Annotated in this window: 61 protein-coding genes and 4 tRNA genes (1 of these 65 only partly in view); 8 read left to right on the plus strand and 57 right to left on the minus strand. The window is 48.7% G+C overall.

Annotation, left to right across the window (positions count from 1 at the left end; all coding sequences use genetic code 11):
- The 6 genes from ccmI to JYB87_RS17285 form a co-directional block, all read left to right on the plus strand.
- Positions 1-697: the 3' portion of a c-type cytochrome biogenesis protein CcmI gene (ccmI, locus tag JYB87_RS17260; protein ID WP_207354672.1), read on the plus strand. It extends 584 nt beyond the left edge of the window; 697 of the gene's 1,281 nt are visible here — the last part of the coding sequence; its start codon lies off the left edge, out of view; it ends in the stop codon at positions 695-697.
- Positions 698-1,177: 480 nt separating this feature from the next.
- A complete protein-coding gene (locus JYB87_RS17265) occupies positions 1,178-1,600 on the plus strand; it encodes a curlin (RefSeq protein WP_207354673.1) in 423 nt (140 codons plus the stop codon).
- Between the two features lie 13 nt (positions 1,601-1,613).
- Positions 1,614-3,374 carry a hypothetical protein gene (locus JYB87_RS17270; protein WP_207354674.1) on the plus strand — a complete coding sequence of 587 codons (1,761 nt, stop codon included), beginning with the start codon at positions 1,614-1,616 and terminating at the stop codon, positions 3,372-3,374.
- A gap of 46 nt (positions 3,375-3,420) precedes the next feature.
- Positions 3,421-3,804: a curli production assembly/transport protein CsgE gene (locus JYB87_RS17275; RefSeq protein WP_207354675.1), complete on the plus strand. Its 384-nt coding sequence runs from the start codon at positions 3,421-3,423 to the stop codon at positions 3,802-3,804.
- A gap of 1 nt (position 3,805) precedes the next feature.
- Positions 3,806-4,192, plus strand: a complete 387-nt coding sequence (locus tag JYB87_RS17280; RefSeq protein ID WP_228729903.1) for a curli assembly protein CsgF — start codon at positions 3,806-3,808, stop codon at positions 4,190-4,192.
- Position 4,193: 1 nt separating this feature from the next.
- A complete protein-coding gene (locus JYB87_RS17285) occupies positions 4,194-4,946 on the plus strand; it encodes a CsgG/HfaB family protein (protein WP_207354676.1) in 753 nt (250 codons plus the stop codon).
- Here JYB87_RS17285 and JYB87_RS17290 read toward each other — a convergent pair.
- From JYB87_RS17290 to JYB87_RS17515, 46 genes are all read right to left on the minus strand, one after another.
- A complete protein-coding gene (locus JYB87_RS17290; RefSeq protein ID WP_207354677.1) occupies positions 4,939-5,598 on the minus strand; it encodes a helix-turn-helix transcriptional regulator in 660 nt (219 codons plus the stop codon). The two genes, JYB87_RS17285 and JYB87_RS17290, sit on opposite strands and share 8 nt — an antisense overlap.
- A 446-nt stretch (positions 5,599-6,044) precedes the next feature.
- Positions 6,045-6,443 (minus strand): 50S ribosomal protein L17, encoded by a 399-nt coding sequence (rplQ, locus tag JYB87_RS17295; RefSeq protein WP_207354678.1) that lies wholly within the window; start codon positions 6,441-6,443, stop codon positions 6,045-6,047.
- Between the two features lie 40 nt (positions 6,444-6,483).
- Positions 6,484-7,473: a DNA-directed RNA polymerase subunit alpha gene (locus tag JYB87_RS17300; RefSeq protein WP_037445252.1), complete on the minus strand. Its 990-nt coding sequence runs from the start codon at positions 7,471-7,473 to the stop codon at positions 6,484-6,486.
- A 24-nt stretch (positions 7,474-7,497) separates the two neighbouring features.
- Positions 7,498-8,118, minus strand: coding sequence for a 30S ribosomal protein S4 (gene rpsD, locus JYB87_RS17305; protein ID WP_207354679.1), 621 nt, complete (start codon positions 8,116-8,118; stop codon positions 7,498-7,500).
- Between the two features lie 34 nt (positions 8,119-8,152).
- A complete protein-coding gene (gene rpsK, locus JYB87_RS17310; RefSeq protein ID WP_037445257.1) occupies positions 8,153-8,545 on the minus strand; it encodes a 30S ribosomal protein S11 in 393 nt (130 codons plus the stop codon).
- Between the two features lie 14 nt (positions 8,546-8,559).
- Positions 8,560-8,916, minus strand: a complete 357-nt coding sequence (gene rpsM / locus JYB87_RS17315) for a 30S ribosomal protein S13 (protein WP_037445259.1) — start codon at positions 8,914-8,916, stop codon at positions 8,560-8,562.
- Positions 8,917-9,032: 116 nt separating this feature from the next.
- Positions 9,033-9,146, minus strand: coding sequence for a 50S ribosomal protein L36 (gene rpmJ / locus JYB87_RS17320; RefSeq protein WP_081933521.1), 114 nt, complete (start codon positions 9,144-9,146; stop codon positions 9,033-9,035).
- A 24-nt stretch (positions 9,147-9,170) separates the two neighbouring features.
- The gene (secY, locus tag JYB87_RS17325) at positions 9,171-10,511 is read right to left on the minus strand and encodes a preprotein translocase subunit SecY (RefSeq protein ID WP_207354680.1); all 1,341 of its coding nucleotides are present in this window, start codon (positions 10,509-10,511) and stop codon (positions 9,171-9,173) included.
- A 7-nt stretch (positions 10,512-10,518) separates the two neighbouring features.
- Positions 10,519-10,953 (minus strand): 50S ribosomal protein L15, encoded by a 435-nt coding sequence (rplO, locus tag JYB87_RS17330; protein WP_207354681.1) that lies wholly within the window; start codon positions 10,951-10,953, stop codon positions 10,519-10,521.
- Positions 10,954-10,956: 3 nt separating this feature from the next.
- A complete protein-coding gene (rpmD, locus tag JYB87_RS17335; protein WP_007644440.1) occupies positions 10,957-11,139 on the minus strand; it encodes a 50S ribosomal protein L30 in 183 nt (60 codons plus the stop codon).
- 6 nt (positions 11,140-11,145) lie between these two features.
- The gene (gene rpsE / locus JYB87_RS17340) at positions 11,146-11,649 is read right to left on the minus strand and encodes a 30S ribosomal protein S5 (RefSeq protein WP_207354682.1); all 504 of its coding nucleotides are present in this window, start codon (positions 11,647-11,649) and stop codon (positions 11,146-11,148) included.
- 12 nt (positions 11,650-11,661) lie between these two features.
- A complete protein-coding gene (rplR, locus tag JYB87_RS17345) occupies positions 11,662-12,012 on the minus strand; it encodes a 50S ribosomal protein L18 (protein WP_207354683.1) in 351 nt (116 codons plus the stop codon).
- An 11-nt stretch (positions 12,013-12,023) separates the two neighbouring features.
- The gene (rplF, locus tag JYB87_RS17350) at positions 12,024-12,557 is read right to left on the minus strand and encodes a 50S ribosomal protein L6 (RefSeq protein ID WP_207354684.1); all 534 of its coding nucleotides are present in this window, start codon (positions 12,555-12,557) and stop codon (positions 12,024-12,026) included.
- A gap of 10 nt (positions 12,558-12,567) precedes the next feature.
- Positions 12,568-12,963: a 30S ribosomal protein S8 gene (rpsH, locus tag JYB87_RS17355; RefSeq protein WP_207354685.1), complete on the minus strand. Its 396-nt coding sequence runs from the start codon at positions 12,961-12,963 to the stop codon at positions 12,568-12,570.
- Between the two features lie 24 nt (positions 12,964-12,987).
- Entirely contained in the window at positions 12,988-13,293 is a 306-nt protein-coding gene (rpsN, locus tag JYB87_RS17360) for a 30S ribosomal protein S14 (protein ID WP_207354686.1), read from the minus strand.
- 10 nt (positions 13,294-13,303) lie between these two features.
- Positions 13,304-13,843, minus strand: a complete 540-nt coding sequence (gene rplE / locus JYB87_RS17365) for a 50S ribosomal protein L5 (protein ID WP_207354687.1) — start codon at positions 13,841-13,843, stop codon at positions 13,304-13,306.
- 12 nt (positions 13,844-13,855) lie between these two features.
- A complete protein-coding gene (rplX, locus tag JYB87_RS17370) occupies positions 13,856-14,170 on the minus strand; it encodes a 50S ribosomal protein L24 (RefSeq protein WP_207354688.1) in 315 nt (104 codons plus the stop codon).
- Between the two features lie 11 nt (positions 14,171-14,181).
- Complete coding sequence (gene rplN / locus JYB87_RS17375; RefSeq protein WP_011715463.1) at positions 14,182-14,550, minus strand: 50S ribosomal protein L14; 369 nt, start codon at positions 14,548-14,550, stop codon at positions 14,182-14,184.
- 178 nt (positions 14,551-14,728) lie between these two features.
- Positions 14,729-14,977, minus strand: coding sequence for a 30S ribosomal protein S17 (gene rpsQ / locus JYB87_RS17380; protein ID WP_207354689.1), 249 nt, complete (start codon positions 14,975-14,977; stop codon positions 14,729-14,731).
- Positions 14,977-15,168: a 50S ribosomal protein L29 gene (rpmC, locus tag JYB87_RS17385; RefSeq protein ID WP_011758342.1), complete on the minus strand. Its 192-nt coding sequence runs from the start codon at positions 15,166-15,168 to the stop codon at positions 14,977-14,979. Before rpmC ends, rpsQ begins: the two co-directional genes overlap by 1 nt.
- On the minus strand, positions 15,168-15,578 hold the full coding sequence (gene rplP, locus JYB87_RS17390) for a 50S ribosomal protein L16 (protein ID WP_207354690.1): 411 nt from the start codon (positions 15,576-15,578) through the stop codon (positions 15,168-15,170). The genes rpmC and rplP overlap by 1 nt, the downstream gene beginning before the upstream one ends.
- An 11-nt stretch (positions 15,579-15,589) precedes the next feature.
- Entirely contained in the window at positions 15,590-16,282 is a 693-nt protein-coding gene (rpsC, locus tag JYB87_RS17395; protein WP_207354691.1) for a 30S ribosomal protein S3, read from the minus strand.
- Positions 16,283-16,291: 9 nt separating this feature from the next.
- Entirely contained in the window at positions 16,292-16,624 is a 333-nt protein-coding gene (gene rplV, locus JYB87_RS17400) for a 50S ribosomal protein L22 (protein WP_037445303.1), read from the minus strand.
- Between the two features lie 15 nt (positions 16,625-16,639).
- On the minus strand, positions 16,640-16,918 hold the full coding sequence (gene rpsS, locus JYB87_RS17405; protein WP_011758338.1) for a 30S ribosomal protein S19: 279 nt from the start codon (positions 16,916-16,918) through the stop codon (positions 16,640-16,642).
- Positions 16,919-16,932: 14 nt separating this feature from the next.
- A complete protein-coding gene (gene rplB / locus JYB87_RS17410; RefSeq protein ID WP_207354692.1) occupies positions 16,933-17,757 on the minus strand; it encodes a 50S ribosomal protein L2 in 825 nt (274 codons plus the stop codon).
- Positions 17,758-17,773: 16 nt separating this feature from the next.
- Positions 17,774-18,076: a 50S ribosomal protein L23 gene (gene rplW / locus JYB87_RS17415; RefSeq protein ID WP_207354693.1), complete on the minus strand. Its 303-nt coding sequence runs from the start codon at positions 18,074-18,076 to the stop codon at positions 17,774-17,776.
- A complete protein-coding gene (gene rplD, locus JYB87_RS17420; RefSeq protein ID WP_037445310.1) occupies positions 18,073-18,678 on the minus strand; it encodes a 50S ribosomal protein L4 in 606 nt (201 codons plus the stop codon). The genes rplW and rplD overlap by 4 nt, the downstream gene beginning before the upstream one ends.
- A gap of 17 nt (positions 18,679-18,695) precedes the next feature.
- Complete coding sequence (gene rplC, locus JYB87_RS17425) at positions 18,696-19,334, minus strand: 50S ribosomal protein L3 (RefSeq protein WP_207354694.1); 639 nt, start codon at positions 19,332-19,334, stop codon at positions 18,696-18,698.
- A gap of 26 nt (positions 19,335-19,360) precedes the next feature.
- A complete protein-coding gene (rpsJ, locus tag JYB87_RS17430) occupies positions 19,361-19,672 on the minus strand; it encodes a 30S ribosomal protein S10 (RefSeq protein WP_011494635.1) in 312 nt (103 codons plus the stop codon).
- Positions 19,673-20,007: 335 nt separating this feature from the next.
- Positions 20,008-21,192, minus strand: coding sequence for an elongation factor Tu (gene tuf, locus JYB87_RS17435; protein WP_207354695.1), 1,185 nt, complete (start codon positions 21,190-21,192; stop codon positions 20,008-20,010).
- A gap of 81 nt (positions 21,193-21,273) precedes the next feature.
- Entirely contained in the window at positions 21,274-23,370 is a 2,097-nt protein-coding gene (fusA, locus tag JYB87_RS17440; protein ID WP_207354696.1) for an elongation factor G, read from the minus strand.
- Positions 23,371-23,445: 75 nt separating this feature from the next.
- Positions 23,446-23,916 carry a 30S ribosomal protein S7 gene (rpsG, locus tag JYB87_RS17445; protein ID WP_037445891.1) on the minus strand — a complete coding sequence of 157 codons (471 nt, stop codon included), beginning with the start codon at positions 23,914-23,916 and terminating at the stop codon, positions 23,446-23,448.
- Between the two features lie 80 nt (positions 23,917-23,996).
- Positions 23,997-24,371 carry a 30S ribosomal protein S12 gene (rpsL, locus tag JYB87_RS17450; protein ID WP_207354697.1) on the minus strand — a complete coding sequence of 125 codons (375 nt, stop codon included), beginning with the start codon at positions 24,369-24,371 and terminating at the stop codon, positions 23,997-23,999.
- Between the two features lie 182 nt (positions 24,372-24,553).
- Positions 24,554-28,765: a DNA-directed RNA polymerase subunit beta' gene (gene rpoC, locus JYB87_RS17455; RefSeq protein ID WP_207354698.1), complete on the minus strand. Its 4,212-nt coding sequence runs from the start codon at positions 28,763-28,765 to the stop codon at positions 24,554-24,556.
- A gap of 81 nt (positions 28,766-28,846) precedes the next feature.
- Positions 28,847-32,878: a DNA-directed RNA polymerase subunit beta gene (gene rpoB, locus JYB87_RS17460; RefSeq protein WP_207354699.1), complete on the minus strand. Its 4,032-nt coding sequence runs from the start codon at positions 32,876-32,878 to the stop codon at positions 28,847-28,849.
- Between the two features lie 245 nt (positions 32,879-33,123).
- Entirely contained in the window at positions 33,124-33,495 is a 372-nt protein-coding gene (gene rplL / locus JYB87_RS17465; protein WP_207354700.1) for a 50S ribosomal protein L7/L12, read from the minus strand.
- Positions 33,496-33,549: 54 nt separating this feature from the next.
- Positions 33,550-34,050 carry a 50S ribosomal protein L10 gene (gene rplJ, locus JYB87_RS17470; RefSeq protein ID WP_207354701.1) on the minus strand — a complete coding sequence of 167 codons (501 nt, stop codon included), beginning with the start codon at positions 34,048-34,050 and terminating at the stop codon, positions 33,550-33,552.
- A 252-nt stretch (positions 34,051-34,302) separates the two neighbouring features.
- Positions 34,303-35,007, minus strand: a complete 705-nt coding sequence (rplA, locus tag JYB87_RS17475) for a 50S ribosomal protein L1 (protein WP_207354702.1) — start codon at positions 35,005-35,007, stop codon at positions 34,303-34,305.
- A gap of 4 nt (positions 35,008-35,011) precedes the next feature.
- Positions 35,012-35,440, minus strand: coding sequence for a 50S ribosomal protein L11 (gene rplK / locus JYB87_RS17480; RefSeq protein ID WP_011758324.1), 429 nt, complete (start codon positions 35,438-35,440; stop codon positions 35,012-35,014).
- Between the two features lie 123 nt (positions 35,441-35,563).
- On the minus strand, positions 35,564-36,115 hold the full coding sequence (gene nusG / locus JYB87_RS17485) for a transcription termination/antitermination protein NusG (RefSeq protein ID WP_207354703.1): 552 nt from the start codon (positions 36,113-36,115) through the stop codon (positions 35,564-35,566).
- A gap of 8 nt (positions 36,116-36,123) precedes the next feature.
- Complete coding sequence (gene secE, locus JYB87_RS17490) at positions 36,124-36,495, minus strand: preprotein translocase subunit SecE (RefSeq protein ID WP_207354704.1); 372 nt, start codon at positions 36,493-36,495, stop codon at positions 36,124-36,126.
- A gap of 242 nt (positions 36,496-36,737) precedes the next feature.
- On the minus strand, positions 36,738-37,922 hold the full coding sequence (gene tuf / locus JYB87_RS17495; RefSeq protein ID WP_207354695.1) for an elongation factor Tu: 1,185 nt from the start codon (positions 37,920-37,922) through the stop codon (positions 36,738-36,740).
- 126 nt (positions 37,923-38,048) lie between these two features.
- Positions 38,049-38,124 (minus strand) — tRNA-Thr (locus JYB87_RS17500).
- 5 nt (positions 38,125-38,129) lie between these two features.
- Positions 38,130-38,203 (minus strand) — tRNA-Gly (locus tag JYB87_RS17505).
- 37 nt (positions 38,204-38,240) lie between these two features.
- A tRNA-Tyr gene (locus JYB87_RS17510) sits at positions 38,241-38,325 on the minus strand.
- A 17-nt stretch (positions 38,326-38,342) separates the two neighbouring features.
- Positions 38,343-38,418 (minus strand) — tRNA-Thr (locus tag JYB87_RS17515).
- 247 nt (positions 38,419-38,665) lie between these two features.
- Here JYB87_RS17515 and coaA point away from each other — a divergent pair.
- Complete coding sequence (coaA, locus tag JYB87_RS17520) at positions 38,666-39,604, plus strand: type I pantothenate kinase (protein WP_207354705.1); 939 nt, start codon at positions 38,666-38,668, stop codon at positions 39,602-39,604.
- 4 nt (positions 39,605-39,608) lie between these two features.
- Here the strand turns inward: coaA and birA are convergent, their stop codons facing one another.
- The 7 genes from birA to hutI all read right to left on the minus strand — a co-directional run bounded on the left by birA (position 39,609) and on the right by hutI (position 48,562).
- Entirely contained in the window at positions 39,609-40,568 is a 960-nt protein-coding gene (gene birA / locus JYB87_RS17525; RefSeq protein WP_207354706.1) for a bifunctional biotin--[acetyl-CoA-carboxylase] ligase/biotin operon repressor BirA, read from the minus strand.
- A complete protein-coding gene (murB, locus tag JYB87_RS17530) occupies positions 40,565-41,590 on the minus strand; it encodes a UDP-N-acetylmuramate dehydrogenase (protein WP_207354707.1) in 1,026 nt (341 codons plus the stop codon). The genes birA and murB overlap by 4 nt, the downstream gene beginning before the upstream one ends.
- A 128-nt stretch (positions 41,591-41,718) precedes the next feature.
- Positions 41,719-42,975, minus strand: coding sequence for a dipeptidase (locus JYB87_RS17535; protein ID WP_207354708.1), 1,257 nt, complete (start codon positions 42,973-42,975; stop codon positions 41,719-41,721).
- A gap of 381 nt (positions 42,976-43,356) precedes the next feature.
- Positions 43,357-45,012 carry a urocanate hydratase gene (gene hutU / locus JYB87_RS17540; protein WP_207354709.1) on the minus strand — a complete coding sequence of 552 codons (1,656 nt, stop codon included), beginning with the start codon at positions 45,010-45,012 and terminating at the stop codon, positions 43,357-43,359.
- Entirely contained in the window at positions 45,009-45,821 is an 813-nt protein-coding gene (gene hutG / locus JYB87_RS17545) for an N-formylglutamate deformylase (RefSeq protein WP_207354710.1), read from the minus strand. Before hutG ends, hutU begins: the two co-directional genes overlap by 4 nt.
- A 4-nt stretch (positions 45,822-45,825) precedes the next feature.
- Positions 45,826-47,358 (minus strand): histidine ammonia-lyase, encoded by a 1,533-nt coding sequence (gene hutH / locus JYB87_RS17550; RefSeq protein ID WP_207354711.1) that lies wholly within the window; start codon positions 47,356-47,358, stop codon positions 45,826-45,828.
- A complete protein-coding gene (gene hutI / locus JYB87_RS17555; RefSeq protein ID WP_207356758.1) occupies positions 47,345-48,562 on the minus strand; it encodes an imidazolonepropionase in 1,218 nt (405 codons plus the stop codon). Before hutI ends, hutH begins: the two co-directional genes overlap by 14 nt.
- A 234-nt stretch (positions 48,563-48,796) precedes the next feature.
- Between hutI and JYB87_RS17560 the strand changes: the two genes are divergently transcribed.
- Positions 48,797-50,116, plus strand: a complete 1,320-nt coding sequence (locus JYB87_RS17560; RefSeq protein ID WP_207354712.1) for a Na+/H+ antiporter family protein — start codon at positions 48,797-48,799, stop codon at positions 50,114-50,116.
- A gap of 28 nt (positions 50,117-50,144) precedes the next feature.
- Here the strand turns inward: JYB87_RS17560 and hutC are convergent, their stop codons facing one another.
- From hutC to JYB87_RS17580, 4 genes are all read right to left on the minus strand, one after another.
- A complete protein-coding gene (gene hutC / locus JYB87_RS17565) occupies positions 50,145-50,888 on the minus strand; it encodes a histidine utilization repressor (RefSeq protein WP_207354713.1) in 744 nt (247 codons plus the stop codon).
- Positions 50,888-52,246 carry a formimidoylglutamate deiminase gene (locus JYB87_RS17570; RefSeq protein WP_207354714.1) on the minus strand — a complete coding sequence of 453 codons (1,359 nt, stop codon included), beginning with the start codon at positions 52,244-52,246 and terminating at the stop codon, positions 50,888-50,890. The genes hutC and JYB87_RS17570 overlap by 1 nt, the downstream gene beginning before the upstream one ends.
- 156 nt (positions 52,247-52,402) lie before the next feature.
- A complete protein-coding gene (locus JYB87_RS17575; RefSeq protein WP_207354715.1) occupies positions 52,403-55,030 on the minus strand; it encodes a M14 family metallopeptidase in 2,628 nt (875 codons plus the stop codon).
- A 61-nt stretch (positions 55,031-55,091) separates the two neighbouring features.
- Positions 55,092-57,422 carry a TonB-dependent receptor gene (locus JYB87_RS17580; RefSeq protein WP_207354716.1) on the minus strand — a complete coding sequence of 777 codons (2,331 nt, stop codon included), beginning with the start codon at positions 57,420-57,422 and terminating at the stop codon, positions 55,092-55,094.
- Positions 57,423-57,671 lie beyond the last annotated feature (249 nt).

The following is a 57,671-nucleotide window of genomic DNA, read 5'->3' on the forward strand; positions in this document are numbered from 1 at the left end:
GGGCGAACATGCCGAGTTGCTGGGTCCAAAAGCGACTGCACTTTATTACAAAGCCGGCCAGAAGATGATCCCTATCGTGCAGCAACTGATCGACCGCTCACTGGCATTAGATCCACATGATCCTTCAACACTGCTTTTAGTCGGTATGGACGCTTTCTACACCGCTGACTATCAGAAAGCGATCGATGCATGGCAAAAGATTCTTGAAAGTGACCGCAGCGACATCGACCGTCAAGCGATCATCAGCGCGGTTGATGCAGCAAAAATGCGTCTGCAAGCTAACGACGGTGCCATGCCAAATGATGCAGCACATGCTGGTGTAAAAAAGGCCGATGACAGTGCAGCCGCAACAACAGCGAAAACCGTAACCATCGAACTATCCGTGTCGCCCGAACTGGCAAGTAAAGTCAGCAGTACCGACATGATCTTCGTATTTGCTCGCCCAACCGAAGGTCCGAGTGTGCCAGTGGCTGCTACTAAGGTCAGCGCAAAAGCCTTACCTGTGACCGTTGTGCTCGATGACACCACTAACATGGGTGGCAGTGTAAAACTGAGCGAAAGTAAGAATGTTGAGATTATCGCGGTACTTTCTAAGCACGGCAATCTGAAACCAGAAGCCGGCGATTTACGCGGTAAGTTAGCAAGTATTAATGTTGGCGGTACTGGGGCTTTGGTACTGGATACTGAAGTTCAATAATCACTAGTTCTCAGTTATTGATAGTTCGACGGGCAGTTAACCTCAGGGTAAGCTGCCCTTTTTGTTGCTAGAAATTCTGCTGTGTTAGCACTGCAGATGCCATTGCAATTGCGGCGTAACGCCATGTCTGATTAACTACTTCGTTTATCAATTATTCATCCGCCACAGTTTGATTACAACGCTCTAAACACGACTTGTTTTTCTGCCATTGCCAAGAACATCTAAATTAAATGCGGAATATCGGATAAAAAATTCCATCAAAGCAGCGTAAAAATCATTCATCAACTATCACCCAAAAGGGTGACGATTGTTACATTATTAAACATTAATATTACAAATCAACCACCTGATTTACTTAGTTTTACCTCTTACTGCTCACTCCTTTCATCGTCCTAAATATCGCCCTTTTATCCGATTGTTCAAATTATCAACGTGATTAAGCTGAGACCTTCTTCACGTTAACAGCGCAGGAAACTTCGAATGAAGGCAAATCTGATCGTCAACATCATTGCGGCTTTGCTTTTTTCTACCTCAGCATACTCGGCCGATTTATGTGAAAAGAGTGAGCTTTGCAATCCCATCCTTGCCGCTTTAATGGAACGTCAGCAGTTAGCGAATGGCTTACTTTCCGCTACAGGTAGCAACGTCGTGGCCTTATCCCAATTTGGTTATTTCAATCAGGGGGTAGTGCAGCAGTTGGGTGAAGATAACACAGTTCATCTCACGCAAAACGGAGAGAGTAACCACGCAGATGTTTTGCAGGTAGGGAGTGAACACCACGCTGATATTACGCAGCTTGGCAACCGTAATCAGTTAACGCTAAGTCAATGGGGTCAAGCCAATGGCATCACCATTGAACAGTTAAGTCATGGAACGGCATTGGCCGTTTTCCAATACCGATAGGGAGAATCACCTAATGTCTGTAATGAAATATCAAAAACATGTGCTTGGCCTAACAATTGGGCTAGTGCTAAGTGGTGCTACTTATGCGGCAGATAACACTGCCTCAATAACTCAAACTGTGGATGCAACCGCGCAAAATGCACTGGTCGTTCAAACAGGAAATAGCAATGATGCAACAGTATCACAAGCGGGCGACGGTACAGCATTAAGCAATGAAACCGCTATCTACGTTACTGGCGACAATAACACTACCGACACCAGCCAAACTGGCTCAAATCAGCAAGCATTTACTACTGTTGAAGGTAATGACAACACTATTGGTGTTACTCAAGCGGGTCCTAACAACCAGTCATTCATCAATGCGCAAGGCAATGCGAACTCAATAGCAGTGAACCAACACCAGTTGTCACCTTCATCTGCCGTTGAGTTATCAGCGATCGCTGTCGACGGTGACAACAACAATGTCTCCGTTGCACAAGAGAACCGCCCTGACTGGACTAATTCCCAAGGGGTCACCACGCACTATTCAGCCTCTAACCAAGCTTTTGTTGATATCTCAGGCAAGAATAATACCGTTGATGCCTTCCAACAAGGAGCCGCAGCAAATACCACCGCAGTTGCCATTACAGGGAAAGACAACTCCGTCGTCAGTGACCAACGCGCAGGTCGCAACGGTGCATTCGCTGATATCGGTGGTAATGGAAATGAATTGGCGCTGAAACAGAATGGTTGGGATCTCACCACGGCTAATACGATCACCGCAGACGACAATACTGTATCCGTTACGCAGCGAGGGCATAACCAAGAGGCATATACCAATCTCTCCGGAAATGATAACAACCTGTCTGTTAACCAAGTTGATTCAGCTAAGCCGTGGGCTTACGGTGATAATTTCAGCATGATGGAAGTTAGTGGAGAAAAGAATGCGCTCACCACAACACAACATCAAGATGGCAACACTGCCATTATGAATATCCATAGTGACGGCGATAAAAACACCATCACGGTCACCCAAGAAAATAACAACCTAGCCTACTTTGACGTTTCAGATAAGCAGAACGTTATAGAGGTGACGCAGAACGATGAAAACTCCGCGGTACTTAATGTAAGCGGTGAACAAAACGAGCTGACAGTCGATCAAGTAAACAGTAACTCGACCTACTTCGACGTTAGCGGTGATAAGAACGTGGTCGATCTGCAGCAAAATAACACTAACGCTGCGGAATTCTTTATCTCTGGTCGCGCCAATGACCTTATCGATGTTGACCAAGTTGAAGGCGAAAGCCACTCATCGATGACAATCAGCGGTGACCAAAACCAAATCGCTCTATACCAAACCTCTAATGATGAGTCCGTCATGGATGTTGCCGGAAATAAGAACAGCTTGAATGTAACTCAAGGTGACGGCGCTCAAACTGCGCTTTTACAAGTAGGAGGAAGCCGTAATGAACTTTCTCTTACGCAACAAGATGGAAGTAACTTAACGTGGGCTGATGTTGGCGGTGATCAGAATGACATTTCTGTGGCACAAACTGGCGATATCAACTTAGTTGCCATGTTACTCAGTGCCGATGCAGATAAAAATACTATCAGCATGACGCAAACTGGCAATGGTAACAGCGCTGGGTTATGGAGCGAAGGCACCAATGGCACAGTTACCTTTAGCCAAAACGGTACAAGTAACGTTGCCGGTGGCTACCAAGCAAGTACGGGTAATACAATGACTATCACTCAAGATGGTTCCGCAAACGTAGCCTTAGTTTACCAAAACTAAACATAAGCAAGCGGAGGCGCAGTAGGAAACTACTGCGCCCTTTTCAATGAAAAAATGTCTATTTTTGGTACTGCTGAGTTTAATGTTTAATTTTGGCGCTCAAAGTAAAGAGATCGAATTATCCGGCTTAGTCTTAGACCGGACTATCACTCGCTTTGGCAAGGACTTTACATTCTACTTTTCCAGCTATTGGAGAGAAGTACCGCAAACGGATGGGGTATCAGTCGTCATCTATGAACGCGTATACCCGCAAGCAGGTACTTACCTTTGGCTTGAACTGAACCAGAAAAAAATCTACGAAACCTATTTCGGTCGACGCTATAACGACGTTAAGAAAAAAGCTGAACAAGCCACGATAATCTCAGTTAACGCACTGGCAGCACTCAAAGCTCAAAGTATCACGGAAGCTACGCGTAACAAGGATAATTAATATGAAATATATGCCTTTCCTCATGATGTTTTTCAGTAGTTTCTTATCGGCAACAGAGTTGGTTTATACACCAACCAATCCAACGTTTGGTGGAAACCCTCTCAACGGTGCGTTTTTGCTTAATAAAGCACAATCACAAAATGACTTTAGTGAAAGTAGCACCGAACTGAGCTTTGAAGACCAATTTAAAGCAGCGCTCGATAGAAACATTATCAGTAACCTTGCCTCAAGAATTGCAAGTGGCGATTTAACAGAAGGAAGCTACAACACTGGAGAGTACCAAATCGATGTCACAGGTACCGGTGCGACTGGGGTGGTTGTAACAATTACCAATATAGCTACCGGTGAAATCACCGTAATTACCATGCCATCGCTTGGAGGCAATTAAGATGCGTATAACGCTATTGTTCCTAATGAGCATTATCCTCAGTGGCTGCGCAGCCTTTGATAATCCTCAGCTAAATCTAACCCAAGCAGAGATAGATCCGCCGTCTATTGTAATGCAACAGCTCAAGTCAGCGCCGAAGCCCAAAATTGCGATCCCTGTGTCCGTCTACGCATTTCGAGATCAAACAGGGCAATATAAACCGCAAGATAACGTGAGTTCATTTTCCACCGCAGTCACTCAAGGTGGCACCTCTATGTTGATGCAGCTGCTGCTAGATTCTGGCTGGTTTGCACCGCTTGAGCGTGAAGGACTCCAGAATCTGCTGACAGAACGAAAAATTATATCAGCAGACCGAAATCAGAAAGAGCTACCCAGCCTACAAGAAGCAAGAGTGATTTTTGAAGGTGGAATAATCAGTTACGAAACCAATATTAATACTGGTGGTATCGGTTTGGGCTACTACGGAATATCTGCGTCGGAGCTTTATAGAGAAGACCAGGTATCTGTGTATCTACGCGCCATAGATGTTTATACAGGGCGAGTCTTATTATCAGTCTCTGCATCCAAAAAAGTGCTGTCGCAGCAAGCAAGTGCGAATCTATTTCGCTATGTGAGCCTAAGTAGACTCGCAGAGGCAGAAGCTGGCTACACAACAAACGAACCTGTCCAACTATGCGTTAAACAAGCGATTGAAGCAGCGCTCGTCGGTATTGTTCATCAAGGGATTGAAAAAGGCTTTTGGAAAGCTAACTAACAGCTTTATGAGGTGGCTCCCCATTTTGGGCCCACCTCAATAACTCCACCCTGTTTCTAGCGCCGGTTTTACGAAAAATTGCCGACATATGCGTTTTGACAGTGTTATTACTGATATTAAGTTGTTCTGCAATTTCGCGATTTCTTGCCCCGACACTAACTAGATCAATAATTCTTAGCTCTTGACGTGTCAAACACCCATTTACAAAAGCTTCGCAAGAATCAACAACTATCTCTTTCTGAGATAACAGCATATTTTCAACTAATTTAGAAAGTAGCGCACGGTCAAAATACAATTGGCGCTTCATCAATAAATTGATAGCTCGCACCATTTGGTCTAAAGGACGATCAGCATAAATCAAACCTCTTATACCAAATCGAATAGCAAATTCACTATCAACAAGCTGCTCATCAACTTGATAAAGAAATACCGAGGCGTGCTGCATTATATGAATCAAACAAGCGGGAACCGTATATTTGTCTAACCGCATATTTTGAAAAGGTATGGCCACCAAGCAATGTTCATCGATGTTGTCAGGAAGAGACTCGCCGCGACAGATTTCAGTGCTCAAGCCTAATGACTGAGAAAGCACGGGCAACTCTCCAACTGAGTTACGCCCCCCCGCGACAATGAGTCTGCTGAAATCAACCATCATACGTCCCTTAATTTCTCGAATTATTATTAGCGAGCAAGACAGCCAATATCTTTATATATACCAACTGTCACAATGCGAACATAAGAAATAAACCGATATCACTAAAAATCAGCATATCATTAAAAACATATTAACAGTATTAAAATGATCAATAAAATATCGAATACCATTTCCAATAAATATTCAATTCAATAAAATTTAAAATCATGCAATAACTAGAATAGAAATAAATTTTACTTTTAAAACAGCGGATTATTTATTTGACCAGAATTTATAACTGAAGATCCTGAAATATAAATGCAGTTAATTCTGTTAAGGGAAAATATGATTAAATTGGTCATTCCATTATGAATCACTAATATCATTAAAAGCACAGCATATAAAATTTTCAAACATAAAAAAACCGGGCATAAAGCCCGGCTTTTTTCTATCTCCGAAGGAGATTATTCTGCAGCAGCTTCTGCTTCAACAGCTTCAGCAGCTTCTGGGCGACCAACCAGCTCAATGTATGCCATTGGAGCTTTGTCACCAGCACGCAGACCGCACTTCAGGATGCGGGTGTAACCACCTGCACGCTCCTGATAGCGTGGACCCAATTCGTTAAACAGTTTACCTACAACTTCTTGGTCGCGGGTACGAGCAAATGCCAAACGGCGGTTTGCAACGCTGTCACTCTTAGCGAGTGTAATCAGGGGCTCAACTACGCGACGCAGTTCTTTAGCCTTCACAACGGTTGTCATGATGATTTCGTGACGAACCAGTGAACTTGCCATGTTACGGAACATAGCTTGGCGATGACTGCTGTTGCGGTTAAGTTGACGACCACTCTTACGATGGCGCATGACTTAATCCTTATAACCTGTATCTGTACAAACCTGGGACTTACAGGTCGTCTGCTAAACTAGCTGGAGGCCAGTTTTCCAGACGCATACCTAACGACAGTCCGCGAGATGCCAGCACGTCTTTGATCTCAGTAAGAGATTTCTTACCAAGGTTAGGCGTTTTGAGCAGCTCAACTTCAGTGCGTTGTACCAGATCACCGATGTAATGAATCGCTTCGGCCTTCAAACAGTTGGCCGAACGTACAGTTAGCTCTAAATCGTCGACAGGACGCAGCAGTATCGGATCGAACTCTGGCTTCTCTTCTTTCTTCTCTGGCTCAGTCACATCGCGCAGTTCAACGAAGGCATCCAACTGCTCAGCTAAAATAGTAGCTGAACGGCGAATAGCTTCCTCTGGGTCGATGGTACCGTTGGTAGTCATATCGATAACCAACTTGTCCAAATCAGTACGTTGCTCTACGCGCGCAGCTTCTACATTGTAGGCGATACGCACAACAGGCGAGAATGAAGCATCAACTAGCAGACGGCCAATTGGGCGATCGTCTTCTTCAGTTTGAGCACGAGCTGAAGCCGGTACATAACCGCGACCACGTTCAACACGAATACGCATGCTGATGTCGTGGTTGCCTGTCAAATGACAGATTACGTGTTCCGGATTCGCGATGGTAACATCACCATCGTGGGTAATATCTGCTGCGGTGACAGGGCCTGCGCCGGACTTGCTCAAAGTGAGCATAGCCTCATCTTTACCCTCGAGAATTACTGCCAACCCTTTCAGGTTTAACAAAATCTCAAGAATATCTTCTTGTACGCCTTCCTTACTGCTGTATTCGTGCAGTACACCGTCGATCTCGACTTCGGTAACCGCGCAGCCGGGCATAGACGACAATAGGATGCGACGCAACGCGTTACCTAAAGTGTGACCAAAACCACGCTCCAGCGGCTCCAGTACTACCTTGGCACGAGTTGGGTTAACCTGCTCGATATCCACGAGACGCGGTTTAAGAAATTCTGTAACAGAACCCTGCATTGTGTCCTCTCTTGTTAGTTAGCTTTACTTAGAGTAAAGCTCGACGATCAGCTGTTCGTTAATTTCCGCAGACAAATCGCTACGTTCTGGCAGGCGCTTGAATTGGCCTTCCATCTTAGCGGCGTCAACTTCAACCCAAGTAGGCTTTTCGCGCTGACCAGCCACTTCCAGTGCAGCTTTAATACGAGCTTGCTTCTGTGACTTTTCACGAACGCTTACAACATCATTCGCAGAAATTGCAAATGAAGGGATATTAACAACACGACCGTTCACCATAATTGATTTATGGCTAACCAGCTGACGTGCTTCGGCACGAGTTGCACCAAAACCCATACGATAAACTACGTTATCCAGACGAGTTTCCAAAAGTTGCAACAGGTTTTCACCAGTGTTGCCTTTCAGACGTGCAGCCTCTTTGTAGTAGTTACGGAATTGCTTTTCCAACACACCGTAAATACGACGAACTTTTTGTTTCTCACGCAGCTGCAAACCATAATCAGACAGACGTGGCTTACGAGCGCCATGCTGTCCAGGTGCTGTTTCCAGCTTACACTTCGAATCGATTGCTCTCACACCGCTTTTCAGGAAAAGGTCTGTACCTTCCCGACGGCTGAGCTTGAGCTTGGGACCCAAGTATCTTGCCATGATCTTTCTCCAACTATCCTATGAAATCGCCAGACTATACGCGGCGTTTTTTAGGAGGACGACAACCGTTATGAGGGATAGGCGTCACATCGGTAATGTTGGTAATTTTGTAACCAACAGCGTTCAGCGCACGAATGGCTGATTCACGACCTGGACCTGGACCCTTCACGAAAACTTCAAGGTTTTTAACACCATAATCCTGAGCAGCAACACCTGCACGCTCAGCAGCTACCTGGGCTGCGAATGGAGTAGATTTACGTGAACCACGGAAACCTGAACCACCGGCAGTTGCCCAAGACAAGGCGTTACCTTGACGATCAGTGATAGTAACGATTGTATTGTTGAAAGAAGCATGGATATGGGCCATGCCATCCGCAACCTGTTTACGTACGCGCTTACGCGGAGAACGTGACGGAACTTTAGCCATTGTCTACCTTCCCGTTACTTCTTGATTGGTTTACGTGGACCTTTGCGAGTACGCGCATTGGTCTTAGTACGTTGCCCACGGAGGGGCAGGCTACGACGATGGCGAAGACCACGATAACAGCCAAGGTCCATAAGACGCTTGATGTTCATAGAAACTTCGCGGCGCAAGTCACCTTCTACGGTGTATTTGGCAACTTCTTCGCGTAGGGTATCGATTTGAGCGTCGCTCAATTCTCTGATCTTTGCGTCTTCAGCAATAGAAGTAGCAGCGCAAATTGCTTTAGCGCGGGTACGACCGATGCCGAAAATAGCAGTCAATGCGATGACTGCGTGCTTCTGATCAGGAATGTTAATGCCAGCGATACGGGCCACTATGCACTCCTTAAGTTAAAGGCCATCTGTGAAAAGCCCGATAGGATACTCAACAGATGACGGGTTTGCAAATAATATTTAAGTGGCCAGTTCAAAATGAACTGGCCAAGTTTTTTTTAGCCTTGACGCTGCTTGTGTTTTGGTTCAACACAAATCACGCGTACAACGCCAGCACGCTTGACGATCTTGCAGTTACGGCAGATCTTCTTCACGGAAGCTCGAACTTTCATTTCATCACTCCGTAAGCTAATTGATTAACGACCGTAGCGATCTAAATTCGCTTTGCCGACCAAGTTAGCTTTCTTCATCACAGACTCATATTGATGTGACATCAAATGGGTCTGAACCTGAGCCATGAAGTCCATGATCACTACCACCATAATCAGAAGTGAAGTACCACCGAAGTAGAACTGCACTTTCCAGGTGATTAACATGAACTCCGGAATTAAGCAGATAAAGGTAATGTACAGTGCGCCTGCCAATGTCAGACGAGTCATCACTTTATCAATGTAACGCGAAGTTTGTTCGCCGGGACGAATCCCTGGAATGAACGCACCACTCTTCTTCAAGTTATCTGCTGTTTCGCGAGGGTTAAATACCAACGCAGTATAGAAGAAGCAGAAGAAGATGATTGCTGCTGCATAAAGCAGTGAATACAGAGGCTGACCTGGTGATACAGCGAGTGAAAAATCACTCAACCAAGACAACGCTGGATTCTGACCGAACCACTGAGCTAATGTGCCAGGGAACAGAATAATACTTGATGCAAAGATAGGTGGGATTACACCCGCCATATTCACTTTCAACGGTAAGTGAGTAGATTGCGCAGCAAATACCTTACGGCCTTGCTGACGTTTGGCGTAGTTGACAACGATACGACGTTGGCCACGCTCTACAAACACGACGAAGTAAGTAACGGCGAATACGATTACACCGATCAACAACAACACTAATACGTTCAAGTCGCCTTGACGCGCTTGCTCAGCTGTCTGCCCAATTGCATTTGGCAAGCCTGCAACAATACCGGCGAAAATCAGAATGGAGATACCGTTACCGATACCACGCTCAGTGATTTGTTCACCAAGCCACATCAGGAACATAGTCCCTGTCACCAAACTGATGACTGCAACGACATAAAAACCGACCCCAGGGTTTACTACTAAACCAGAGATCAAGTTGGGTAAGCCTGTTGCAATACCGACAGATTGTACAGTTGCTAAAAGCAACGTGCCCCAACGGGTATACTGGCTGATTTTTTTACGTCCAGATTCGCCTTCCTTTTTCAGTTCAGCGAGACTTGGATGTACCACAGTCAGCAATTGCATAATGATCGACGCCGAAATGTACGGCATGATCCCCAATGCAAAAATTGAAGCGCGTGAAAGCGCACCACCCGAGAACATGTTAAACATGCCCAGGATGGTACCCTTTTGCTGAGCAAACATCTCAGCTAATACAGCAGCGTCAATACCAGGAATCGGTACAAAGGAACCTGCACGGAACACAATGATCGCACCGATCACGAACAACAAGCGGGATTTCAGTTCTGAAAGTCCGCCTTTCGCGCTTTTTAATTCAAGTCCTGGTTTTGCCATCGACGTATTATTCCTCGATCTTTCCGCCGGCAGCTTCAATAGCTGCACGTGCACCTTTGGTTACCTTCAAACCGCGAACGGTTACTGGGCGCTCAATGGTACCTGAAAGAACGATTTTCGCAAACTGGATGTTGCGAGTAATGAGATTCGCATCTTTCAGTGCGTTCAGGTCGACAACATCACCGTTAACTTTTGCCAGTTCGCTGATGCGAACTTCAGCAGTTACCATCGCAGTACGCGAGGTGAAACCAAACTTAGGCAAACGAATTTTCAGTGGCATTTGGCCGCCTTCGAAGCCTGGGCGTACACCGCCACCGCTACGAGATTTCTGACCTTTGTGACCACGACCTGCGGTTTTACCCAGGCCAGAGCCAATACCACGGCCTACACGCTTGCCAGCTGGTTTAGAACCTGCTGCTGGAGATAAAGTATTCAGACGCATTGATTAGTCCTCCACCTTTACCATGTAGTAGACCTTATTGATCATACCGCGAACAGAAGGAGTATCTTCCAGTTCAACAGTGTGACCAATACGACGCAGACCTAAGCCAGTCAATGTGGCGCGGTGCTTCGGCAAACGACCGATTGCACTTTTAGTCTGTGTAACTTTTACTGTTTTAGTAGCCATGGTGCATTACCCCCGAATTTCGTCAACATTCAGGCCACGCTTAGCTGCGATTTGCGCTGGTGACTTCATATGTACCAGAGCGTCAACAGTTGCACGTACGATGTTGATCGGGTTAGTAGAACCGTATGCTTTCGACAGAACGTTATGAACGCCTGCTACTTCCAATACGGCACGCATTGCGCCACCGGCAATAATACCGGTACCTTCAGATGCTGGCTGCATATACACGCGAGAACCTGAGTGGCGACCCTTAACAGGGTGATGCAAAGTACCTTGGTTCAGCTGAACAGTTACCATGCTGCGACGTGCTTTTTCCATAGCCTTTTGAATAGCTGCTGGAACTTCACGTGCTTTACCGTAGCCGTAGCCAATCTTACCGTTACCGTCACCAACTACTGTCAGAGCGGTAAAGCTGAAGATACGACCACCTTTAACTACTTTAGATACACGGTTAACTGCAATCAGCTTCTCTTGCAGATCATCTTTCTGCTGAGTTTCTACTTTAGCCATTGTATAAACCCCTTAGAACTGCAGACCAGCTTCACGCGCAGCAGCTGCTAATGCAGCCACACGGCCGTGATACTTGAAACCTGAACGATCGAAGGCCACTACGGTGACACCTTTTTCGATCGCGCGCTCAGCAATAGCTTTACCTACTGCTTTAGCCGCATCGACGTTGCCGGTATATTTCAGCGCACCTTTTACCGCACTTTCTACGGTAGAAGCAGCTGCAACAACCTGAGCTTCAGGGTTAATAACCTGAGCGTAAATGTGACGCGGTGTACGATGTACAACCAGACGGTTAACGCCCAGCTCTTGGATCTTCTTGCGGGTGCGAGTAGCACGGCGCAAGCGAGAAGTTTTCTTATCCATATCGCGTTACCTTACTTCTTCTTAGCCTCTTTACGGCGTACATTTTCGTCTTCATAGCGAACACCTTTACCTTTGTAAGGCTCTGGTGGACGATAGCCACGAATATCTGCCGCAACCTGACCTACCAATGCTTTGTCGATACTTTTCAGTACGATGTCAGTTTGGCTTGGGCATTCAGCGGTAACGCCTGCTGGTAACTTGTGTACCAGAGGATGAGAGAAACCGAGGGTCAAATCCAAGTCACTACCAGTGACTTTGGCACGATAACCCACACCTACAAGCTTCAATTTCTTTTCGAAGCCTTGCGAAACACCAACAACCATGTTGTTGATCAGCGCGCGCGCTGTACCAGCTTGAGCCCAAGCGTTAACTTGACCTTCAACTGGAGCGAAAGTGATTGCAGCACCTTCTACAACAACTTTAACAGCGCTGTTGATTTCGCGAGTCAGACTGCCTTTAGCACCTTTAACGGTGATAGTCTGATCTTTTAATGTCACCTCTACGCCAGCAGGAATAGAGACTGGTGCTTTTGCTACACGAGACATTCCTAGCTCCTTACGCTACGTAGCAGATAACCTCACCACCCATGCCTGCAAGGCGGGCGGCACGATCAGTCATCAGGCCTTTAGATGTGGACACAATTGCGACACCCAGTCCGCCCATCACTTTTGGCAATTCGTCTTTACCTTTGTAAATACGAAGACCTGGACGGCTTACGCGCTGGATAGTCTCAACAACAGGTTTGCCTTGGAAATACTTCAAAGTAATTTCCAATTCTGGCTTAGAGCCTTCGTCTGCTACGGCGTAGTCAGTGATGTAACCTTCTTCCTTCAGAACTTTTGCAATTGCAACTTTCAGTTTGGCAGACGGCATCTTCACAGATACTTTGGCAGCAGCTTGGCCGTTACGGATACGTGTCAGCATATCCGCAATAGGATCTTGCATGCTCATATTAGCTTACTCCGTGACTAGGGCTTACCAGCTGGCCTTACGCAGACCAGGAACTTCACCACGCATGGTTGCTTCACGCAGTTTGATACGGCTCAGGCCGAACTTGCGCAGGAAGCCATGTGGGCGACCAGTTTGATTACAACGGTTGCGTTGACGCGCAGCGCTGGAATCACGTGGAAGCGCTTGCAGCTTCAGAACAGCATCCCAACGGTCTTCATCAGAAGTCGCAGGGGCAGCGATCAGAGCTTTCAGAGCTGCACGCTTTTCAGCGTACTGAGCCACGAGTTTTGCACGTTTTGCTTCACGTGCTTTCATTGATTGTTTTGCCATTACGCTACCCTTATTTCTTGAATGGGAAGTTAAAAGCGTCCAACAGAGCACGACCTTCTTCGTCAGTGTTCGCAGAGGTAGTGATAACAATATCCATACCGCGAATTTTATCGATTTTATCGTAATCGATTTCTGGGAAGATGATTTGCTCGCGTACGCCCATAGCGTAGTTGCCGCGACCATCAAAAGACTTAGCGCTTACACCGCGGAAATCGCGGATACGTGGGATAGCGATGTCAATCAAACGCTCTAAGAATTCCCACATACGTTCGCCACGCAGGGTCACTTTACAACCAATAGGGTAGCCATCACGGATTTTGAAGCCTGCAACTGATTTACGAGCAACAGTTACAACAGGCTTTTGGCCGGCGATTGCAGTCATGTCACGAACAGCGTGGTCCATAACTTTTTTGTCTGCAACGGCTTCGCCAACACCCATGTTCAGGGTGATTTTTTCAATCCGAGGGACTTGCATGACACTGGTATAACCGAACTTTTTAGTCAGTTCAGCGATCACAGTCTCTTTGTATTTATCATGCAGTTTCGCCATCGTTTACTCCGATTACTTAACGAGTTCACTGTTCGACTTGAAGAAACGAACTTTTTTGCCGTCTTCAACTCGGAAACCAACACGATCAGCCTTGCCAGAAGCAGGGTTGAAGATCGCAACATTTGATGCTTGGATTGGTGCTTCTTTGTCAACGATACCACCAGTGATACCCAACTGTGGGTTAGGCTTCTGATGTTTCTTAACAAGGTTTACACCTGCAACGATCAACTGGCCAGTTGATAAAACGTCGGTAACCTTACCGCGCTTACCTTTATCTTTACCAGTCAATACGATTACTTCGTCTTCACGACGGATTTTTGCTGCCATTTTGAAGCTCCTTACAGTACTTCTGGTGCCAGCGACACAATTTTCATGAATTGCTCAGAGCGCAGTTCACGTGTCACAGGTCCAAAGATACGAGTACCAATCGGCTGCAGGTTGTTGTTCAAAAGAACAGCTGCATTCCGATCGAAGCGAATGACAGAACCGTCTGGACGACGTACGCCTTTCTTAGTACGGACTACCACCGCGTTATACACATCACCTTTCTTCGCTTTAGCGCGAGGGATCGCTTCTTTAACAGAAACTTTGATGATGTCGCCGATACCGGCATAACGACGATGAGAGCCACCCAAGACCTTAATACACTGAACTCTGCGAGCGCCGCTGTTACATGCGACATCGAGAGTCGATTGCATTTGGATCATTTTAAGTGCTCCGCTATCGTTACTTCACATACCCCACCATGGGGTCTTTACGTCATCATTTTTGAGCCAAAACTGGTCAAAAATGGCGCGCAAGTATAACACCATTGATCGGGGCTGCATAGTGCTAAAAATATAAACGGCTCCATAAAGGAGCCGTTTATTACTTACCTAATCAAAATTAGGCTTTGCTCACTACTTCAACCAGGGTCCAAGACTTAGTCTTAGACAGAGGACGACATTGACTAATAGTCACGATATCGCCTTCATTGCACTGGTTAGTTTCGTCATGTGCATGGATCTTAGTAGTACGTTTTACGTACTTACCGTAGATTGGGTGCTTAACTTGACGCTCAACGGCAACAGTGATGGATTTGTCCATTTTGTTGCTGGTCACTTTACCCTGCAAAGTACGGATGCTCTCAGACATTATGCACCTGCCTTAGAAGTAATAATGGTCTTAACGCGCGCAATGTTACGACGCACTTGTTTCAGCTGGTGAGTTTGAGCCAGCTGACCAGTAGCGTGTTGCATGCGCAGGTTAAACTGCTCACGCAGCAGACCAAGTAATTCAGCGTTCAGTTCTTCAACGCTCTTTTCTCTTAGTTCGCTCGCTTTCATTACATCACCGTCTTAGTTACGAAGGTAGTTTTGATAGGCAGTTTAGCAGCAGCCAGTGCGAATGCATCGCGAGCCAACTGTTCTGGTACACCACCCATTTCGTAAAGTACCTTACCAGGTTGAATCTGGCATACCCAGTATTCAACGTTACCTTTACCTTTACCCATACGCACTTCAAGAGGCTTAGAGGTAATCGGCTTGTCAGGGAAAATTCGAATCCAAATTTGACCTTGACGCTTAACGTGACGAGTCATAGCACGACGTGCAGATTCAATCTGACGCGCTGTCAGACGACCGCGACCTACAGCCTTCAGGCCGAAAGTACCGAAGCTAACTTCTGTGCCATTCGCCAGACCGCGGTTGCGGCCTTTGAACATTTTGCGAAATTTAGTACGTTTTGGTTGCAGCATTACCGGCTCTCCTATTTACCACGAGGTTTGCGCTTAGGTTGCTGCTTCGGCTCTTCCACTGCTGCAGGTACGATACCGTCCAGAACTTCGCCTTTGAAGACCCAAACTTTCACACCGATCACACCGTAAGTGGTGTGACTTTCAGCAGTTGCGTAGTCGATATCAGCACGCAGAGTATGCAAAGGTACGCGACCTTCACGATACCACTCAGAACGCGCAATCTCGGCACCGCCCAGACGACCGCTAACTTCAACTTTGATACCCTTAGCGCCAAGACGCATAGCGTTTTGAACCGCACGCTTCATAGCGCGACGGAACATCACACGGCGTTCCAGCTGCTGGGCGATTGAGTCAGCTACAAGCTTAGAGTCCAGCTCTGGCTTGCGGATCTCAGCGATGTTGATCTGTGCAGGAGTACCAGCAATTTTGGCAACTTCGTTACGCAGAACTTCAACGTCTTCACCTTTCTTACCGATCACAACACCTGGACGGGCAGTGTGAATAGTAACGCGGATGCTTTTCGCAGGGCGTTCGATAACAATCTTGGATACTGATGCGGCCTTCAGTTTCTCTTCGAGATACTTACGCACTTCCCAGTCACTGTGCAGGTTCGCAGCGAACTCGCCTTTTTCAGCGTACCAGGTAGAGACCCAAGGCTTAGTGATACCCAGACGGATACCATTAGGATGTACTTTCTGTCCCATTGCTCTCTCCTAGCGATCTGACACAACCACAGTAATGTGGCTGGTGCGCTTCATGATACGATCAGCACGGCCTTTAGCGCGTGGCATGATGCGTTTCATTGTTGGACCTTCATCAACGAAAACTTTACCGACTTTCAATTCGTCGATATCAGCACCTTCGTTGTGCTCGGCGTTAGCAATGGCTGAATCCAATACTTTCTTAACCAGTACGGCCGCTTTTTTAGGGCTGAAAGTCAGAATCTCGAGAGCCTTATCAACAGGCAGTCCACGGATCTGATCAGCCACTAAGCGTGCCTTTTGAGGCGACGTACGGGCAAAGCGATGTTTAGCTAAAACTTCCATCTATAACCTCCCGTATTAACGCTTCTTCGCTTTCTTATCAGCAGCATGGCCGCGATAAGTGCGAGTTGGTGAGAATTCACCAAGTTTGTGGCCGATCATTTCGTCAGTTACGAACACTGGTACGTGCTGACGACCATTATGGACAGCGATGGTCAACCCAATCATTTGTGGGATGATCATAGAGCGGCGAGACCAAGTCTTGATAGGCTTTTTGTCACCGGCTTCCACCGCTTTCTCTACCTTCTTCAGCAAGTGTAGGTCAATGAATGGACCTTTCTTGAGAGAACGTGGCATGGCGAATCCTCTTATTACTTGTTACGACGACGTACAATGTACTTGTCAGTGCGCTTATTACTGCGAGTTTTGTAACCCTTAGTTGGAACGCCCCATGGAGTCACTGGGTGACGACCACCAGAAGTACGACCTTCACCACCACCGTGTGGGTGGTCTACTGGGTTCATTGCAACACCACGTACTGTTGGACGTACGCCCATCCAGCGCTTGGCACCAGCTTTACCCAGCTGACGCAGCATGTGTTCAGCGTTACCTACTTCACCCAGAGTTGCACGGCACTCTACAGGCACTTTACGCATTTCGCCTGAACGCAGACGCAGAGTTGCATAAGCACCATCACGAGCTACTACTTGTGCGTATGCACCAGCAGAACGTGCGATCTGAGCACCTTTACCAGGCTTCATTTCTACCGCGTGAACAACAGAACCTACTGGAATGTTGATCAGTGGCATTGCGTTGCCGGTTTTGATGTCAGCTTGTGGGCCAGAAACAACTTTGTCACCAGCTTGCATGCCTTTGGCAGCCAGAATGTAGCGACGTTCACCGTCTGCGTACAACACCAATGCGATGTTAGCAGTACGGTTAGGATCATATTCCAGACGTTCGATTTTGCCTGGGATACCATCTTTGTTACGTTTGAAGTCAATCAAACGATAGTGTTGTTTGTGACCACCACCGATATGACGGGTAGTGATACGACCGGTGTTGTTACGACCACCAGACTTTGTCTTTTTCGCCAGCAGGCCAGCAAATGGTTTGCCTTTATGCAGATCGCTGTTAACGATTTTAACAACGCCGCGACGACCTGGAGAGGTTGGCTTACACTTTACAATTGCCATTTAAATTCTCCTTTGCTTACTCAGCGTTGCCGATAAAATCGATTTCAGCGCCTTCAGCTAGGGTTACGTAAGCTTTTTTCCAATCGCTACGACGGCCTTGACGGGCACCGTGACGTTTAGTTTTGCCTTTAGTAACCAAAGTGCGAACACCTTCGACTTTAGTTTCGAACAGTTTTTCAACAGCAGCTTTGATTTCAGCTTTAGTAGAATCAACAGCTACGCGGAAAACTACAGTGTTGTTTTTCTCAGCAACTACAGTGCTCTTTTCAGAGATGTGTGGTGCCAGAATCACTTTCAAAATACGTTCTTCGCGGATCATGCCAGCATCTCCTCGATTTGCTTCACAGCATCAGCAGTGACAAGCACTTTGTCGAACGCGATCAAGCTAACTGGGTCGATACCTGCAACATCACGTACGTCAACCTTGTACAGGTTGCGTGCTGCCAAGAACAGGTTCTCATCAACTTCTGGAGTCACAATCAGAACATCGTCCAGTTGCATTTCTTTCAGTTTAGCTTTCAGCTCTTTAGTTTTTGGAGCTTCAACACCGAACTGCTCAACAACGATCAAGCGTTCTTGACGTACCAATTCAGACAGAATGCTCTTCAGAGCACCGCGGTACATCTTCTTGTTAACTTTTTGGCCGTGATCTTGTGGCTTAGCAGCGAAAGATACACCACCTTTACGCCAGATCGGGCTTTTTACGTCACCAGAACGCGCGCGGCCGGTGCCTTTTTGACGCCATGGCTTCTTAGCAGTGCCATGAACTTCAGCGCGAGTTTTCTGAGCACGAGTGCCCTGACGCGCGTTTGCAGCGAATGCTACAACTACCTGATGAACCAGTGCTTCGTTAAAGTCACGGCCGAAGGTAGTTTCGGAAACTTCAAGAGCGCTTTGCGCGTCTTTCAATACCAATTCCATTACTATCTCCTCAGACCTTATGCTTTAACCGCAGGCTTGATGATCAGGTCGCCGTTGTTAGCACCAGGCACAGCGCCTTTTACCAGCAACAGGTTACGTTCAGCATCTACACGTACAACGTCCAGATTCTGGGTGGTAACGCGTTCTGCGCCCATGTGACCTGACATTTTCTTGCCTTTGAATACGCGACCTGGCGTCTGGTTCTGACCGATAGAACCGTTAGCACGGTGCGACAGTGAGTTACCGTGAGTCATGTCTTGAGTACGGAAGTTCCAGCGCTTAACGCCGCCTTGGAAGCCCTTACCTTTTGATTGACCAGTAACGTCAACTTTTGCAACGTCAGCGAAGATTTCAACTTTCAGTTCAGCACCAACTTCAATGCCTTCGCCTTCACCATCTGCCAAACGCAATTCCCACAAACCACGACCGGCTTCAACGCCTGCCTTAGCAAAGTGGCCAGCTTCTGGCTTAGTGACACGATTGGCTTTTTTGGCACCAGTAGTAACTTGGAGTGCACGGTAACCGTCGTTTTCCAGAGTTTTCACCTGAGTTACGCGGTTGGCTTCCACTTCAATTACTGTAACAGGGATAGACGCGCCATCTTCAGTGAAGATGCGGGTCATACCCACTTTACGACCAATAAGACCGATAGCCATCTCTCAAACCTCTCTAAGGATCTCAATTAACCCAAGCTAATCTGTACATCAACACCAGCTGCCAGATCCAAACGCATCAGAGCGTCTACGGTCTTTTCAGTTGGCTCTACGATGTCAACCAGACGCTTGTGAGTACGGATTTCGTATTGGTCACGAGCATCTTTATTAACGTGCGGAGAGATCAAAACGGTGAAACGCTCTTTGCGCGTTGGTAGTGGAATAGGACCACGTACCTGGGCACCAGTACGTTTAGCAGTTTCAACGATTTCCGCAGTAGACTGATCGATCAAACGATGATCAAAGCCTTTCAAGCGGATACGGATTCTTTGGTTCTGCATTGACCAGAGCTCCTAAAATGGACACATAAAAAACCACCCTCTAGTCATTTCCTTTTCTGGAAAGACAGAGCGAAGTGATTTACCGTTTGACTCCCAATCGGAGTCATTGTTGTTAATCTTACAGATTTGATTACCCGTAAGACCACGCCTAGCTATCTAAGCGGAGGGCTATTATACCCATCCAGCATTCAATTACAAGCCTATTGGCGTTTTTGTCAGCGTTTTGCTGAAAAGTGGCGGCATTATAATGAATCTGCGGTTAAATACTAGCCCCGACGGGTTTTCGGGCAATAAAAAAGGAAGCCGAAGCTTCCTTTTTCGATTCACTTAATAAATTAAGCGATGATTTTTGCTACCACGCCGGCGCCTACTGTACGGCCACCTTCACGGATTGCAAAACGCAGACCTTCGTCCATCGCGATTGGGCAGATCAGAGTCACTACCATCTTGATGTTGTCGCCTGGCATTACCATCTCTACGCCTTCTGGCAGTTCGATAGTACCGGTCACGTCAGTTGTACGGAAGTAGAACTGTGGACGGTAGCCTTTGAAGAATGGTGTATGACGACCACCTTCTTCTTTTGACAGTACGTATACTTCTGATTCGAACTTGGTGTGTGGAGTGATGGTGCCTGGCTTAGCCAGTACTTGACCACGTTCTACTTCGTCACGCTTAGTACCACGTAACAGAACACCTACGTTCTCACCTGCACGACCTTCGTCAAGCAGTTTGCGGAACATTTCAACACCAGTACAGGTTGTCTTAGTAGTGTCATGGATACCCACGATTTCTACTTCGTTACCTACGTTGATGATACCGCGTTCAACACGGCCTGTTACTACTGTACCACGACCAGAGATTGAGAATACGTCTTCGATTGGCAGCAGGAATGGCTTCTCGATATCACGTACTGGCTCAGGAATGTATGAATCCAGTGCTTCAGCCAATTCAATGATTTTCGCTTCCCACTGAGCTTCGCCTTCCAGCGCTTTCAGTGCTGAACCTTGGATAACCGGTAAGTCATCACCTGGGAAGTCGTATTCAGACAGCAGTTCACGAACTTCCATCTCTACCAGTTCCAACAGCTCTTCATCGTCTACCATGTCACATTTGTTCATGAATACGATGATGAATGGTACACCTACCTGACGTGACAACAGGATGTGCTCACGTGTTTGTGGCATTGGACCGTCGGTCGCTGCTACTACCAATACCGCGCCGTCCATCTGTGCAGCACCAGTGATCATGTTTTTAACATAGTCAGCGTGGCCTGGGCAGTCTACGTGGGCGTAGTGGCGTGTTGGAGTATCGTATTCGATGTGAGAGGTATTGATGGTAATACCGCGCTCACGCTCTTCTGGAGCGTTATCGATTTGTGCGAAGCCTTTTGCTTCACCACCGTAGGTCTTCGCCAGTACAGTTGAGATAGCAGCAGTCAGAGTGGTTTTACCATGGTCCACGTGACCGATGGTGCCCACGTTAACGTGGGGTTTTGAACGTTCAAATTTAGCTTTAGACACGATAAATTCCTTTAAATTAGGCGTCCGGCAGAGGCAGGACACTAACAATCAAATATAGGCAAAAATTCAGTGCTCGTGCAATTAGGTACGAGATTCAATTACTGCCTTGGCAACGTTTTGCGGCGCTTCAGAGTACTTCAAAAACTCCATTGAGTATGAAGCACGGCCCTGAGTCGCTGAACGCAAGTCAGTTGCATAACCAAACATTTCAGCCAAAGGTACGACGGCATGAACCAGCTTAATGCCTGCAACGCCATCATCCATGCCTTCAATAAGACCACGACGTCGGTTCAAGTCACCCACGACGTCTCCCATGTAATCTTCGGGAGTGGTTACCTCGACTTTCATGCACGGTTCGAGCAACACAGGGCTAGCTTCAAGCGCACCCTTTCTGAAGCCCATAGAACCTGCAACCTTGAACGCCATTTCGTTCGAGTCCACATCATGATATGAACCATCAAACAGCGTGACTTTCACATCCTGCAGAGGGAAGCCAGCGAGTACGCCGTTCTTCATCTGCTCTTGGATGCCTTTATCAACAGCAGGGATATATTCCTTAGGAACCACACCACCTACGATTGCATTGACAAACTCATAGCCAGCGCCATCTTCGAGAGGCTCTAGCTTCAACCAGACATGACCGAACTGACCACGACCACCAGACTGACGCACAAATTTGCCTTCAGCTTCAACCGTGCCACGAATAGTTTCGCGGTAAGCAACTTGTGGTTTACCCACGTTGCACTCAACGCTGAATTCGCGACGCATACGGTCGATGATGATATCGAGGTGTAATTCACCCATCCCTGAAATCAGAGTCTGCCCCGACTCTTCATCGGTTTCAACCCGGAATGATGGATCTTCCATTGCCAATTTTTGCAATGCAATGCCCATTTTTTCCTGATCGGCTTTCGAACGAGGCTCCACTGCGATAGTAATTACCGGATCAGGGAAGTCCATCCGTTCAAGGATAACTTTATGGTCAGGATCACAAATGGTATCACCGGTAGTGACGTCTTTCAGACCGATAGCGGCTGCGATGTCACCTGCGCGGACTTCTTTGATCTCCTGTCGGTCGTTAGCGTGCATCTGCACAATACGTCCGATACGCTCGCGTTTTTCTTTTACGCTGTTGTAAACGGCAGAGCCGGATTCCAACACACCTGAATAAACACGAATAAAGGTCAAAGAACCTACGAATGGGTCAGTCGCGATTTTAAATGCCAATGCCGCAAATGGGGCACTGTCATCCGCATGACGTTCCACTTCGTTTTCACGTTCGTCGATACCTTTAATTGCGGGTACATCCACTGGTGCAGGCAAAAACTCAATTACGGCATCCAGTACGGCCTGAACACCTTTATTTTTAAAGGCGCTACCGCATGTTGCGACGACAATTTCGTTGTTGAGCGTGCGAGCACGCAAACCTGCTTTGATCTCTTCTTCAGAAAGCTCGCCTTCCTCAAGATACTTATCCATCAGCTCTTCAGAAGCTTCTGCAGCACATTCAACCATGTACTCGCGCATCTCGGTTGCTTTCGCTAACAGTTCATCAGGAATAGGATCATGAGTAAAAGTCATCCCCTGGTCTGCTTCATTCCAGTTGATTGCTTTCATTTTGATGAGATCAATGACGCCCTTGAAGTTTTCTTCAGCGCCAATGTTCAGCTGAATGGGTACGCAAGTAGCACCAAGGCGTTTACGAATTTGATTAACGACGCGGTCAAAATCTGCCCCTGCGCGGTCCATCTTGTTCACAAATACCATACGTGGAACGTGATATTTATCAGCCTGACGCCATACGGTTTCAGACTGAGGTTCCACACCTGAAGCACCACAGAACACTACCACTGCGCCATCAAGCACACGGAGTGAACGTTCTACTTCAATGGTGAAATCAACGTGACCTGGGGTATCAATAATATTGATGCGGTGCTGTTCAAACTGAGCATCCATACCACGCCAGAACGTTGTTACCGCGGCGGAAGTAATAGTGATACCGCGCTCTTGCTCTTGTACCATCCAGTCAGTGGTAGCCGCACCGTCATGTACCTCACCAATTTTGTGAGACAAGCCAGTGTAGAACAGAACACGTTCAGTTGTGGTTGTTTTGCCAGCATCAACGTGAGCACAAATACCGATATTGCGATAACGCTCAATGGGAGTTGTACGAGCCACGATTATACCCTCTTAACCGGAAAACAAACTCCGGTACAAACAGAGAAAGCGCGGGCAGTAAGCCCGCGCAGAATATTACCAACGGTAATGGGCAAACGCCTTGTTGGCTTCTGCCATACGATGCACGTCTTCGCGCTTCTTAACGGCAGTACCTTTGTTTTCAGCGGCATCCAGCATTTCACCGGCCAGACGCAATGCCATAGATTTTTCACCACGCTTACGTGCAGCTTCAACCAACCAACGCATCGCCAGAGCGTTACGACGCACTGGACGAACTTCACATGGTACCTGGTAAGTAGAACCACCCACACGGCGAGATTTAACTTCGACTGATGGGCGAACGTTGTCCAGGGCTGCTTCCAAAAGAACCAGATGATCTTCGCCTTTTTTCTCAGCGATAACATCTAGCGCTTTGTAGATAATTTTTTCGGCAGTTGATTTCTTGCCGTCTTGCATAATGACGTTGATGAACTTAGCCAGCAACTCACTGTGGAACTTTGGATCAGGCAGAATTTTGCGCTGACCGACTACACGACGTCTTGGCATTTTGAGTCTCCGTAACTTCAGGTTTTTCCAAAACCGAAATATAAATTTAAAAAAGCTTGGCCTTACTTAACGGGAACCCATTAAGACTTAGGACGCTTAGCACCGTATTTAGAACGTGCTTGGCGACGAGCAGCAATACCTGCACAGTCGAGCGCGCCACGAATGGTGTGATAACGCACACCTGGCAAGTCTTTAACACGACCGCCACGGATAAGGATCACACTGTGCTCTTGCAGGTTGTGGCCTTCACCGCCGATGTATGAAGTAACTTCAAAACCGTTGGTCAAACGCACACGCGCTACTTTACGCAGAGCAGAGTTTGGTTTTTTAGGTGTAGTGGTGTACACACGGGTACAAACACCACGTTTTTGTGGGCACGCATTCAACGCAGGCACGTTAGTCTTGTCGACTTTAGGTGCGCGAGGCTTACGTACCAACTGGTTTACAGTTGCCATGTATATAGCTCCGTTTGTGTTGAGAAACTCAACGTATGGTGTGAAAAATCTATATCCCACAGAAGTAGGACGCGGAATTTTAGAAAGCTCGGCCCTAACTGTCAAGAAATAGCCAATATTCCTGCCGTCAAAGTGTAAAAAAAGGCGCCCAGAGGCGCCTTTTTCATTAACGGGATGTCCGTTTATTCGTTGCCGCCAGCCAGATTCAGCAGATCTGCCAAATTCTGTTCAGCTTCACTTGCGGTAATGCCGGGTGCTGCTTGAGTTACATCAGCTTTAACAGCTTGACGTTTCTTATGGTAAGCATAACCAGTACCCGCTGGGATCAGACGACCCACGATTACGTTCTCTTTCAGACCACGCAGGTTGTCTGACTTACCACCTACAGCAGCTTCGGTCAGTACGCGTGTGGTTTCTTGGAACGATGCAGCAGAGATAAATGACTCTGTTGCCAACGAGGCCTTAGTGATACCCAACAGTTCGCGTTCGAATTTCGCCGGTAACTTACCTTGCGCTTCCAGTTCGCGGTTAGCGATCTTCACGCGAGAGACTTCTACCTGTTCGCCTTCCAAGAACTCTGAGTCACCTGCTGCAGTGATGATGCACTTACGCAGCATTTGGCGAATGATCACCTCAATGTGCTTATCGTTGATCTTCACACCCTGCAGACGGTAAACGTCTTGCACTTCGTTGACGATGTAGTTGGCCACTTTGGTAATACCACGCAGGCGCAGAATGTCATGAGCTGACTCTGGACCGTCGGCGATAACTTCACCACGTTCAACTTTTTCACCTTCGAACACGTTCAGGTTACGCCACTTCGGAATCATCTCTTCGTATGCTTCGCCACCATCAGCAGGCGTGATCACCAGACGACGCTTACCTTTGGTTTCTTTACCGAATGAGATAGTACCGCTGATTTCTGCCAGAATCGCAGGCTCTTTAGGCTTACGGGCTTCAAACAGGTCAGCAACGCGTGGCAGACCACCGGTGATGTCGCGTGTTTTTGACGATTCTTGCGGAATACGTGCAATCGCGTCACCCACGTTGATCTTGGTGTTGTCTTCCAAGTTAACGATTGAGTTACCTGGCAGGAAGTACTGCGCAGGAACATCGGTACCCGGGATAAACAGATCCGCACCATGGTCATCAACCAGACGAATTGCTGGACGCAATTCTTTACCCGCTGATGGACGTTGTGCCACATCCATTACCACGATTGAAGACAGACCGGTCAGTTCGTCGGTTTGACGCTGAATGGTCACACCATCCAACATATCTACGAACTTCACATAACCTGCTACTTCGGTCACGATTGGGTGCGTGTGTGGATCCCAGTTTGCGATGATTTCGCCAGCAGCGATTGCATCGCCATCTTGTTTTTCCAAGATGGTACCGTAAGGTACTTTATAACGTTCTTTCTCACGACCCAGCTCATCGCTGATTGCCAGTTCAGAAGAACGCGATACGATAACCAGTTTGCCATCAACGTTGGTAACGAACTTAGCGTTATGCAGCTTCAAAGTACCGGCGTTCTTAACTTGAACGTTGTTCTCTGCAGATGCTCTCGATGCCGCACCACCGATGTGGAACGTACGCATCGTCAACTGTGTACCTGGTTCACCGATTGACTGTGCTGCAACCACACCGATTGCTTCACCTTGGTTAATCAGGTGACCACGAGCCAAGTCACGACCATAACAGCATGCACACACACCGAAGTCAGTATCACAAGAGATAACTGAACGTACTCTCACTTCGTCGACACTGGCTTCTTCCAGTTTCTTACACCATGCTTCGTCAAGCAGGGTGTTGCGCGGTGCCAATACTTCTTCAGTACCTGGATAGTAGACGTCTTCAGCAACTACACGACCCAGTACACGTTCACGCAATGGTTCAACTACGTCACCACCTTCGATCAGCGGCTTCATCACCAGACCTTCGTGAGTACCACAATCGTCTTCGATGACCACTAAGTCTTGCGCTACGTCTACCAGACGACGTGTCAGGTAACCAGAGTTTGCTGTTTTCAGTGCGGTATCCGCCAGACCTTTACGCGCACCGTGGGTTGAGATGAAGTACTGGAGTACGTTCAAACCTTCACGGAAGTTCGCAACGATTGGGGTTTCGATGATCGAACCGTCTGGTTTCGCCATCAGACCACGCATACCCGCCAACTGACGGATCTGAGCCGCACTACCACGCGCACCTGAGTCAGCCATCATATAGATGCTGTTAAACGATGTTTGTTCTTCCTCTTCACCGTTACGGTTAATTACCGTTTCAGTAGAGAGGTTCTTCATCATCGCTTTCGATACTTTTTCGTTACAGCTTGCCCAGATGTCGATCACTTTGTTGTAGCGTTCGCCGGCGGTCACCAGACCTGATTGGAACTGTTCTTGGATTTCCAATACTTCCGCTTCAGCTTCAGCAACCAGTTTGTATTTCTCTTCTGGGATCTCCATGTCGTTGATACCAACAGAAGAACCAGAAATGGTTGCATAGTAGTAACCGGTGTACATCAGTTGGTCAGCAAAGATAACGGTATCTTTCAGACCCAGCTCGCGGTAACACAAGTTCAGCAGACGAGAAATCTGCTTTTTGCCCATGTTTTGGTTAACCACTTCAAATGGCAAACCAGCAGGCAGAATGGTAGACAACAACGCACGACCTACTGTGGTATCCACAATGCGGCGCACTTGTTGTTTCTGACCATTTTCATCAATCTTGGTTTCGGTGATACGCACTTTAACGCGCGCATGCAGTTCAGCAGCACCTGTTGCATAGGCTTTTTCAGCCTCAGCAACCGAGGCAAATGCCATACCTTCACCTTTACCGTTCACACGTTCGCGGCTCATGTAGTACAAGCCCAAGACCACGTCTTGAGAAGGTACGATGATAGGCTCACCGTTCGCTGGCGACAGGATGTTGTTAGTAGACATCATCAGCGCACGCGCTTCTAACTGTGCTTCCAGTGTCAACGGTACGTGTACCGCCATTTGGTCACCGTCGAAGTCGGCGTTATAGGCCGCACACACCAATGGGTGCAGCTGAATTGCCTTACCTTCAATCAGCACTGGCTCGAACGCTTGGATACCCAAACGGTGCAGTGTTGGTGCACGGTTGAGCATTACTGGATGTTCACGAATCACTTCGTCCAGTACGTCCCAAACTTCTGCCACTTCACGCTCAACCATCTTCTTCGCAGCTTTGATGGTGGTAGCAAGACCACGTGCTTCCAGCTTGCCGTAGATGAATGGTTTGAACAGTTCCAGAGCCATCTTCTTAGGCAGACCACACTGGTGCAGACGCAGGTATGGACCTACGGTAATTACCGAACGGCCTGAGTAGTCAACACGCTTACCGAGCAAGTTCTGACGGAAACGACCTTGCTTACCTTTGATCATATCGGCCAAAGATTTCAGAGGACGCTTGTTAGAACCGGTGATAGCACGACCACGACGACCGTTATCGAGCAGCGCGTCTACAGATTCCTGCAGCATACGCTTTTCGTTGCGAACGATGATATCTGGCGCAGCCAGATCCAACAGACGCTTCAGACGGTTGTTACGGTTGATCACACGACGGTACAAATCGTTCAGATCTGAAGTAGCGAAACGACCACCATCCAACGGCACCAATGGGCGCAGATCAGGTGGCAATACTGGCAATACTTTCAGAATCATCCACTCTGGCTTGTTACCAGAAGTGTAGAAAGCTTCGATCAGCTTCAGACGCTTGGTCACTTTCTTGCGACGTGTTTCTGAGTTGATAGATGGCAGCTCTTCGCGCATCTCTTGGATTTCTTTTTCCAAGTCGATTGCACGCAGCAGTTCAAGTACTGCTTCAGCACCCATCTTCGCTTCGAATTCGTCACCGTACTCTTCAAGAGCATCCAGGTAGTTTTCTTCGGTCAGCATTTGACCGCGTTCCAAGCTTGTCATGCCTGGCTCGATAACTACGTATGATTCGAAATACAGTACGCGTTCGATATCACGCAGGGTCATATCGAGGATCAAACCGATACGGCTTGGCAGTGACTTCAAGAACCAGATGTGCGCTACTGGGCTCGCCAGTTCGATGTGGCCCATACGCTCACGACGAACTTTAGTCTGGGTAACTTCTACGCCACATTTTTCACAGATCACACCGCGGTGTTTCAGGCGCTTGTACTTACCGCACAAACATTCGTAGTCTTTTACTGGACCAAAGATGCGCGCACAGAACAGACCTTCACGCTCAGGCTTGAAGGTACGGTAGTTGATGGTTTCAGGCTTCTTGACTTCACCATATGACCAAGAACGGATCAGATCAGGCGATGCGAGGCCGATCTTGATACCTTCAAATTCTTCGGTCTTACTTTGCTGTTTCAGAAACTTTAATAAGTCTTTCACGTTTCTCTCCTGAAGGAGTTAAACCGGGTGCCTGGGCGAACCAAGGCACCGTACTTTGCCAAATGCAGCAGTGGCTGCGCCTTACTCTTGGTCCAGCTCGATGTTGATACCGAGTGAACGGATTTCCTTCAGCAATACGTTGAAGGATTCAGGCATACCAGGTTGCATCTGGTGGTTGCCATCAACGATGTTCTTGTACATTTGAGTACGACCGTTGACGTCGTCCGACTTAACTGTGAGCATTTCTTGCAGAGTATATGCAGCACCGTATGCTTCCAGTGCCCACACTTCCATCTCCCCGAAACGCTGACCACCGAACTGTGCTTTACCACCAAGCGGCTGCTGAGTAACCAAGCTGTAAGAACCAGTAGAACGCGCGTGCATCTTGTCGTCTACCAAGTGGTTCAGTTTCAGCATGTACATGTAACCCACTGTCACTTTACGTTCGAATGCGTTACCAGTACGGCCGTCATACAGGGTTCTCTGGCCAGAAGTTGGCAAACCTGCCAGTTCCAGCATGGCTTTGATTTCGCTCTCTTCAGCACCATCGAATGCTGGGGTTGCAGTAGGCAGACCCAGTTTCAGATGTTCAGCCAGACGAACAACTTCTTCATCGCTGAAGGAGTCGATGTCAACTTTCTGCTGAATACCTTCACCCAGTGCGTACACTTTCTTGATGTAATCGCGCAGCTCAGCAATGCCACGTTGCTCTTCAAGCAGAGTAGCGATGCAATCACCGATACCTTTAGCAGCAGCACCTAGGTGAACTTCCAATACCTGACCGATGTTCATACGTGAAGGTACACCGAGTGGGTTCAGTACGATATCCACTGGGTTGCCGTTTTCATCGTATGGCATGTCTTCGATTGGACAAATCTTAGAGATAACACCCTTGTTACCGTGACGACCTGCCATCTTGTCACCAGGTTGGATAGTACGTTTAACCGCGAGGTAAACCTTCACGATCTTCAGTACGCCTGGAGCCAAGTCATCACCTTGGGTGATCTTGCGACGTTTGATGTCGAATTTTTTGTCGAAGTCTGCTTTCAGCTCTTCGTGCTGTTCAGCCAGCTGTTCCAGCTCAGTTTGCTTAGTTTCGTCATCGATTACTTGTACCAAGTAGTCTTTACGTGGCATTTCGGCCAACTTAGCTTCACTGAAACCAGCATTCAGCAGCAGGTTACGTGCACGGTCAAACACACCTTCTTCAAGGATCTTGAACTCTTCAGTCAAGTCCTTACGTGCTTGAGCGATATGCATCTCTTCGATTTCAACTGCACGCTTGTCTTTCTCAACGCCATCACGGGTAAATACCTGAACGTCGATAACAGTACCTTTCACAGAGTTAGGTACGCGCAGTGAGCTGTCTTTTACGTCAGACGCTTTTTCACCGAAAATTGCACGCAGCAGTTTTTCTTCTGGAGTCAGCTGAGTTTCACCTTTTGGTGTTACTTTACCTACCAGAATGTCGCCGCCTTTCACTTCAGCACCGATATACACGATGCCTGATTCGTCCAGCTTCGACAGTGCAGATTCACCCACGTTTGGAATATCTGCAGTGATCTCTTCGCTACCCAACTTGGTGTCACGTGCGATACATGACAACTCTTGAATGTGGATGGTGGTAAAACGGTCTTCTTGCGCAACGCGCTCAGAGATCAAAATCGAGTCTTCGAAGTTGTAACCGTTCCAAGGCATGAACGCGATACGCATGTTCTGACCCAGCGCCAAATCACCTAAGTCGGTAGATGGGCCATCAGCCAATACGTCGCCACGCACTACTGGTTCACCTGGTTGGCAGCATGGACGCTGGTTAATACAGGTGTTTTGGTTAGAACGGGTGTACTTGGTCAAGTTGTAGATGTCGATACCTGCTTCACCTGGTTGCAGTTCTTCTTCATTTACTTTAACCACGATACGGCTTGCATCAACGTAATCAACAACACCACCACGTTTTGCAGCCACTACCACGCCTGAGTCAACCGCCAGCGTACGTTCAATACCAGTACCTACCAATGGTTTTTCAGCACGCAGTACAGGTACCGCTTGACGTTGCATGTTCGCACCCATCAATGCACGGTTCGCGTCGTCGTGTTCCAAGAACGGAATCAGTGACGCAGCAACAGAGATAACCTGTTGTGGCGAAACGTCCATATATTGCACGTCAGACACGCGCATAAAGGTAGATTCACCTTTATGACGGCTTGCTACTTGCTCGTCGATGATGCGGCCATTTTCGTCTAAGTCGATGTTCGCCTGAGCGATAACATAACGACCTTCTTCGATGGCAGACAGGTAGTCAACTTCATCAGTTACCACGCCATCAACCACTTTACGGTATGGAGTTTCCAAGAAACCGTAAGCGTTAGTACGTGCGAAGGTAGACAGTGAGTTGATCAAACCAATGTTTGGACCTTCAGGGGTTTCAATTGGACACAAACGACCGTAGTGTGTTGGGTGTACGTCGCGGACTTCGAAGCCTGCGCGTTCACGAGTCAAACCACCTGGGCCCAGTGCAGAAATACGACGCTTGTGCGTTACTTCTGACAACGGGTTGTTTTGGTCCATAAACTGAGACAGCTGTGAAGAACCGAAGAATTCTTTTACTGCCGCAGAGATAGGCTTAGCGTTAATCAGGTCTTGTGGCATCAGTTCGTTCAGGTCGCCCAAAGACAGACGTTCACGTACTGCACGCTCAACACGTACCAGACCTACGCGGAATTGGTTTTCAGCCATTTCGCCTACAGAGCGAATACGACGGTTACCCAAGTGGTCGATATCGTCAACTTCATCAAAACCGTTACGGATTTCGATGATTTTCTTCATTACGGCAACGATATCTTCTTTGGTCAGTACGCCAGTACCTTCGTTCTCGTCAATGTCGAGACGACGGTTGAACTTCATGCGGCCCACTTTAGACAGGTCATAACGCTCTTCAGTGAAGAACAGGTTATGGAACAGCGCTTCGGCTGCGTCTTTGGTTGGTGGCTCGCCTGGGCGCATCATGCGATAGATTTCAACCAACGCTTCCATACGGTTGGTGGTTGAGTCGATACGCAATGTGTCAGCGATGTAAGCACCGTGATCCAACTCGTTGATATACAGCGTGCTGATTTCTTTGATGCCAGCCAATGACAAGTTCGCCAGATCTTCAAGGCTGATTTCGTTGTTAGCGGTCACTAACACTTCGCCAGTATCTGGGTCAATATAGTCTTGTGCAGCGGTTTTACCGACGATGTAATCTACTGGCACTTCCAGTTCAGTCGTGTTGGATTTTTCCAACTGACGGATATGGCGAGCAGTGATACGACGGCCTTTTTCAACCAACAGGTTGCCTTCGCTGTCTTTGATGTCGTAACTGGCGGTTTCACCACGCAGACGCTCTGGCACCAGTTTCATCTGCAGCGAATCTTTCTTGATGCTGAACTCTACGCGATCGAAGAAGATATCCAGGATCTCTTGAGTTGAGTATTCAAGCGCACGCAGAATGATAGTAGCAGGCAGCTTACGACGACGGTCGATACGCACAAACAGCGCATCTTTAGGATCGAATTCGAAATCCAACCATGAACCACGGTAAGGAATAATACGTGCGTTATACAGTACTTTACCTGATGAGTGGGTTTTACCACGGTCGTGGTCGAAGAATACACCTGGAGAACGGTGCAACTGAGATACGATCACACGCTCAGTACCGTTGATAACGAAAGTACCGTTTTCAGTCATCAATGGGATATCACCCATGTAAACTTCTTGCTCTTTGATGTCTTTAACGGTGCCTGCGGCAGCTTCGCGATCAAACAATACCAGACGCAGTTTTACACGCAGCGGAGCTGAATATGTCACGCCACGGATTTGGCATTCTTTAACGTCAAATACAGGCTCGCCGAGCTTGTAGCTAACATATTGAAGTTCAGAATTACCAGAGAAGCTCTTAATTGGGAAAACGCTGCGGAACGCGGCTTCCAAGCCTCGCTCACCGGATGGATCTTGATCGGTGAACTTTTTGAAAGAATCCAACTGGATTGCCAGCAGGTAAGGGATGTCCAATACTTGTGGACGCTTACCAAAGTCTTTGCGAATACGCTTTTTTTCGGAATAGGAGTAAACCATGGGTTTCCTCTGCTTGCGAGATGTGACCAAGACTGAACTAGACTCGTTAAAGTAATTCAGCACGTTTGCCCATCACCGGTTTTAGCAACAACCTAACCAATAATCACTGCTAGGAACTGCCCAATTTACGTATGATTTCACGGTGAAAAAATCATCGGCGCCTACAGCGCAAAAAAGGCCGACGGCTAAAAAACCGTCAGCCTTCACCCAGTTTTGCAACTGGGTGGAGCAAGTTAATATATAACTTACTTGATCTCTACAGAAGCACCAGCTTCTTCGAGTTCTTTCTTCAGCGCTTCAGCTTCTTCTTTAGAAACGCCTTCTTTAACTGCTACTGGAGCTGATTCAGCCATTGCTTTAGCTTCTTTCAGGCCCAGACCAGTTGCGCCGCGAACTGCTTTAATTACAGCTACTTTGTTTTCGCCGTGTGAAGTCATAACTACGTCGAATTCGGTTTTCTCTTCAACAGCAGCAGCTGCATCAGCAGCACCGCCAGCAACTACTGCAGCAGCAGCAGAAACACCGAACTTCTCTTCCATAGCTTCGATCAGTTCAACAACTTCCATTACAGACATAGCTGCAAAGGCTTCAAGGATTTGGTCTTTAGTGATAGACATTAGAAATATTTCCTATTGTTCTGAATTCAATTCTGTTAAGCAGCGAGCTTATAATTAAGCTGCTTCTTGTTTTTGATCGCGCAGCGCGGCCAGTGTACGAACGAACTTGCCAGCTGATGCTTCTTTCATAGTCATCATCAACTGTGCCAGTGCTTCTTCGTAAGTCGGCAGTTTTGCCAAACGATCAATGTCAGCTGCAGGGATGAAATTCCCTTCAAAAGCTGCACCTTTAACTTCGAATAAAGCTTGCTCTTTTGCGAAGTCTTTTAACAGACGCGCTGCAGCACCTGGGTGCTCGTTAGAGAAAGCAATCAAAGTTGGGCCAGTGAACACGTCTACTAGGCACTCAAAAGCAGTACCTTCAACAGCGCGGCGAGCCAGAGTGTTACGTACAACTTTAACGAACACACCGTTAGCACGAGCTGCTTTACGCAGATTGGTCATGGCGCCTACAGTTACGCCGCGGGAATCCGCAACTACTGCAGACAGTGCACCTTTGGCAGCTTCGTTGACTTCAGCAACAATCGCTTTTTTGTCTTCGAGTCTTAATGCCATTAGGCTTACTCCTGGATTCTACCTGGGGTTACCCCCAGCGGTTACCATACTGAAAAACAATCAATGTTTAACAGTTACTTACGGTGCAGATAATCCAGCAGAACTAAATCTATCTGGGGCCTGACACCGTCTACGCAGGAAATTAAGTTACCTTTTGAATAACACCTGCGGTCTTGGACGGAAGCCCGTTATACGGGCTCCAACCCACAAAGTGCGCGCATTATAGGCTAAGGCGCGCACTTTGTAAAAAAATTATGCTGCTGTGGTTTCCAAGCTACCTTGGTCAACTGCAACACCCGCACCCATAGTGGTAGATACGGTAACTTTCTTGATGTACTGGCCTTTAGCTGCAGCAGGTTTTTGCTTCTTCAGAGCAACCAGCAACGCTTCTAGGTTTTCTTTCAGTTTAGCTGGTTCGAAATCAACCTTACCGATAGTGGTGTGGATGATACCGTTTTTGTCGTTGCGGTAACGAACTTGACCAGCTTTAGCGTTTTTAACTGCTTCTGCAACGTTAGGTGTTACAGTGCCAGTTTTAGGGTTAGGCATCAGACCACGTGGGCCTAAGATTTGACCTAATTGACCTACAACGCGCATTGCATCTGGAGAAGCAATTACTACGTCGAAGTTCATTTCACCAGCTTTAACTTGTGCAGCCAGCTCGTCCATACCTACCAATTCAGCGCCTGCTGCTTTAGCAGCTTCAGCGTTAGCACCTTGGGTGAACACTGCAACGCGAACATCACGACCAGTACCGTGTGGCAATACGATTGCACCACGTACGTTTTGGTCTGATTTACGAGGATCAACGCCCAGATTTACAGCAACGTCAACAGATTCAACGAATTTAGCAGTTGCCAGCTCTTTGAGCAGGTTCAGTGCTTCGTTGATTTCGTATGCTTTTGTACCATCCACTTTCTCGCGGATAACGCGCATGCGTTTAGTCAGCTTTGCCATTGTATTAGTCCTCTACTACCAAGCCCATTGAACGCGCAGTACCTTCGATTGAGCGAGTCATCGCTTCAACGTCAGCACCAGTCATGTCAGCAGCTTTCAGTTCAGCGATTTCCTGAACTTTAGCACGCTTGATAGTACCCACTTTTTGAGTGTTAGGACGGCTAGAACCTGATTTCAGGCCAGCTGCTTGTTTCAACAAGAATGAAGCTGGAGGCGTCTTAGTTTCGAAAGTGAATGAGCGATCGCTGTATACAGTGATCACTACAGGGATCGGCATGCCCTTTTCCATTTTTTCTGTACGAGCGTTAAATGCTTTACAGAATTCCATGATGTTCACACCTTTTTGACCCAGAGCTGGACCAACTGGTGGAGATGGGTTTGCAGAGCCCGATTTTACTTGCAGCTTAATATAAGCTTCAATTTTCTTAGCCATGTTACTTTCCTCAGTTTGGGTTCAAACGCTCCGCACAACATGCGCGAGGCTCCCCGAAAACAACGGGTGCGGATTATATAGAAATCAGCACCCGATGCCAAACGGTTATTGCAGTATTTTTAATCAGGCTTTCTCAACCTGATTGAAGTCCAACTCTACTGGAGTAGAGCGACCGAAGATCATCACAGATACCTTCACGCGGCTCTTGTCATAATCCACTTCTTCAACGGTACCGTTAAAGTCGGCGAATGGACCATCGTTCACACGTACCACTTCACCTGGTTCGTAAACCACGCGATGGGTAGGAGATTCGGTAGTTTCTTGCAGACGACGTAAAATCGCCTCAGCTTCCTTATCTGTGATAGGCGCTGGACGGTCAGAGGTACCGCCAATAAAGCCCATCACACGCGGAATGCTCTTCACCAAGTGCCATGATTCGTCGTTCATTTCCATTTGAACCAACACATAGCCTGGGAAGAACTTACGTTCGCTCTTGCGGCGTTGGCCTGCACGCATTTCAACCACTTCTTCAGTAGGTACCAATACCTCGCCGAAATAGTGTTCCATGCCATGCATTTTGATATGTTCAATAAGCGATTTGCAAACGCGGCCTTCGTAGCCAGAAAACGCTTGCACCACATACCATCTTTTTTTCGCTTCTTTCGCTTCAGTCATTCGAATGCCTACACGCCAGTAATCAGATTCACAATTTTCAGCAGTACGGTATCCAAGCCCCACAGCACGAGGCCAAGAATACCGGTCGCAACTAACACGATAAAGGTGGTATTCAACGCTTCTTGACGGGTTGGCCATACAACTTTGCGTACTTCAATGTGGGATTCTTTTGCAAATGCCAGTGCCTGCTGTCCCTTTGCAGTTTGTATTGCCACAAAACCTGCTAAAGCGAATAACACCAATACACCAACGGCACGAATTACAGCACTGACGTCGCTCAGCATGTGGTTACCTACAATAGCCACAGCCAGCAATACAAAAATGATAACCCACTTAAAAATATCCAGAGAATTTCCCTGATTTTCGGTATTTGTTGTCATCGGTTAGTTCCGCTACTTATTACAACTCAAGCTTCTGTAGGCTTTGCCAAAAGAAAACCCACTCTGAGCTTAAAATAGCCTAAGCAGATAAATCTGTTCAGGGCTCAAAAAATCGGCCATAGATTGTATGCTTTATTCTTAGCCTTATCAAGAAGAGCCATCATTGAAGACGCGATCTATAAGGCAGAAAACAGCAAAAGAAAAAGGAAGCCGAAGCTTCCTTTTTCGATTCACTTAATAAATTAAGCGATGATTTTTGCTACCACGCCGGCGCCTACTGTACGGCCACCTTCACGGATTGCAAAACGCAGACCTTCGTCCATCGCGATTGGGCAGATCAGAGTCACTACCATCTTGATGTTGTCGCCTGGCATTACCATCTCTACGCCTTCTGGCAGTTCGATAGTACCGGTCACGTCAGTTGTACGGAAGTAGAACTGTGGACGGTAGCCTTTGAAGAATGGTGTATGACGACCACCTTCTTCTTTTGACAGTACGTATACTTCTGATTCGAACTTGGTGTGTGGAGTGATGGTGCCTGGCTTAGCCAGTACTTGACCACGTTCTACTTCGTCACGCTTAGTACCACGTAACAGAACACCTACGTTCTCACCTGCACGACCTTCGTCAAGCAGTTTGCGGAACATTTCAACACCAGTACAGGTTGTCTTAGTAGTGTCATGGATACCCACGATTTCTACTTCGTTACCTACGTTGATGATACCGCGTTCAACACGGCCTGTTACTACTGTACCACGACCAGAGATTGAGAATACGTCTTCGATTGGCAGCAGGAATGGCTTCTCGATATCACGTACTGGCTCAGGAATGTATGAATCCAGTGCTTCAGCCAATTCAATGATTTTCGCTTCCCACTGAGCTTCGCCTTCCAGCGCTTTCAGTGCTGAACCTTGGATAACCGGTAAGTCATCACCTGGGAAGTCGTATTCAGACAGCAGTTCACGAACTTCCATCTCTACCAGTTCCAACAGCTCTTCATCGTCTACCATGTCACATTTGTTCATGAATACGATGATGAATGGTACACCTACCTGACGTGACAACAGGATGTGCTCACGTGTTTGTGGCATTGGACCGTCGGTCGCTGCTACTACCAATACCGCGCCGTCCATCTGTGCAGCACCAGTGATCATGTTTTTAACATAGTCAGCGTGGCCTGGGCAGTCTACGTGGGCGTAGTGGCGTGTTGGAGTATCGTATTCGATGTGAGAGGTATTGATGGTAATACCGCGCTCACGCTCTTCTGGTGCGTTATCAATTTGTGCGAAGCCTTTAGCTTCACCACCGTAGGTCTTCGCCAGTACAGTTGAGATAGCAGCAGTCAGAGTGGTTTTACCATGGTCCACGTGACCGATGGTGCCCACGTTAACGTGGGGTTTTGAACGTTCAAATTTAGCTTTAGACATGGTATAGCCTCAATCTACGATTGTTTAGTGGTGAAACCATTACATAATGAAAAAGTCCGGCGCTATTAGTGCGTCGAACGTATCAATTTAACTGGTACCAGGCAATATATCTAGACTTAGGGGAGCTGGTGCTGATACCCAGAATCGAACTGGGGACCTCATCCTTACCAAGGATGCGCTCTACCGACTGAGCCATATCAGCATAATTGGAGCGGGCAGCGGGAATCGAACCCGCGTTATCAGCTTGGAAGGCTGGAGTAATACCATTATACGATGCCCGCGCAACCTAACCTAGGCTACCTAATACCATTAGGAAAATGGTGGAGGGAGAAGGATTCGAACCTTCGAAGGCGGAGCCGTCAGATTTACAGTCTGATCCCTTTGGCCACTCGGGAACCCCTCCAATTTTTACTTTTTAAATGGTGCCGGCACCAAGAGTCGAACTCGGGACCTACTGATTACAAGTCAGTTGCTCTACCAACTGAGCTATGCCGGCATTCATTTCGGTAGCGGATATTAGGTAAATGTGGCTTGGAGTGCAACATAAAATTGGCAATTTTTGAAAAAATTCACTCAAGCGCCGTTTTTTTGGTCTAAGTATTGCGATACTCGGTTAACGGCCAAGTATTACAACGAAATCACCCGGCATGAGTCACTGATTAATCCTAGTGAAATCATTTTTTTATTGTCCTGTCATAAAACTTTAGTGTACGGTGCGATCCCTTGGCTTGGGGGAATTTTTGATGTCTCAATTGAACACCATACAAAAAGCGCTTTATATGCCGTTTGACCGCGATTCTTGGTCGAAGCTGCGTAATTCGGTACCTCTAACGCTGTCAGAGGCCGATTTGGCAGAACTTAGAGGCATTAATGAACGTGTTTCCCTTGATGAAGTGACCGACATCTATCTGCCGCTAAGCCGCCTACTGAACCTGATTATCAAGAACCAACAGCAACGTAGTGTGGTGCTGAATCAGTTTCTCGGTCAACAGCCGGCATCAAGCCCCTACATTATTAGTATTGCGGGCAGTGTTGCTGTCGGTAAAAGTACCACCGCGCGTATCATGCAAGCGCTGCTGAGTCATTGGCCCGAGCATCCCAAGGTTGACTTAATCACTACCGATGGCTTTTTGTATCCACTCGATGAATTGAAGAAGCGCAACCTGCTTGATCGCAAAGGGTTTCCTGAAAGCTATGACACCAAGTTGTTGGTCGATTTCATTTCGGCGATTAAATCGGGCGAAGAAGAGGTCGATGCGCCGCTCTACTCCCACATCATCTACGATCGCTTGCCAGAAGTGTTGAAAGTGCGTCAGCCCGATATCGTGATTTTAGAAGGGTTGAATGTGTTACAGACCGAACTAGACTCGCCTAAAAGTCGGTTTGTGTCTGACTTTGTTGATTTCTCCATCTATGTTGATGCCGATGAGGATAATCTACGCCAGTGGTATGTAGAGCGTTTCCTGCAATTTCGTGATAGCGCCTTTGCCGATCCGCGCTCCTACTTCAAACATTTTGCTAATCTGACCGATGCGCAAGCCACCAGCATGGCGACTGATATTTGGGACAGCATCAACGGCCCCAACTTAACGAAAAATATTCTGCCTACCCGCGAACGGGCACACCTGATTTTGAAAAAAGGTGCGCACCATTCGATGGAGCAAGTACTGCTGCGCAAGTAGCCACTTAGGACTTTCTCAGGGTAATTTCACCGCCGACAAATTGCTGTACTCCGTCGGCGGTTGCTAACAACACCCCGCCCTGCTCATCAATTCCTTGATACTCACCGCTAATCACAATGTCACCCAGCTGCAGAATCACCTGCTGGCCCTGATAGATGTCGGCAGCGTTCCAACGACTTTGGAACGCACTCAAGCCTTGCAGTTCAAACAAGCGCAGATCATCCAATAGTTGTTGATAGAGCGCTAAGGTCAGTGCCGTTTTATCCGGTGACACTTGCAGCTGCTGCAGGTCACTCCACGGCTGGTCAATTAATTCACCCTGTGCGGCGGGCATGGCTATATTAACGCCAATACCAATCACCACGTTACAGCCACTGTCGGCAGTACCGCTCATTTCAATCAATACCCCAGCCAACTTGCGCCCTTCAAGATAGATGTCGTTAGGCCATTTCACGCCAATCTCGTTCGCGCCAAACTTCGCCAAAACTGAGACTAAGCTACAAGCAACCACTAAGCTCAAGCCCATGGTTTGCGCCATCCCTTGGGCAAAATGCCAATGCATCGAAAAATACAGATGACTGCCGTATGGGCTTTGCCATTTGCGGCCGCGACGACCACGGCCTGCCGACTGATACTCAGCTACGCAGATATCACCACTTTGTAGTTCATCGCTGTGTTGCAGCATAAAGGCGTTGGTGCTGTCGATTTCATCAAAGTAGAAACAGCGGTTATGGCAAGCATCAACAAGTTTGGTGCTATCCACCAGCGACAGCGGGCTAAACAGTTTATAGCCGCGTCCTTTGACACTGCCAATATCAAGGCCATACTCACTCAGCGCAGAAATCTGCTTGCCCACCGCAGCGCGGCTAATCCCGAGAATGTCGGCAATATGCTCACCCGAGACAAACTCACCGCTGTTAAGCGCGGTTAAAATTGCGCGTTTACGCTGCCATTGCGTTGTCATTGTGCGTTGCTCCATTCGCCATGTGCCCCATAGGCACGCGGTTCCATTACCAGTGTTACCCCAAAGGCGGTTTTAACTCGATTAATAATATCTTGTGCCAATGCCAACACATCGTTGCTTGTGGCGTTTCCCCGATTAATCAGCACCAGCGCTTGTTGCTGATGTACCGCTGCGCCACCAATGCCGTGACCTTTCAGCCCCAGCGCATCAATCAACCACCCAGCAGCCAACTTCACTTGGCCGTTCGGTTGCGTATAACCGACGATCTGCGGATATTGCTGCTTCAGCGCGGTGAAATGCGCTGCCGAAACGCGCGGATTTTCAAAAAATGAACCGACATTGCCGGTTACGGCTGGATCAGGTAACTTCTGGCGCCGAACATGGCACACCATCTCAAAAATCGCTTGGCTATCTGCATCTTCTCCCAAGTTTTGCAGTGGACCATAACTCAGGTTAGCTTGCCATACTTTGGCCAGTAGAATGCCCACTTGCAACACCACAGCTTTGGCGCGTAATTGGCGTTTAAAGATGGAATCCCGATAGGCAAATTGGCACTCATCATGGTTCAGCCTGACGATCTCACCACTGCTCAGATCAAGATATTCCACCCAATCGCAAACCGAATCGAACTCAACCCCATAGGCACCAATATTCTGAATTGGCGCGGCGCCAACCGTCCCGGGAATGAGTGCGAGGTTTTCCAGCCCAGGGAGCTTGTGCTCTAAGCAATAGGCCACCAGCCCGTGCCAAGATTCACCGGCTGCCACGTTCAAGTAGTAGTACTGTTCATCTTCGGTGCAAGTAATGCCTTGAGTTTCCACTTTGATGACAGTGCCTAAGTAGTCCTCAAGCAGCAGAATATTACTGCCGCCTCCAAGGATCAGCGCGGGCACTGTGTCGTGCGCATGGGCAATGCAGGCATCGATTAACTGCTGCCGCGTTGTGGCGCGGATCAGCTGCTGGCAGTTTGCCGCGAGGCCAAAGGTATTGAAGCAGGCAAGAGATTCTGTGGGCAACGACATTCAGCAATTCAAACTAAGCAAAGAATGGCGCTATTGTACTCGGCTGCCACCAGAATAACAGCGTGGTACTTTTTAGCTGCTAACCCCACAGCGGCCATCAACTGACCGCCGTGAGTAGCTTGACAGCGTTACTGACTCAGCTTTGGCTGCTTGGCATAATCATCCGCGGCTTTCAGCACGCGTAAGGCGTTGAGCCCCCAGATGTCGGCCAAGTCTTGTTTGCTGTAACCTTCATTCAGCAAACGCTGGGTGATTTTGGGTAAGCTAGACACATCCATCATGCCTTCAACGCCACCGCCGCCATCCCAATCAGCGCCGATCCCCACATGCTTAGGGCCAACCACTTTTAGCGTATGTAGAAAGTGCTCCATGTAATCTTCAAAGGTGGCGCTCACCGCAGGATAGTCATGTTCTATTTTACGTCGCAGTTGCTGCATTTTTTCATAATGCGCGGCATCTGCTTCGCCGTTCGACTCATGCATCATGGCGATAAACCCTTTGAATGCCTCACTGCGTTTAGGATTATCAGGCAATTTTTTCAAATAAGAGCTGTATGCGTTCATCTGAATCACACCGCCGCTCGCAGCCAGCTGCTTAAGTAATTCATCATCCACGTTGCGCGGATGGTCGTAGACCGCTTTGCTGCCTGAGTGCGATAGCATGATCGGCGTTTTCGACAGCCGCATCATGTCCTTGACGGTTGCATCACCGGCGTGAGAGCCATCTAACACAATCCCTAACCGGTTGGCTTCAGCAACAAACTGCTCACCGAGCGGTGATAACCCGCCCCATTTTGGGCCATCGGGGTCGGTGGAGCTATCGCCGAGTTGGTTATTTTTGAAATGCACCGGCCCCGCCATACGCACGCCGAGCTTGTAAAAAGTTTCCAACAGGCTGATGTCATTCCCAAGCGGATAAGCATTTTCGATGCTCATGTACACCACATGTTTGCCCGCGGCTTTAATTGCTGCTGCTTGATCGGCATCGGTAGCAAACGCAAATGTCTTAGGGTGCTCAGATACCATAGTGTGAATCGCCAACGCACGTAATATCGCGGTGTCACGACTTTGCTGGTAGCCCTTTTCCGTCAGCGGGCCTTGGCTCGAATAAATGGCCCAGAAACCACCATCTAACACCCCATCCTGCATGCGCGGCACATCGACCTGATTAAAGTCGTGGTCGTAGCTATGACGCGCCATGATATCGAATCCGGGCTGTACCAAATTTGCTGGAGTATCGAGGTGTGTGTCGAGCGTCAGTAAACTTTGCTGGATCTCGATCGCTTGTTGGAGACTCACTTCGGCGTTCACTGTGGCAGTGAAAGCCATTCCCATTAATAGGCTCAGACTCACGGCAATTTGGCTTTTCTTACGGCGTAACAACATTCAACCTCCGCTGCGGCTCATGGCGTATTAACCATGACTATCCATTTGATTGTTTTTTAGATTTGTAACCTTGGTTAAATTCAAACTTCATACCAGCTTGGACATTTAGCCGTGAAAGCATAATGAGTCGCAGCAAACGGCCAGCGGTTGCTGATTACAGCCAAGCTCATACCAGTTCAACCTCTCAATCGCCTAGTGAAATATATGCGGAGTTGCACCAAGAGCGACGAACAGCGCACCAAACTAAGGAGTTGGCTGCATTATTCAGCAGTCATCTGCCGCACCAGTTAGCCAATCTAACTTGCAGCAACAGCACAAAGAAAAACCGCCAAGGAATTGCTCCTCAGCGGTTGTTCGCGCAATCACTCAACGGAATTGAGACTATTTTAAGAACGGCAGATCCAGTTGATGCTTTTTGGCACAAGCGATAGCCGATTCATAGCCCGCATCGGCATGACGCATCACCCCAGTTGCCGGGTCATTCCACAACACCCGTCCAACGCGTTTCGCCGCAGCCTCAGTGCCATCGCACACTATCACTACTCCAGAATGTTGGCTAAAGCCCATGCCGACACCACCACCGTGATGCAGCGACACCCAAGTCGCACCACCAGCAGTGTTAAGCAGTGCGTTGAGTAATGGCCAATCCGAAACGGCATCTGAGCCATCTTTCATCGCTTCAGTTTCGCGGTTAGGGCTGGCCACCGAGCCACTGTCAAGATGATCGCGGCCAATCACGATTGGAGCTTTCAGTTCACCCTTGGCATACATCTCGTTAAAGGCCAAACCTAAACGATGGCGATCACCAAGCCCCACCCAACAGATGCGTGATGGCAACCCTTGGAAACTAATCCGTTGCTGCGCCATATCGAGCCAGTTATGCAGCGCTTTATCATCCGGCAGCAACTCTTTTACTTTGGCATCGGTTTTATAGATATCTTCTGGATCACCAGACAGTGCCACCCAACGGAATGGCCCCACTCCTTCACAGAAGCGTGGACGAATATACGCAGGTACAAAACCCGGGAAATCAAACGCATGCGCAACGCCTTGGTCAAACGCCATCTGGCGAATATTGTTGCCATAATCAAAGGTTGGGATCCCCTGGGCGTTGAATGCCAGCATGGCTTCTACGTGTTTAGCCATTGAGGCTTTCGCGGCGGCGGCGACTTCTTCCGGTGCAGATTTACGTTTTTCCTGCCATTCGGCCATGCTCCAGCCCGCCGGCAAATAACCATTGACCGGATCATGTGCTGAGGTTTGGTCAGTGACCATATCCGGCTTAATACCGCGCTTGATCATCTCTGGCAGCACTTCTGCGGTGTTACCCAACAAGCCCACTGATACCGCTTTACCCTCTTTGTGTGCTGCGTCGATGATTGCTAAGGCCTCATCCAGCGTATCGGCTTTCTGATCCAGATAGCGGGTTTTTAAGCGCATTTCGATACGGGTTGGATCGCACTCCACGGCCAGCATTGACGCGCCAGCCATCGTCGCCGCCAACGGCTGCGCACCGCCCATGCCGCCTAAGCCACCGGTCAAAATCCAACGGCCTTGCAAATTGCCACCAAAATGCTGGCGTCCGGCTTCAACAAAGGTTTCATACGTCCCTTGCACAATCCCCTGCGAGCCGATGTAAATCCAAGAGCCAGCCGTCATCTGGCCATACATCATCAGCCCTTTTTTATCGAGCTCATTAAAGTGTTCCCAGTTGGCCCAATGCGGCACGAGGTTTGAGTTGGCGATCAACACTCGTGGCGCATCGGCGTGAGTTTGAAAAATCCCCACAGGCTTACCCGATTGCACTAGCAAGGTTTGATCATCTTCCAAACGGGTTAACGCATCGACAATCTGATCAAAGCATTCCCAGTTACGGGCAGCGCGGCCGATGCCACCGTAAACCACCAGCTCTTCAGGACGCTCGGCCACTTCTGGGTCGAGGTTATTCATCAACATGCGCAGTGGCGCTTCGGTTAACCAGCTTTTGGCGGTGAGTTGCGTACCTGTAGCGGCACGCACAGTACGTGCTTGACTCATTTGACTTCCTCAGATTTGGCCCAGGCTAACAACTGGGTAAATAATGTCTGTAATTGATGTTGCAGCGCAGTGGCGCGCACAACTGAAAAGGGTACAGGGGTGACGCATTCAAGCTCATCCATATAGCAGCGTTGGGCAATCTCAAGCTGCAAACCATGAATCTGTGCGGCAGGCTGGCCGTAGTGGCGAGTGATCCAGCCCCCTTTGAAACGGCCATTGTGGACAAAGCCAAACTCACTGCTGGCCAGTACTTGCTCGGCCAGCTCAGCGAGTTCAGCGCTACAACTTTGGCGATCATTGCTGCCTAGATTCAGCCCCGGTAATTCACCATCAAACAAGCGAGGGCAGACAGAACGAATCGAATGCGCATCAAAGATCACTATCTGTGGATGAAGCTGGCGTAGCCGTGCTAATTCATCTCTCAGCGCTTGATGATACGGCTCAAAGTAAAGTGCTTTACGTCGGGCAATCTCTTCTGCCGTTAACGCTGCGGAATATAACGCTTCGCCCGCAAAACTGGTGGATGGACATAATTCGGTAGTCGCCTGCCCCGGATACAGTGATTGCCCCGAAGGATCGCGATTCATATCGATAGCGATCCGGGAGATATCGGTTTTCACAATGGTGATATCCCATTCAGCGGCAAACGCATACAACTCAGGGATATACCAATCAGTATCAGCCAACGCCTGCACCACCGAACATTGCAGCTGTGCGGCGATATCTTGCGGGATCACAGTGCCAGCATGGGGAATACTCAGCAGCAATGGCGCATGACCACGTTTGACCGTCAACCAATTTGGGCTCATTCGCTTAGCTCCAGAGTTGTGGCGCCAACTGACACATTTGAGCCAATACGCCGCTATGCACCAATCCATTCGCTTCGGCGATGTCTTTGGCCATATAGCGATCATCGGTCAGCATCGGCACGGTTTCACGTAAACGAACCCGCACTTGCTCCAGCAATGGGCTCGTTGGCAAACCACCGTGAAGGTCAATCCCTTGGGTGGCCACCAGCAATTCAATCGCCAGCACATTTTCCACGTTATGCGCCATCGCAGTTAAGCGTCGAGCACCATGCGCCGCCATCGACACATGGTCTTCTTGGTTGGCACTAGTTGGAATGGAGTCAACACTCGCAGGAAACGCCGACTGTTTGTTTTCAGATACCAACGCCGCCGCAGTCACCTGTGGGATCATGAAGCCAGAATTGAGCCCGGGTTTTGGAGTAAGAAACGCAGGCAAACCGGACAACGCCGGATCCACCAGCATGGCGATACGACGTTCACTCAGCGAGCCAATTTCACATATCGCCATCGCAATCATGTCTGCCGCAAACGCGACCGGCTCGGCATGGAAGTTACCACCTGAAAGAGCTTCATCTGTATCGCTGAAGATCAATGGGTTATCAGAAACACCGTTGGCTTCAGTCACTAAGGTGAATTCCGCTTGCCCCAACAAATCAAACACCGCGCCCATCACTTGTGGCTGACAGCGTAAACAGTACGGGTCTTGTACCTTTTCACAGGCAAGGTGCGAGTCGCGGATCTTGCTGCCTTCCAGCAGTTGCAGCAGTTTCTCAGCCACCATTTGCTGACCCAGATGGCCGCGCAATTGGTGAATACGAGCATCCATCGGCGCCGTTGAACCTTTCGCGGCATCGGTAGATAAAGCACCGGTGATCAGCGCATTGGCAAAGGCATTTTGCGCCTTGAACAGGCCAGTAAGCGCTTGAGCGGTTGAATATTGAGTACCGTTTAGCAGTGCCAAGCCTTCTTTCGGGCCGAGGCTTAACGGCGTTAAACCGGCAGATGCCAGTGCTATCTCGGTACTGACACGCTCACCTTGATAAAACACTTCGCCATAGCCAATCAGCGCCAAGGTCATATGCGACAAGGGCGCGAGGTCGCCCGATGCGCCTACAGAGCCTTGGCAAGGCACGACCGGCACTATGTCATGCGCAAAGAAATCTTCTAGCAATTTAACCGTTGCCAGCTGCACACCAGAGGCCCCATGACCCAGGCTGGCAAGTTTCAATGCCATCATTAAACGCACTACGGCGGCGCTGGCGGGCTCACCCACGCCAGAGGAATGCGATAACACAATGTTGTGTTGCAGCTGTGCTAACTCATCATCTGCAATGCGCACGTTGGCCAGTTTGCCAAAGCCGGTGTTGACGCCATAAACAGGGGCACCTTTAGCGATAATGCGTTGTACGGCAGCCGCTGAGGCTTCCACTAACGGATAAGCTGATGTTGCCAATTTTACCGCTGCGCCATTGGCGATCTGTTGCCATTGTTGCAGGGTAACGTGGCCGGGGGTAAGAATAACTTCAGGTTGACTCATGGCCTCTCCAGACTCTTCGATAAAGTGGGTTAAAACCCATCTGATAAATAATTTCTGCTGGACGCTCAGCGTCCCAGATCGCTAAGTCGCAATACTTGCCTACTTCGAGCGATCCAATTTCTGTCGCTTGGCCTAACGCCTTGGCGGCATGAATAGTCATGCCACTAAAGGCTTCTGCCACGGTTAAACCAAATAAAGTACACGCAAAATGCATGGCTAACTGGGGGGATGTCAGCGGTGAAGTGCCGGGGTTGGCATCGGTTGCCACCGCGATTGGCACCCCGTATTGGCGTAGCAGCGCAACAGGGGGACGTTGCTGCTCGCGCAAACAATAAAACGCACCGGGCAGTAACACCGCCACAGTGCCACTAGCTGCCATCGCAGCCACCGCGGCATCATCAGCGTATTCGAGGTGATCGGCCGACAAGGCTCGATACTGAGCCGCAACTTGCACCCCGCCATCATTTGATAGCTGCGCCGCATGCAGTTTTACCGCAATACCTCGCTGCTTTGCGCTGCTGAAGATGCGAGCGATTTGCGGCGGGGTAAACGCAATATGTTCACAAAAGCCATCAATCGCATCGACTTTGCCAGCGGCAATAGCGGCAGGGATGAGTTCATCACAGACAAAGCTGACGTAGCCTTCGGGATCGGCTTTATATTCCGGCGGCACCACATGAGCTGCCAGTAAGGTGGGCGAAATGCTGACTAGCCGATGGGAGCTCAGCTCACGCGCGACCTCCAGTTGTTTCAACTCACTTTCAAGGCTTTGGCCGTAACCAGATTTGACCTCGACTGTGGTTACCCCTTCTGCCAATAGCCGATCAAGCCGCGGCAAGCTTTGCTGCAATAACTCGTCGGCACTAGCAGCGCGGGTGGCCTTTAGCGTAGATGCGATACCACCGCCAGCGTTGGCAATGTCAGCGTAGTTGGCGCCCGCTAAGCGCAACTCAAACTCATGAGCACGGTTACCGGCATACACCAGATGGGTATGGCAATCGATCAACCCAGGAGTGACCAGTCGACCTTGCAGATCAACCACTCGCTCTGCCTGATAAGCGGCCAACAGACGTTCGCTGCTATCCAAGGCGACGATTTTGCCATCGCGCATGGCAATCGCAGCATTATCGGTCACCGCCAACGGTTCTGCGGGATTGGCTAAGGTAGCGACTCGGCAATTAAACCAAATTTTGTCGACCTTAATGATTGTTTTGGAGCTATTCATGGGGGCAGCTCTTCTTGTCACAATTTATACAATAGATCTATCACGAGATAATATGTATATGCAAATAAATAAATTGTCACTTTTGAAACGGCTAATTCTGGTGCCTTTTGGTTGTTTTTTCATACACACCCCGTTATAAAGGCTAAGACAACAATAAGAAACACCTATAAAAACATAATATGTATATAATTATTTCGACTGAAGGAATGGAACATGAATGCAGTGGTCATCGCAGTAGCCGTTATGCTGCTTTTAAGTCTAGTCAGAGTTCATGTGGTTATCGCGCTGATCGTCGCCACCTTGATTGGCGGTCTATTGGGTGGGCTCAGCATTGAAGCCACCATTAATGCCTTTAACACCGGCTTAGGCGATGGCGCACCGGTCGCACTGTCTTATGCTTTGCTCGGTGCTTTTGCGGTAGCCATTAGTAAATCAGGCATTGCCAATCTGCTGGCCGATAAGCTGCTGGGGGCAATTGGTAGTCGCAATGGTCAAGGGCAGCAATCACTCAAATGGCTGTTATTGGGCACATTAATGGTGATGGCGCTGTGTTCTCAAAACCTGCTGCCGATCCACATCGCCTTTATTCCACTGGTTGTACCGCCATTACTCTTGGTATTTCAAAAACTGAATCTTGATCGCCGCGCTATTGCCTGCGTGATCACTTTCGGTTTGGTCACCCCTTACATGCTGTTGCCAGTGGGGTTTGGTGCGATTTACTTAAACAATATCTTGCTGCCAAACGTGGCTAATAGCGGTGGCAACATCGACCATATCAATGTGAGCTATGCCATGGCGCTGCCCGCGGTTGGGATGGTGCTGGGGGTGCTGATCGCTGTGTTGTTTTCCTATCGTAAGCCACGACACTATGAAGCCAGCAAAATCGCCAAGGCCGAGCACACGGAGACCAAACCGACACCAAAAGCGATTGCCATTGCTGCAGCGGCTGTGGTGATAGCCTTTGTGGTGCAGCTGCTGAGCGACTCGATGGTGCTGGGAGCCTTGATTGGCTTTGTTATGTTTAGCGTCAGTGGCGTGGTGCGCTGGAAAGAAGCCGATGACCTGTTCACCGATGGGATGAAGATGATGGCCAGTGTGGGCTTTATCATGATTGCCGCGTCAGGGTTTGCCGCCGTAATGCGTGAAACCGGAGAAATCAACAGCTTAGTGAACAGCGTAGCAGCGACCATAGATGGTAGCCAAGCATTGGGCGCCTTGCTCATCCTATTTGTCGGCTTGGTGGTGACCATGGGGGTGGGTTCATCGTTTTCTACCGTGCCGATTGTCGCCGCGATTTTTGTGCCTTTAGCGGTGCAATTAGGCTTTAGCGATATGGCGATTGTGTGTTTGGTGGGCACTGCTGGCGCCTTGGGGGATGCGGGTTCGCCGGCGTCAGACTCAACCCTTGGCCCTACTGCTGGCTTAAACGTTGACGGGCAGCATAGCCATATTTGGGACACGGTCGTGCCCACCTTCCTGCACTACAACATTCCGTTATTAGTTTTCGGCTGGATTGCCGCGATGGTGCTTTAAGCACCATCAACCGCCAACGCTGGCGCGCTTAACCAAAGGAAGGGGAAAAACGTGCCACCAGATTGTAGGCATCGCCTGGGAATAACTGCCGCACGTAGGTGATGCCTTCACCACCACGCCAAGTTTGCCGTTCTAACAGCAAACAGGCAGTGCCGACTTCAATGCCCAACTGCTCCGCCTGAGTTTCATCCGCTGAGATAGCAGAAATGCGATGCTGCGCCTTAGTCCAGGCTACATGCTCAATCAACCAATGGCCGGGTGAGACGTCTTCAAAGGTGATCCCCTCCGCTTCTGGCACCGCATTTAGGTTAATTAAGCGCGATTCCAGCGCAAATGGACGATTACTGGCAAGATGCAAACAACGCAACGCCAACAAAGGCGTATCGGCGCCAAGCTCCATCTCTTCCGGCTTACGCTTTTGCGCGTAACGGCGTTTACGAGATAACAGCTCAAAGCCATAGGGCTGACCGCGACCAGTAATTTCAGATTGAATGTCAGGAATTTCCAGTACTACTGACTGGATTTTCGGGCGCGCCACAAACGATCCCGCGCGGCGGCGGCGATGGATTAACCCTTCATCCACCAAGGCGGTAATCGCTTTATTTACCGTCATGCGCGAGCAGCCGTAGATCTCCACCAACTCGTGCTCAAACGGAATTTTGTAGCCAGGCGGCCATTCGCCGGACAAGATTTTCTGTTCAAAGTCGGAGCAGATACGGCTATGCAGGGTTTGCGTATCCTTGCCAGTGGTGCTCGGCTTAGCTGCTGTCATTAGCGTAAAATCCTTGTCAAAGTTTGCGCGAATTGCTGTTCAATCTGTGCTCTTAAGGGATGTTGGCCATGCTCAACTACTTGCACGCCGTTTACCCACACATTATCAATCAACTTGTTCGCTGCGCAAAAGATCAAATTATTCAGTACATTCTGTGGCGCAAAGAGTGCTGCGGTTTGCTGTTGTGGTGATAGTGACACCATATCGGCGGCAGCTCCAACCACGAGTCCAGCTTCCACACCCAGCGCTTGTGCCCCACCAGCAACAGCGGCCTGCCACAAGCTATCGCCGGTCGCACTATTCGGCGTCAGTGTCGCCACGTTACGGCTTTGGTTTGCTAACCGTTGCCCATATTCCAGCAGACGCAGCTCTTCAATAGCATCGACACAAACATTGGAGTCAGAGCCAATGCCGTAACGCCCTGCATTGGCGATAAACTCGGGTAATGGGAAGATGCCATCACCTAAATTCGCTTCAGTGATCGGGCATAAACCCGCCACCACGCCCGCGTGCTGCATAGCAGCAACTTCTGCAGCGGTCACATGGGTGGCATGCACCAAACACCAACGGCGATCTAACGCCACATGCTGCGTTAGCCATTCCACTGGGCGCATTCCCGACCACGCCAAACAGGCATCGACCTCTTTTTGCTGTTCGGCAATATGGATATGCAGTGGGCCATCATTGAATGACAATAAGCTGTTCAGTTCGTCAGCGGTAACCGCACGTAAACTATGGGGTGCCATACCGAGCACGCTGCCAGCTTGTGCTGCAATGGCCGGGCGTAACTGTTCAATCAGCGCGTGATAGCTATCTAAGCTATGAATAAAGCGAGCTTGTCCGGCTTCAGGGGCTAAACCACCAAAGCCTGCGTGCGCGTAAAACACTGGCAACAGACTGATATTCAAGCCAGTCTGCTTCGCTGCATCCAACAGTTGCAGACTCATTTCGGCGGGGTTTTGATAGTGCTGCCCCGCAAAGCCGTGGTGCAGATAATGAAACTCGCCAACACGGGTAAAACCTGACTCCAGCATCTCGATATAGGCCATACTGGCTATAGCATGCAGATCGTCAGGGGTGAGCACTTCTAAAAAGCGGTACATCACCTCGCGCCAAGTCCAAAAACTGTCGGCGGTAGTGCCGCGGTTTTCAGCCAATCCTGCCATACCACGCTGAAACGCATGGCTGTGCAAGTTGGGCATTCCCGGCAATAGCGCAGCAACCACCACATCTGCGGCTTGCTGAGTTGCATTGCGTTCAATCGCACTGATCACGCCATCGGTGACTGTCAGCCTTACCTGGCTGCACCAACCATCAGCTAATAGCGCGTTATTGGCAAAAAACGTCTGATTTTTCATGCAATATTTCCATTAGCTGCGAAGAGAGAGGACTGACGCCGAATAGATAAATATATTGTATAGATATATTTATTTTTTTAAAAGAAAAGGCACTACGAAACTCACAATCAAAGACTGTAAGCCGCGTAATGCCTAATTGAAGATGCGGGTTAGTGCTTAACGATACAGGGTATTAAACACAAACTTGTAGGTACCGTGCGACTGACCACGCCATTGGGGTTGGAAGCCAAACAGGTACACATCACCGTCACCGTATTTCACTTTAACCGCCGCCGCTTTGCCGTTAATCGCTTCAGGATGGAGTAACACCCCACTCAACAACGGATTACCAGCTTTAGGGTACGACGCCAAGATTTCACCTTCAAAGCCCGGCAAAGTGGTAAATGCCGGCCCATGAGAGAACATGGCCACTGGTGAAGCCGCTAAGCCCCCGAGCGAAGCTGTATCGGCCGTTGGATTCAGCTCCAATGACAACAGCGCGCCAGAGCAGTAGAACACATCACTGCCAACGCCTTCCAGCACGTTTGTCACCGGCAAGCCCAACACCTTAATGGCAGCAGATGATGCGTTGTTAAACGCCACCAGACGACCACCACGCGCGACAAAGTCACGCAATGCCTGTGCCCCCGCTCCACCAATACCACCTTGATATTGTTCAGGGACTGGGTCGATCTTAGCGCCGCCGTTACGCGCCCACCAAGCATCGTCTTTCGCGCCACTAAAACCATTCATCAACCAATCTAGGTTGATGTCTGGCACGATGATCACATCGACTTTATCGAGCAGGTTACCCGCTTGCACATCAGCGTTATGCAAGGTGGTCAATGGGAACTGATACTGCTCCATCAACCAGCGCGTCCAGCCTTCATCCATTGAAGGCTTCCACGGTCGATACAAGCCCACACGCCCCGCCGTTAATTTATCCGCTTGTGGCATTTTGCTCGTCGCAGTTACCGCCACTTTGACCGATTTCGCCCACCCATCAACTTGCGCTTTGTCTGCCCCACTAATAAAGAAACTAGGGTCTTTATCTTTGTCTGCTTGCACCACTGTGGCTCCAGCAGCCAGTGCGAGGTTCACCAGTTTATAAGCCGCGTTTTCAGATTTGGACACCACGAACACATCACCACGGCCGCTCACCCCAGCAGGGAGTTCCACTGACTTAATCGCTTTCAGACGAGATTTTTGCGTGTCGGTCAGCGGCGCGGTTATCGCAACGCTATCAACGCCCATCTGCAACGGCAACGTCCAACCTGTTGTATCGTATGGCAAGTTTTCCGGCAGACCATCTTTATCCAAGAATGACGCTGGATACTGCTGTTTTTCAAACAGCTCTTGTACTAAACCAGCATAGGGTTGATCCATTGGAATGACCCAAGAATCGGCTGGATAACGAGTGCCATTCAACTCAGTGGTTTTCTGCAGCTGATACACGTCGATCTGCTGCTTCAGCAGAATATCCACCAAAGCTCCGGCTTCTGAGAGATCATGCTGTTCGGCTGAAATCACATAAGCAAACGGCCCTTCATTTTTGTAGCGGGCAATGGTGTTGCGTCCCGCTTGATAACGGTCGTATTGGATCTGCTCTGAGTAACGTGCAGCCGTATCTAAGGTTGATAGCGAAGCCACTTCCATATAATGAATGGCATCATCAATGGTCCACTTGCCGCCTTTCCAAGGCGATGGATACATGATTTGTGGTTTAAGATCTTTGCGATTATCAGGGAATTTCGCTGGGTCATAACTCCACGGCGTGGCGTATTCGTGCAGCGCTACTTCGGTAAAATAGGAGATGGTGTGGCGGAATACGTGGGTGTAATCCAAAAATCCCGGATACCAGTTGTCGAAGCGCGCCTGAGCGATAGCACCCGGCAGCTGCTGCGATTCAAACTCGCCAATCATGTGCATACCGATCAAGCTGGTCCAGTTACGCATCATCGGGTCGATATTTTGCGAAATCGGATCAGAGAACGGCGGTACCCAAATGCGCGCAGGGAAAGGCGCTTTTTGGTGTTGCGCGTAGAAAATCGCTGGGGCGTTTTCTTGTACCGCGGCAGTTACCACTTGTGACTCTTTCATGTTGAGCATGTAACCATCACGGTTATTATCATGGCCAACATATTCTTGATACAGCCACGGCATTGGGCTGGTTTCGTGTGGCCCACCCACATTACTGCGATACCAGTCAACCACCATATCTTGGCCGTCTGGGTTTAAGGTTGGCCACAGTACCAAAATCACTTTATCCAAATACTCTGCGATCTTAGGATCTTGTGATGTCAGCATGGTGTGCGCTAAACGGATTGGCAGTTGGTGATCGGCAACTTCAGAGGCATGCATGCCACCATCAATGTGGACGATGATCTTTGATTCTTTAGCTAATTTGCGCGCTTCTGCATCAGTTAAACCACGGGAATCCGCCAGTTTGCGCGATATCTCTTTATATTCTTCCCACTTGGCCAAGTTTTCAGGGCTCGAGATCACCGCAAATTCGAGTGTCTTGCCTTGGGTCGATTGCCCAGCGGTGAACATCTTAATCTTGTTAGATTTGGCAGCTAGGGCATGAAAATAGCTGATGGAGTCTTCGTAGTTCGCAAGGTAAAAATCATCGCCTGGATTATGACCCAAAATCTCTTTTGGAGAAGGCAGCTCGGCGGCAGCGAGTTGGCAACTGGCAGCAGACAGTGCTAACGCCAGTAAACCAATATTAAATGCCCGCGGCTTGCGACTAACCTGCCATTTGGCCGACACAGCTACCTTGCCAGTTGTATGAGGTAATAACATCAAATACTCCATTACATGTAACGAAAAAGCCGCTAACTGAGTAGCGGCATCGACAGTGTGATTAGAAGAAGTCCTTACGAACGGTCACACCAATGGTTCGCGGCATCGCACTGTTAGCAAACTCATTAGGATAGGAAGAGCTTCCTGAGTTATAGACGATGGCGTTTTTATCAAACAGGTTGTTGACGTATAGCGCGAAGCCCCAGCCTGATTCAGTTGAATCCACGTTGAAGCGTAGATTGGTCAAACTATATGAATCCAGCTTCAGGTTGTAGGCATTATTCGGGCTCAGCTCACTGTAAGAGGAACCGACATAGTTAACGTCTGCGCGCAGCGAGCTGTCATAACCGGCCAACATCTGCGGCAAGTTGTAGGTGAGCGACAACATACCGGTCACTTTTGGAATGTAAGGGATACGATCTCCATCGCGCCCTGCTGCCAGTACTACATCACTCACCTGATCTTCCGTCAGTTCGGCATTTAACAGGTTAACGTTACCCGAGATGAACAGGTCATCAGTGATACGCCAGCCGCCTTCAAGTTCGAGGCCCATGATCTGCGCAGCACCAGCGTTAGACAGGAATGAAAATGCACCGTCAGTTGTACGACCGCGCACCTGCATGTTGTCCCAATCGATCAAGTAGGTCGCCGCATTGAATTGCAGATCGCGATCCAGCCACGAACTCTTCATGCCAACTTCATAGTTCCACAGTGAGTCTGATTCATAGCCAGTCAGCATCTCGGCCAACCCGATAACGTTGTTGGCACCACCCGGACGGAACCCTTGCGCGGCAGTCGCGTAGAACATCATGTCATCAGTCATGCTGTAGGAAACGTTACCCTTAAACAGCCAATCACTTTCGCTGAACTCAACTGAGGTTTTTGGACGAGTAAAGGCGTTGATCAGCTCCCACGCGTCGGTCGTTTCGCCCGTCACTGTCTTTTGATAATCAAACCAACGTAGGCCAACGGTGACGTCCAGTTTTTCAGTCGCGTGATAAGTGGTTTCACCAAAGACCGCCTTTTGCTCATAGTCGTCAATGATATAACGACGATAGAACAGCTCCATCGGCCGGATCAGTTTGCCGGTCTCCGCGTCCGCGCCACCATCCTGCGACTGAATATAGTCGTTACGTTTTTGGAAGAATGCACCGACAGTCCAATCCAATACCTTGGCATCATTTGAGGTCAAACGTGCTTCATAGGTTTTGTTGGTCATGTAGCCTTTGTGCTGCAATACCGCAGGGGTCAAGCTATTTACGTAATCGTAATAGTTCGACAACTGCTCGCTACTACACGCGGCACCACCATTCCAACGTGACTGACAACGATCTTCGGTAAGATAGGTATCGATATAGTAGCTATCATCCATGTTGTATTCAGTCGCACGTTTAAAGTGACCCACTGCAGCAGTCAAGGTGGCAAAGTCGAGGTTCCACTCCAGCGTACCACTATAGAGCTTGGTGGTATCAGTAAACGGCTGATTGATTTGCGCAGCAGTTTCATACTCCCCAATGGTAGGGTTCCATGTACCGTAGCCGGCTTCGGTTTTATCCAACAGATACATGGTATCGATGGTCAGATCATCTGAAGGAGTCAAACGAAACATCACTCGTCCGCCTTCCTTGGTAGAACCGTTGACATCATCAATACCTAAAAATACGTTATCAATATAACCATCACTGGTTTTGCGGAAACCCACCACACGCGCAGCCAACAAACCCTCTACCAATGGCACGTTCACCATACCATCGAGCGACTTCATCGCGCCGCCGTGAGCAATATCGGCGTAGCTGGTTTCAAACGCACCTTCATAACCGTCAATCGGCTTATTGAAGATAGTACGGATAGCACCACCCATTGAACTGGCGCCGTACAAGGTGCCCTGAGGGCCGCGCACAACTTCAACACGGTTAACATCAAATAACGCTGCAGTAGGCGTACGACCACCGGCGTCACTGCTCACACCAACAGTACCGCTGATCGGGATTTCATCGTAGTAAACGCCCACAGTACCTTCACCGGGAGCGGTAACACCACGCAAACTGATACGTTTAGAACCTGGACCGCTATCCTCAATACGCATCCCTGGTACCATCTTGGTAAACTCTTCAACCGAGGTGATACCGTTATGCTTCAGCATGTTTCCTGACAATGCAGAAATCGCCAGTGGGGTTTCTTGTAAGGTGGTAGCACGACGGGTAGCCGTCACTTCGATGCGCTCCAGCATCTCAGCATCGGAAGACTTTGGTTTGCTAGCTTCAGCTGCGTTAGCAGTAACTTCCTCATCATCCGCATAACTGGTCATTGGCAACAACAAACTACCAATGACCAAACTCAGCGCTGACAAACCAAACGGAATTGCTCTGTAGGGGGACTTATTAGACTTCATGGGGCATCCTTTATCGACTCAATGCTTCTATTTTATCTATACATATCAACAACAGCTTAACATTCAGCAATAATTATGCCCAATCCATGTACATCCAGTACAGTTAATAAACATTGTATACATATTATGTAACTAATAAGTTTTGAAAGTGTGCGTCGCCCCATGTTTATCAGTGCTTAAAACGTCACCAATAATGGTTATGTCAGAATCAATAGATCTAGTCATATTGAGATATTAGCGCCGAAAAAA

It is taken from the genome of Shewanella avicenniae (assembly GCF_017354945.1).
Classification (GTDB): Bacteria; Pseudomonadota; Gammaproteobacteria; order Enterobacterales; family Shewanellaceae; genus Shewanella; species Shewanella avicenniae.

What these genes read in the sequence shown, in the direction of transcription:
- JYB87_RS17265 (WP_207354673.1), top strand. Translation starts at nt 1,178, where the DNA reads ATGAAGGCAAATCTGATCGTCAACATCATTGCGGCTTTGCTTTTTTCT.
- JYB87_RS17270 (WP_207354674.1), top strand. Translation starts at nt 1,614, where the DNA reads ATGTCTGTAATGAAATATCAAAAACATGTGCTTGGCCTAACAATTGGG.
- JYB87_RS17275 (WP_207354675.1), top strand. Translation starts at nt 3,421, where the DNA reads ATGAAAAAATGTCTATTTTTGGTACTGCTGAGTTTAATGTTTAATTTT.
- JYB87_RS17280 (WP_228729903.1), top strand. Translation starts at nt 3,806, where the DNA reads ATGAAATATATGCCTTTCCTCATGATGTTTTTCAGTAGTTTCTTATCG.
- JYB87_RS17285 (WP_207354676.1), top strand. Translation starts at nt 4,194, where the DNA reads ATGCGTATAACGCTATTGTTCCTAATGAGCATTATCCTCAGTGGCTGC.
- JYB87_RS17290 (WP_207354677.1), bottom strand. Translation starts at nt 5,598, where the DNA reads ATGGTTGATTTCAGCAGACTCATTGTCGCGGGGGGGCGTAACTCAGTT.
- rplQ (WP_207354678.1), bottom strand. Translation starts at nt 6,443, where the DNA reads ATGCGCCATCGTAAGAGTGGTCGTCAACTTAACCGCAACAGCAGTCAT.
- JYB87_RS17300 (WP_037445252.1), bottom strand. Translation starts at nt 7,473, where the DNA reads ATGCAGGGTTCTGTTACAGAATTTCTTAAACCGCGTCTCGTGGATATC.
- rpsD (WP_207354679.1), bottom strand. Translation starts at nt 8,118, where the DNA reads ATGGCAAGATACTTGGGTCCCAAGCTCAAGCTCAGCCGTCGGGAAGGT.
- rpsK (WP_037445257.1), bottom strand. Translation starts at nt 8,545, where the DNA reads ATGGCTAAAGTTCCGTCACGTTCTCCGCGTAAGCGCGTACGTAAACAG.
- rpmJ (WP_081933521.1), bottom strand. Translation starts at nt 9,146, where the DNA reads ATGAAAGTTCGAGCTTCCGTGAAGAAGATCTGCCGTAACTGCAAGATC.
- secY (WP_207354680.1), bottom strand. Translation starts at nt 10,511, where the DNA reads ATGGCAAAACCAGGACTTGAATTAAAAAGCGCGAAAGGCGGACTTTCA.
- rplO (WP_207354681.1), bottom strand. Translation starts at nt 10,953, where the DNA reads ATGCGTCTGAATACTTTATCTCCAGCAGCAGGTTCTAAACCAGCTGGC.
- rpmD (WP_007644440.1), bottom strand. Translation starts at nt 11,139, where the DNA reads ATGGCTACTAAAACAGTAAAAGTTACACAGACTAAAAGTGCAATCGGT.
- rpsE (WP_207354682.1), bottom strand. Translation starts at nt 11,649, where the DNA reads ATGGCTAAAGTAGAAACTCAGCAGAAAGATGATCTGCAAGAGAAGCTG.
- rplR (WP_207354683.1), bottom strand. Translation starts at nt 12,012, where the DNA reads ATGGATAAGAAAACTTCTCGCTTGCGCCGTGCTACTCGCACCCGCAAG.
- rplF (WP_207354684.1), bottom strand. Translation starts at nt 12,557, where the DNA reads ATGTCTCGTGTAGCAAAAGCACCAGTCTCTATTCCTGCTGGCGTAGAG.
- rpsH (WP_207354685.1), bottom strand. Translation starts at nt 12,963, where the DNA reads ATGAGCATGCAAGATCCTATTGCGGATATGCTGACACGTATCCGTAAC.
- rpsN (WP_207354686.1), bottom strand. Translation starts at nt 13,293, where the DNA reads ATGGCAAAACAATCAATGAAAGCACGTGAAGCAAAACGTGCAAAACTC.
- rplE (WP_207354687.1), bottom strand. Translation starts at nt 13,843, where the DNA reads ATGGCGAAACTGCATGATAAATACAAAGAGACTGTGATCGCTGAACTG.
- rplX (WP_207354688.1), bottom strand. Translation starts at nt 14,170, where the DNA reads ATGGCAGCAAAAATCCGTCGTGAAGACGAAGTAATCGTATTGACTGGT.
- rplN (WP_011715463.1), bottom strand. Translation starts at nt 14,550, where the DNA reads ATGATCCAAATGCAATCGACTCTCGATGTCGCATGTAACAGCGGCGCT.
- rpsQ (WP_207354689.1), bottom strand. Translation starts at nt 14,977, where the DNA reads ATGTCTGAGAGCATCCGTACTTTGCAGGGTAAAGTGACCAGCAACAAA.
- rpmC (WP_011758342.1), bottom strand. Translation starts at nt 15,168, where the DNA reads ATGAAAGCGAGCGAACTAAGAGAAAAGAGCGTTGAAGAACTGAACGCT.
- rplP (WP_207354690.1), bottom strand. Translation starts at nt 15,578, where the DNA reads ATGCTGCAACCAAAACGTACTAAATTTCGCAAAATGTTCAAAGGCCGC.
- rpsC (WP_207354691.1), bottom strand. Translation starts at nt 16,282, where the DNA reads ATGGGACAGAAAGTACATCCTAATGGTATCCGTCTGGGTATCACTAAG.
- rplV (WP_037445303.1), bottom strand. Translation starts at nt 16,624, where the DNA reads ATGGAAGTTTTAGCTAAACATCGCTTTGCCCGTACGTCGCCTCAAAAG.
- rpsS (WP_011758338.1), bottom strand. Translation starts at nt 16,918, where the DNA reads ATGCCACGTTCTCTCAAGAAAGGTCCATTCATTGACCTACACTTGCTG.
- rplB (WP_207354692.1), bottom strand. Translation starts at nt 17,757, where the DNA reads ATGGCAATTGTAAAGTGTAAGCCAACCTCTCCAGGTCGTCGCGGCGTT.
- rplW (WP_207354693.1), bottom strand. Translation starts at nt 18,076, where the DNA reads ATGATCCGCGAAGAACGTATTTTGAAAGTGATTCTGGCACCACACATC.
- rplD (WP_037445310.1), bottom strand. Translation starts at nt 18,678, where the DNA reads ATGGAATTGGTATTGAAAGACGCGCAAAGCGCTCTTGAAGTTTCCGAA.
- rplC (WP_207354694.1), bottom strand. Translation starts at nt 19,334, where the DNA reads ATGGCTATCGGTCTTATTGGTCGTAAAGTGGGTATGACCCGCATCTTC.
- rpsJ (WP_011494635.1), bottom strand. Translation starts at nt 19,672, where the DNA reads ATGCAGAACCAAAGAATCCGTATCCGCTTGAAAGGCTTTGATCATCGT.
- rpsG (WP_037445891.1), bottom strand. Translation starts at nt 23,916, where the DNA reads ATGCCAAGACGTCGTGTAGTCGGTCAGCGCAAAATTCTGCCTGATCCA.
- rpsL (WP_207354697.1), bottom strand. Translation starts at nt 24,371, where the DNA reads ATGGCAACTGTAAACCAGTTGGTACGTAAGCCTCGCGCACCTAAAGTC.
- rpoB (WP_207354699.1), bottom strand. Translation starts at nt 32,878, where the DNA reads ATGGTTTACTCCTATTCCGAAAAAAAGCGTATTCGCAAAGACTTTGGT.
- rplL (WP_207354700.1), bottom strand. Translation starts at nt 33,495, where the DNA reads ATGTCTATCACTAAAGACCAAATCCTTGAAGCCTTTGCAGCTATGTCT.
- rplJ (WP_207354701.1), bottom strand. Translation starts at nt 34,050, where the DNA reads ATGGCATTAAGACTCGAAGACAAAAAAGCGATTGTTGCTGAAGTCAAC.
- rplA (WP_207354702.1), bottom strand. Translation starts at nt 35,007, where the DNA reads ATGGCAAAGCTGACTAAACGCATGCGCGTTATCCGCGAGAAAGTGGAT.
- rplK (WP_011758324.1), bottom strand. Translation starts at nt 35,440, where the DNA reads ATGGCTAAGAAAATTGAAGCTTATATTAAGCTGCAAGTAAAATCGGGC.
- nusG (WP_207354703.1), bottom strand. Translation starts at nt 36,115, where the DNA reads ATGACTGAAGCGAAAGAAGCGAAAAAAAGATGGTATGTGGTGCAAGCG.
- secE (WP_207354704.1), bottom strand. Translation starts at nt 36,495, where the DNA reads ATGACAACAAATACCGAAAATCAGGGAAATTCTCTGGATATTTTTAAG.
- tuf (WP_207354695.1), bottom strand. Translation starts at nt 37,922, where the DNA reads ATGTCTAAAGCTAAATTTGAACGTTCAAAACCCCACGTTAACGTGGGC.
- coaA (WP_207354705.1), top strand. Translation starts at nt 38,666, where the DNA reads ATGTCTCAATTGAACACCATACAAAAAGCGCTTTATATGCCGTTTGAC.
- birA (WP_207354706.1), bottom strand. Translation starts at nt 40,568, where the DNA reads ATGACAACGCAATGGCAGCGTAAACGCGCAATTTTAACCGCGCTTAAC.
- murB (WP_207354707.1), bottom strand. Translation starts at nt 41,590, where the DNA reads ATGTCGTTGCCCACAGAATCTCTTGCCTGCTTCAATACCTTTGGCCTC.
- JYB87_RS17535 (WP_207354708.1), bottom strand. Translation starts at nt 42,975, where the DNA reads ATGTTGTTACGCCGTAAGAAAAGCCAAATTGCCGTGAGTCTGAGCCTA.
- hutU (WP_207354709.1), bottom strand. Translation starts at nt 45,012, where the DNA reads ATGAGTCAAGCACGTACTGTGCGTGCCGCTACAGGTACGCAACTCACC.
- hutG (WP_207354710.1), bottom strand. Translation starts at nt 45,821, where the DNA reads ATGAGCCCAAATTGGTTGACGGTCAAACGTGGTCATGCGCCATTGCTG.
- hutH (WP_207354711.1), bottom strand. Translation starts at nt 47,358, where the DNA reads ATGAGTCAACCTGAAGTTATTCTTACCCCCGGCCACGTTACCCTGCAA.
- JYB87_RS17560 (WP_207354712.1), top strand. Translation starts at nt 48,797, where the DNA reads ATGAATGCAGTGGTCATCGCAGTAGCCGTTATGCTGCTTTTAAGTCTA.
- hutC (WP_207354713.1), bottom strand. Translation starts at nt 50,888, where the DNA reads ATGACAGCAGCTAAGCCGAGCACCACTGGCAAGGATACGCAAACCCTG.
- JYB87_RS17570 (WP_207354714.1), bottom strand. Translation starts at nt 52,246, where the DNA reads ATGAAAAATCAGACGTTTTTTGCCAATAACGCGCTATTAGCTGATGGT.
- JYB87_RS17575 (WP_207354715.1), bottom strand. Translation starts at nt 55,030, where the DNA reads ATGTTATTACCTCATACAACTGGCAAGGTAGCTGTGTCGGCCAAATGG.
- JYB87_RS17580 (WP_207354716.1), bottom strand. Translation starts at nt 57,422, where the DNA reads ATGAAGTCTAATAAGTCCCCCTACAGAGCAATTCCGTTTGGTTTGTCA.